This window comes from Clostridium rectalis (assembly GCF_900626095.1).
Lineage (GTDB): Bacteria > Bacillota > Clostridia > Clostridiales > Clostridiaceae > Clostridium_AS > Clostridium_AS rectalis.
Map to the genome: position 1 here is coordinate 519043 of NZ_UYZZ01000001.1, position 57671 is coordinate 576713.

The following is a 57671-nucleotide window of genomic DNA, read 5'->3' on the forward strand; positions in this document are numbered from 1 at the left end:
CCGCCGATATATCTAGAATTGATTTAATAATAAGATGGGGTAGTAGAAGAAGATTAAGTGGTTTTTTACCAATTCAATCAGTATATTCGGATTTTTACATAGTAAAAGAATTGTGGCCAGAGTTTAATATGGAACAATTATACGAGGCATTAAAGTGGTATGATAATCAAGATGTTACGTTGGGTGGGTGATGTACAGAGGAGTGTACTAGATTGTATAAAAGAATACTAAAGAGTTTAATAATAATAAATCTTGTATTAATAACAATTATATTTTTAAATAAAATAACTTTTACAAAAAAATTATTGAATTTTATATTAAAGGATTTTTTAGTGCCAATTTTAATATCTATTTTTTTTGCATATATAATAAAACCCATTAATAAAGTATTTAAAAGTAAGGGGTTTACAAATGGTAAAGCTGCGGTTTTATCATTAATTTTTTTTATATTTATAATAACAGGTATATTTTCATGGCTAGGAAAATATATAGTTGAACAATTTAATGGAATAATTACTGAATTTATAAATATAATAGGAAATCAAAATTCTGTGGACGAAATATTAAAGGAAATAGGACAATATACTAATTTAAATGTAAAAGAGATATATGTATATATTGTAGATATTATTAAAAATCATATGTATAAAATTGGTCAGGGGGTTATATTGGGTGTAACATATATACTAGACATATTTTCAAAATTACTTTTAATAGTTATAACAATTTTTTATATATTAAAAGACGGAGATAAATTCAATGAAAAAGTTGTAAATATATTTCCTATAAGATATAAAAAGGTTATAAAAAATATATTTGATCAAAGTGATGAAGTTTTATCTTGTTATGTTACTGGTCAGGCAAAAGTTGCTGTTTCATTGGCTATTATGATTTTTATTGGATATAAAACAATTAAAATGCCTAATGCATTATTTTTCTCTTTTATAACTTTTATATTAGCATTCATACCATTTATGGGCTTCTTTATTTCTATGATAATACCTGTTGTTATTGCAATTAGTATAGGATGGATTATACTTTTAAGACTTATAGCTGTATTTATGATAGTACAAACTTTAAAAGGTAGGATAGTAGTTCCTGCAATTATGGGATATACTATGGATATACATCCTATTACAGATATATTTTTAGTCATAGGGGCGGTAGCATTAGGAGGACCTGTAGCAGCTTTTGTGGTAGTTCCAATATACTCCATAGTGAAGGTTATAATTAAAAATATTAATATATCTAGTTAATTTATATTAATAATGAAAAAAGGTGGTTTAACCACCTTTTTAAAATGCTTTTTTGAATATAGCCAATACATCTTCTTTGTATAGTTTTTTAAAATTACCAATAGGACCTCTGCTAACAGCTTTAGAGGCCATTTCTTCTAGTTTATTTTTGGTGATTGAAACCTGATATAAATTTTTAGGTATACCTAAAGACACAAAGAAGTCACTTGTCTTTTTTATAGATTCCTTTGCCATAGATAGTTTATTTTCAATATCAGCAATGCCCCAAACATGTTTTCCATATTCAGCAAATTTCCATGCGTTTTTTTCATCAAGTACATACTCCATCCAATGAGGAATAAGTATTCCAAGTCCTATACCATGAGTGATATCAAAAATAGCGCTTAGTTCATGCTCCATAGCGTGGGTTGCCCAATCAGTAACTTTGCCATAAGATAAAAGCTCATTTAGTGCAAGAGAAGAAGCCCACATTAAATTAGCACGAGCATCATAGTTATTTCCGTTTTCCATAGCTATAGGTGCATTATGAATACAGGTTTTTATAATTGCCTCTGAGATTCTATCTGTTATATATGTTCCTTCTGTGTTTGAAAAATATTGTTCAAATACATGACTAATTATATCTACTGTACCAGCTGCAGTTTGTTTAGCAGGTAGTGTCATAGTGTATGTTGGGTCTAATATAGAGAATTTAGGTTTCACATAAGGACTTGATAAGGAAAGTTTTTCTTTTGTACTCCAATTACTTATAACTGCATTTCCATTCATTTCTGATCCAGTAGCTGATAAAGTAAGGATTGTACCTATAGGAAGTGCCTTTTTAATTATAGCTTTTCCTATACAAAAATCCCATGGACTACCATCATAATATACTCCTGCTGCTATTGCTTTACAACAATCTATAACACTTCCCCCACCTACAGCAAGTATTATATCTACATTATTGTTTCGGCAAAGGTCTACTCCTTTTATAACGCTAGTAAGCTTAGGGTTAGGTTCTATTCCATTTAATTCAATAAATTTTATATTATTATCACTAAAAATCTTAATTATTTCATCATAAATACCATTCTTTTTTATACTTCCTCCACCATAGGCTAAAAGGACTGTTGAACCAAATTTTTTAATACCAGATGATAAATTTTTTATCTGTCTTTTTCCAAAGTAAATTTCTGTAGGTATTGAGTATTTAAAATTTAACATTAAATCACCTCTATGATTATTATTTTATAGAATATATTCACCTTACATTATAACTTATATATACAAAATATAAACTAAAAAATTATAAAATACTAAAATTTTAATGGTTACTTTCAGTTAATTATCATAGTATATATAAAGGACTATTTAGGAGTGGTAATTATGAATGAATATAGAAGTCTAATATATGGAGTAAATATGCCTGTGAAGATTGCTTGTGGAAATTATGTTATATATACAAATTTTGATAATGCAGCCACCACTCCACCTTTTGTAACAGTTGCTGAAGATGTGATGGAATTTTTGCCTTACTATTCTTCTATTCATAGGGGCATGGGGTATAAATCACAATTTTCAACAAAGGTTTATGAAGAGGGGAGAAAAGCGGTAGCTGATTTTATTGGTGTAGATAGAGAAAAAAATACTATAATATTTGTAAAAAATACCACGGAAGCTATAAATAAATTATCAAATATGTTATATGAAAAATATGATGATTCCATAATTTTATCAACGGAAATGGAACACCATTCTAATGATTTACCTTGGCGAAAATTTGATATTGATTATATAAAAGTAGATGATAATGGAGTATTATTATTATCGGATTTAGAAAATAAATTAAAAAAATATGAAGGTAAGGTTAAGTTGGTTGCGGTTACAGGTGCATCAAATGTTACAGGATATAAAAACAATATTTATGAAATAGCTAAGCTTACCCACTATTATGGAGCACAGATATTTGTAGATGGTGCCCAACTAGTACCCCACAGTAAAGTAATTATGAAAGGGCATAAAGAAAATGATCATATAGACTATTTAGCATTTTCAGCTCATAAGATGTATGCGCCATTTGGTATTGGAGTGTTAATTGCTCCTAAAGATGAATTTGATGATATAGAACCAGATTATAAAGGTGGGGGTACTGTAGATGTAGTTACTCACAATAGTATAAAGTGGAATAATACACCTGAAAAAGATGAGGCAGGATCACCAAATGTAGTAGGGGTTTTAGCTTTACAATCATCTATTAACACATTAAGAACTTTAAGAATGGACAACATTAGGTTGTATGAAGAACAAATATTTAGATATGCATTTAGTAGACTCAGAAGGATTTCTGAAATCACAATCTATACCGGATACCATAAATCATCTGTAGCTATAATACCATTTAACATTAAAGGAATATATCATGAAACATTGGCTAAAATTCTTTCTTACGAATTTGGAATTGCAGTACGAAGTGGATGTTTTTGTGCTCAACCATATATTCAAAAACTGTTAAATATATCCGAGGAAGAAACAAAAATGATAGTAGAAAATGGTGGAAAAAGACCTGGTATGGTTAGACTGAGTTTTTCTTTATACAATACTTTTGAAGAAATAGATTATTTAATTTATGCACTTGAAACAATAATATCAAATAAAGGTTGGTATTTGAATATCTATAATAGATAATATTAAAACTGTCTCAAATATTTTGAGACAGTTTTTTTATGATAAATAGATTATCTATAAATTTAAAGTAAATTTAAGGTTTGCATAAGAATTACATAAGATGCGTCTAGTATAATCAAAATTAAGTTAAGTATTATGCAAACTTGCTTATATTTAACAATAATAGTATAATTAATATTAAGTTTTAAAAAATTTAAATAGGTCTTATATGTAATTATCTATAGTTTAGTAAATTTATTTATGAAAGGAAGATAAAAATGTCTAGGTTTAAAAGTTCGATACCAAATATATTTACCTTTGGTAATTTAGCTTGTGGAGTTATGTCTCTTTTAATGACTTTTGAAGAAAATTATATGTTGGCAAGCATATTTATAATTTGTGCGGCACTTGCAGATAGATATGATGGAAGGGTAGCTAGATTTTTAAACGTGTCTAGTGAAATAGGAAAAGAATTGGATTCTTTAGCAGATTTAGTGTCCTTTGGAGTAGCACCGTCCATATTGATCTATAATATGTACAGTTTAAGTGAAAAAGGACTTTTAGGATATTTGTTATTGTTAATTTTCCCACTTGCAGGAGCATATAGACTTGCTAGGTATAATGTTACTAGTTTTGATGGAGTTTTTACTGGGATTCCTATAACCATAGCAGGTATGATTTTAGCAGTATTTTGTTTAACTTCAACTTATAGATTAGCAAATTTAAGTGTAACTTTAATATTAGTTGTACTTTTATCATATCTTATGGTTAGTAAATTAAGTTTCAAAAAGGTATAAATTTAGATATAACATACGTTGAGTAAAAAATCATATAAGAAAAGCTTAAGGACAAGTTTCACCTTAAGCTTTTTTTAATTATGTTCATTCAATATTTTAGGTAGCATTGTATACTATTCTTTAAATGATATAATAAAACTGGTAATAAAAATTGTTTTTATGAAACTAAGAGCTATTAGGAAAAATGTATAAATATAAAAGTAGGTGTTAACATGAAAACTATATTGTGTTATGGTGATTCTAATACTTGGGGGTATAACCCACTAGATGGCAGTAGATATAAAAAGAAAATCAGATGGACAAATATTTTGCAAGAGGAGCTTGGAAGTGAGTATGATATAATATCAGAAGGATTAAATGGGAGAACTACTGTTTGGGATGATCCTATAGAAGGTGAGTTTAAAAATGGGAAGAAGCATATACTCACTTGTTTAAATTCCCATAAACCTATAGATTTAGTTATTATTTTTTTAGGAACTAATGATTTGAAATATAAATTTTCATTAACTACCTATGACATAGGAAAATCTGTTGAAGTTATGGTAAATATAGTAAATAAAAGCGAGTGTGGTATAAATTGTAACTCACCGGAAGTTTTAGTTATAATTCCTCCAATGCTAGGAAAAAGAAGTGAGGAAACATTACTTTTCAAAGATGCTTATAGTAAAAGTTTAGAGTTTTCAAAACAGTTTAATAATATTTTAAAAGGTAAGTGTTATTTGTTAAATGCATCCGATTTTATTATATGTAGTAGTATAGACGGGATACATTTAGAAAAAGAGGCTCATTTTATATTAGGAAAAGCTGTTGCTAATAATGTAAAAAATATTTGTAAATAGATTAAAAATTAGGAGGGGTAATATGTATTTTAAAAATCAAGGAGTAGAAAATACTGAAAACACTATTAAATTAGCTGTAGATACAGCTAAAAAAAGAGGAATTAAGTATATTGTAGTGGCTTCTCATGAAGGAGATACAGCTAAATTATTAAAAAATTGTGGATTAAATATAGTGGTAATTACTCATGCGTTTGGTCATAAAATCTTAGGTGAAAATGAAATGAGAGAAGATGTAAAAAAAGAATTACAATCTTTCGGCTTTAAGGTGTATACTTCTTCACATGTGCTTTCAGGAGCAGAGAGAGCTATTTCTATAAAGTTTGGAGGGGTATCTCCTGTAGAAATTGTAGCTTATACATTAAGAATGTTTGGCCAAGGGACAAAAGTGGCGGTTGAAATTTCAACTATGGCTTTAGATGCAGGATTAGTTCCTTTTGATGAAGACATAATAGCTATAGGTGGGTCAGGAAAAGGTGCAGATACTGCAGTTATAATTCGTCCGGCGAATGCTATGGATATATTTAATACAAGGATTAAAGAAATTATCTGTAAACCACTATAACATAAAAATAAATGGTACAAGTTTATACTTGCACCATCTATTTTTGAAATTTTAATATACTAAAATCTATATTACCATGACGAGTTTATTTTTCCTTTTAGTGCTTTCATACGTCCATTTACATAATTAAGAAGATCTTGTTTATTATTTTTAACATGAGATGGAGCATTGGACACTATAGAAATAATATCTAGTTTATTCCCTTTTACAGTTTGGGATATTTCATAGGCTAGATATCTATTTTTTACCTTCCAATAAGTGGTGTTAAATTCATCCGCTTGTCTTTTATTATAGTATCCTTTTTCGATACCAAATTGAAATAAATCTGCTGCTGCTTCTAACTCCTCTATATCTGCAGCTGTTAAAGTTTCATCGATTAGAACTTGAAATGTCTTCATTCTAGCACCCCTTCTTAGTAATATAATATAGTTTAAGCGTATATGGTGTTTCATATACTGGAACATTTTAGACAAAATACAACGCAAAAATATTTATTGTTATATATAATTGAAGAAACTGACCAAGAGTAATTATAATATAATTTTTTAAAAATATAAATATATTATTTGTATTTTTTTTAATATATACATATTTTTTATTAAATAAAAGAATGCATGTAGGAAATTATTTAAAATAAAATATAAAAGCAAATAGAAATATATCTATTTGTTTTTATTTAATATGAATTTAAAATTGTAATTCATTGAATAGTTATATTATATTTTACAAGCTAAATTTAATGAGGAGTAAATGTTTTAGAGAAATTTTTATATTTAATATCTTAATAATATAAATATATATAACAAAGATGTGTTTGAAAGTTTTAAGTAGGATAATAAAAACATATGTATTTCATAGATAAAGATAATATATCCAAAAGTGATTTTAATCTTATTATCTTTGATATAAATTAATTTATTTAGCAAAGATAAAAAACTATTAAATATAATGAAACTATGTTAGGCTTTAATACAGTATTAAAATATATGGAGTTTATTAAGAGGTATAGTGCAATAATATATAAATATAAAGTTAAAATTGCCATAGTCATTAAATATTAAAGTAAATATTGTGATATAATTATAAAAAATAAGGAGGACTAACATGAGGATATTAAATTCTTTAGAAGATATTGATATGTTTATTAAAGACAATAGTGTAACAATCTTGTATTTTTCTTCATTAAAATGTGGTGTGTGCACTACTGTTTTATTGAAAATTAAAGAGATAATTAATGAATATTCTAATTTGAAAATTGGGAAAATAGAAATTGATGAAGTTAAAGAAGCAATTGGAAGGTTTAATGTTTTTACTATACCATGTATTCTTGTATTTTTTCAAGAAAAAGAAATTATACGACAAGCAAGATTTATAAATATTAAAGAATTTAAAGAAAAACTAAATAGATTCTATAAATTAATTGTTAGTAATGGAGGTATTAAATATGAATCATAATACCATATTTTATGTATTAGCTTTTATATTTGCAGTAAGTATTATATTGTGTATACTTAAAAAAGTAGCAAAACTTATAATATTTATTTTGTTAATATTCTTTGTTTATACTTCTGTTAAGGGACTTATGGCAGGAAAGACCCCTATTGATATATTTAATTCAACAAAATCTGATGCTATTTATACAAAGGATTTATTCAACTACAGCGGCAAGGTAAAACAAGCAGTTCAAAATAGTATTAATGCTATAGACAATAGATCCATAACTGTTCTTAAACAGGAAAATAAAAATTTACACAAGTATTTAAATGAGGTGGTTAATTTATCATATGAAGATGAAATGAGAGCAATTCACCATAAGTATTGTGGGTATTTAAAGGGAATAGTTTCTTCTTCTGATATGGCAGTTAATACAGGAAATTTTACTGAGAATACAGCAACTAGTATTCAGCAAGCTAATGATAGATTAGGCGAATATTTAAAAACTCTTAAGGGTTTTTAAGATAAAAAAAGAAAATATTGACTAAAAAAATTTTCTCTGATATAATCAATACAATGTAATTTGGAATTTAAAACTGAATATATAAACAGTGTGATATAGAGGCCGCAACTGCCATTAGTACTTTTATTTAAGGAAAGGGGTAATTGCCGAAGTATACAACCGTATATTGGGACTATGCTAAATAAGTATAGTACTGTCTTCAAAGAATAGCCCAATTTTTTGAAGGGGTGCTTATCACATTGGGGCAAAAGGTTTAAAATAAACAGTTATGAGTAGTACCTTTTGCTTATAACTGTTTTTTTATAATATTTTATAAATTGAATATCAGGATTAAAGTATGATATAGAGGCTGCAGTCGTCATTAGTACTTTTAACTAAGGAAAGGGATAACTGCCGAAATATACAAACTGTATATTGGGATTATGCTAAATAAGCATAGTACTGTCTTTAAAAAATTGCCCAGTTTTTAATGAAGTGCTTATCATACTTGGGCAAAAGGCATTGATTTTAAACAGTAATGAACCCTTTTGCTCATTGCTGTTTTTTATATTTTAAATTTAAAGGGGGAATTCATTTGGCTTTAGTAGTTCAAAAGTATGGAGGTAGTTCTGTTGCTACCATTGATAAGATGAAAGATGTTGCTAAGAGAATAATTAAAGAAAAGGATAAAGGCAATGATGTAATTGTAGTGGTTTCAGCAATGGGAAAAAGTACAGATCGACTTATAGAAATGTCAAGACAAGCTTCTTCAAATCCAAGTAAGAGAGAGATGGATATGCTTATGTCTACAGGAGAACAAGTATCTATATCATTACTGTCAATGGTACTTTCAGACTATGGATATGATGCAGTTTCTCTTACGGGATTTCAAGCTGGAATAAAGACACAAGGGGTACACACTAAAAACCATATTTCAGATATAGATGTTAAAAAGATTAAAAAGTATTTAGAAGCGGGTAAAATAATAGTGGTAGCTGGATTTCAAGGTATGAATAATCAAGGTGATATAACGACTTTAGGAAGAGGTGGATCAGATACAACCGCAGTAGCTTTGGCAGCAAAATTAAATTGTCTTTGTAAAATATATACAGATGTAGATGGAATATATGATGTGGATCCAAGGTTATATCCTGAAGCTAAAAAACTTGATAGCATAAGTTATGAGGAAATGATGGAAATGGCTAGTTTAGGAGCAGGAGTTATGGAAACTAGGGCAGTAGAAATCGCATGTAAATATAATATACCGATTTATGTGGCGTCAAGTAAAGAAAATAAAATGGGAACTTATATAAAGGAGTATGATGAAAGTATGGAAGGAAAAGCTATTACAGGACTTACAGTTAGTGATGATGTACTTATGGTTACTATTAATAATGTATCATATAAGGCTAAAAATATAGCCTTAATATTTGAAAAATTGGCAAAATACAATGTTAATATTGATATGATAAGTCAAACAGCACCTATTAACGGATATGTTAATGTCTCTTTTACTACATCTAAAGAAGAAATACAATATATAAATGAAATAACAAAAGAGTTAAAAGAATGTATAGGTGACATTGAAGTGTCTAAAGATATAGATATAACTAAGGTATCAGTTATAGGTATAGGTATGATGAAACAATCAGGAGTTGCAGCCAATGTGTTTAAAATATTTGCAGATAATAATATTGAATTTAAACAGGTAACTACTTCTGAAATAAGTATTTCTTATACAATTGAGTCAGAGGATAAAGAAAAGGCTGTAACAATTTTAGCTAGAGAATTAAATTTATAGGAGGTATTTAATAATGAATTATAATGTTGCTGTGGTAGGTTGTACAGGAATGGTAGGCAGAAAATTTTTAGAGATTTTAGAAGAGAGAGCGTTTCCCATAGAAAATTTATATCTTTTTGCTTCTTCTAGATCAGCTGGAAAGATTATAAAGTTTAAAAATTATAAATATACTGTAGAAGAATTGAATGAGAATAATATAAAAAGTAAGAAGATAGATTTTGCACTATTTTCTGCAGGAGGTAGTGTTAGTTTAAAATTTGCACCTATCTTCGTTAATTATGGAGCTACTGTTATAGATAATAGTAGTGCTTGGAGAATGGATCCTAATGTACCTTTGATAGTTCCAGAAGTGAATCCAGAGGATATAAAATTAAGTAAGGGGATCATTGCTAACCCTAATTGCTCTACAATACAAGCTGTTGTTGCTTTAAAACCATTGAATGATAAATATAAACTTAAAAGAATAATTTATTCTACATATCAAGCAGTTTCTGGTGCAGGAGTTGCTGGATATACAGATTTGAAAGAAGGGTATCATGGACAAACACCTAAAAAATTTCCATATGCTATAGCAGGAAATGTACTTCCTCATATTGATTCTTTTTTAGAAGATGGGTATACGAAAGAGGAAATGAAAATGATAAATGAGACAAAAAAAATATTTCATAATGACAATTTAAAAGTAACTGCAACTACTGTTAGAGTGCCTGTATTCAATTCACATAGCGAAAGTATAAATATTGAATTAGAAAACGAATTTCAGATAGAAGAAATTTTAAATTTATATAAGAATTTTAATGGAATTAAGTTAAAGGATAATGTGAAAAATTTAGAATATCCTATGCCTATAGATGCATCAGGGAATGATGAGGTCTATGTAGGAAGGATAAGACGTGATTTTAGTATAAATAATGGGTTGAATTTATGGGTAGTAGCTGATAATATAAGAAAAGGAGCGGCACTTAATGCAATTCAAATTGCAGAATGCATAATAAATAATTAATATAAAATAAAAACAGGATAAATATTTATCCTGTTTTTATTTATGGGAAAGAGGTTAATAAAATTATTATATTTACATAATGTACGTATATTTGGTATAATTAAATAGAATTTTTTAACAGGGGAGGAGATTCAATGAAAGAACAAAAGAAAAAAAATTATAAAAAGTGGTGGTTTTGGTTACTAATAATTGTTATAGTAGGAGGAATTGTTGTTAATTTAGGTGGTGAAAATGATAAGGTGAAAAATAAATCTTCCAAAAGTCAAAGTTCTAAAAATAAAAAAGAGGATATAAAAGTTAACTATGATAACTTTATTAAGATTAAAATGGGATCAACTTTACAGGAGGCAATTGCTATATTAGGAGAAGGAAAAGAACAAAGTTCTTCAGAAATTTCCGGAATAAAAACTGTAATGTATAATTGGAATGGTATTGGTATAAGTAATATGAATATAACAATACAAAATGGAAAAGTAACAGGGAAATCTCAGGTTGGTCTTAAAAAGATGGATGCAAATGTATCATTAGAAAAGTATAATAAACTTAAAAATGGCATGTCCTATGATGAAGTAAAAGCTATATTAGGAGAGGGACAAATATTATCTCAAAGTAAAGTAATGAATTCAGAATCCATTATTTATAGTTGGATGAATAAAAATGGCTCTAATTTAAATTGTACTTTTTCTAATGGGAAATTACTGTCAAAAGCACAATTTAATCTAAAATAAAAGAAAACTATACCTTAAAGTGGATATATATTTTAGGGTATAGTTATTTAATTATATATAGAGTTTATCAATTGAAATCATTAAGAATAATTGTAAGTTTGATAATTTAATAAGATATAGTAATTAATTAAAGAAAAATATATAATATAAATATAAGGGAGGAATATAATGATATCTACAACAACAAATTCAATAGAAGGAAAAAGAGTACTTGAATATAAAGGGATAGTTTTTGGTGAAGTGGTATCCGGAATAAATGTAATTAAAGATTTTGCAGCAGGATTAACTAATTTTTTTGGGGGACGTTCAAAATCCTATGAGGGAGAGCTAATTGAAGCTAGAGAAAATGCATTAAGAGAAATGGAAAAAAGGGCTTTATCTATTGGAGCCAATGCAGTGGTTGGAGTGAAAATTGATTATGAGGTATTAGGAGCACAAGGAGATATGCTTATGGTTACTGCATCTGGTACAGCGGTACTGGTAGCATAGATAAATAAACTCTTAAAAAAGTGTAGTTATTTTTATGCTTTTATTAAGAGTTTATAATAATTTTAAAAGTAAAATATTTAAAGGGTAATAGAGAAGATTTATATTTTCAATTATATATTCTTGTATAAAGATATATGGATATACTTTGGATATTCACTAATGAAAAATGAGAGAATGTAAATGAATTTCAATTAGTATAAATGTTAACTGGATTTGTCTAGACAAAATAAAGATAGCAAGTATATTTGGGAAATAATTAAAAGAAATTTAAATGTTAATTGATGATAAATAATAATATATTAGATTTTTATAGAATAGAGGGTTAATATGAAGATAATTTCGCTTATGGATAATTTAAAAGGGAATTATAATAATTTATATAATGAACATGGGTTATCATTATATATAGAAAAGGACAATAAAAAGATTCTTTTTGATACGGGAAGATCGGATAAATTTATTTATAATGCAAGTATATTAGGAGTCTCTCTAAAAGATATTGATGCTGTAATAATTTCTCATGGACATTGTGATCATGGAGGTGGGCTTAATAGTTTTTTAAAGTTAAATAGTAAAGCAAAGATTTATATTAAAAGGGAGTGTCTAAAGGAGTATTATTTTAAAGTAGGACTTTTTAGAAATAATATAAGTATTAGTAAAAAAGTTTTTCAGGAATATTCAGATAGAATTATATATATAGATAATTTAACACAGATATTAAATGGGGTATATATTATCACAGATATTCAAAAATATTATGATATTCCCAGGGGAAATAAATATCTTAAAGTTAAAGAAAAAGGTAAATTAATACAAGATGATTTTAATCATGAGTTGATTATGGTCATTAAAGAGAAAAGTAAAGCATGTGTATTTACAGGGTGTTCTCATAACGGAGTTATTAATATGGTGAGGACAGTTAAAGAGAATTTTAGACAGGTGGAAATTAAGGTGCTCATAGGAGGATTTCATTTGGTAAAATTACCTGCAATAAATTTTTACTTTTCTTTTGAAAAAAGTATTATATATATTATAAATATGATAATCGATCAGGAAATAGAAAAAATTTATACCGCGCATTGTACAGGCGAAAAATCCTATAAAAGGTTTAAGAGTATACTTAAGGATAAAATTGAATATATAAAATTAGGAGAAGAAATTAATATTAGATTATAAAATAGAAATAATTTGTGCTTAGGGTATGGTTAATTAATTGTAAGAACATACCTTTGTATTTTATAAGATTCTATTTGCTATTAATAGTAATTTTTTTTCTCTAGTAAATTTTTTTATTGCATATTCTCTTTTCTGAGCAGAAATTTTATTTTCGTATTTTTCATAATAAACAAGTTTTATTGGCAGTCTGCATCTAGTATATTTTGCACCTTTACCTTTAGAGTGAGTTTCTATCCTTTTATTTAGGTTGTTTGTCCATCCAGTATAAAGGGTACTATCTGAACACTGGAGTATATAAACATAACACATAAGGTACTCCTTTCAAATCGTTTTAATTTCTAAATATAATATATAGTGAAATTGTTAATATTTCAACACTTAAATCACAAAGTTAGTTTGAGAAAATAGAATATAATATAAGTAATAAAAATAATTTAGGGTTTATTATAACATGTTTACAAATTAGTTATATGCATTTAAAATAAACAATGTAGTTCTGAATTGTACTACATTATTGAACAATAATAAAGGGGGACATGAAGTATGAAAAATAAAATAAAGGAATACTTATTAATAAATTTTGGTTTACTTTTGGTTGCAGTACCTATATATTTTATATTAGCCCCTAATTCTTTAGCCCCAGGTGGAATCAGTGGTCTTGCAATTATAATTAATCATTTTTTACCTAAAGTGCCTGTAGGAGCTTTAATGATGGCTATTGATTTAGTGTTATTTATTATAGGGGTAATTTTTATAGGGTTTGGTTTTGGGGCAAAAACGATATATTCTAGTTTTACTTTATCAGGAATGGTTATTATTTTGCAAAAAATTAATCCTGTACCGAAACCTTTTTCTCATGATATACTTACTCAACTTATATTTGGAACTTGTATGTCTGCCGTAGGAATGGCTATTGTATTTCAACAAAATGCTTGTACGGGAGGAACAGATATTATTGCCAAAATATTAAATAAATATTTTCATATTAATCTTGGGAAAGGGGTATTAATTTGTGATATAGGTATAGCTATATTTTCAGGAGTTATTTTTGGAATTGAAAGTGCTATGTATGGAGTTTTAGGAGTATTATTTAGTGGAATAACAATTGATAAGGTTATCCAAAGTTTAACTATAAATAAAGAAGTAGTAATCATAAGTAATAGAAGTGTACAAATTAAACAATATGTAGTAAGTGAAATTGAAAGAGGGGCAACTATCTATGTAGCTAAAGGAGCTTTTACAAATGAGGAAAAGGAGGTTATAAGAACAATCGTAACTAAAAAGGAATTTTCTAAATTAAGGAAGTATATAAAAACAGTAGATGAGAATGCCTTTATTACAGTGAATCATATTCATGAAACCTTCGGAGAAGGATTTTTAAATATAAGATAAGGTGGTTTATTTTTAAAAAGGAGAGAGTTTTAATGGAAAACAAACCTAAAAAATCTATGGAGCAGGTAGTTTATGAAACTTTAAAAGAGGCAATTTTAAATAGGACATTAGCTCCTGGGATTCAACTTGTTGAAAGTACAATATCAGATAGGATGAAAGTTAGTAGGACTCCAATAAGAAATGCCATTAAAAGATTATATATAGATGGTTTTGTAACGATAATTCCTAATAAAGGTGCTTTTATTATACAGCCATCAGTAGATGAAATTATACAAGCATATAAAATAAGGGGAGAATTAGAATGTATAGCATTAAGATTTGGTATAGATAAATTAGAAAAAAGGGATGTTAATACACTAAAGGGGCTTGTAAAAAAAGAAGTTGAACAATTAAAAAAACAAGACATATTTAAATATTTCACTATTAATAAGGAATTTCATATGATGTTAGCTAGGAAGAGTGGGAATAAATATTTAATTGAGTTCATGGAAAAAATAATTAATCAGATTATTATTTATCTACTATTGTATGATGCATTTTATAATAGTAGTTTGCAATTTCCTAGCATAAATGATCATAAACAGATGATTGAACTTATTGATAAAAAAGACGTTAAATCTTTAGAAGTTTTGATTAAGGATCATATAATTAGCAGTTTAAATGACCTTCAAATTGATAAAATTAAATATAAGTCCTTAAATGAAATATTTTAGCAATAGAAATATGGAAGTATTTCTCAGGAAATAAAAATAGGGTAATAGTAATATAGTAATATAGGGACGGTTAACAAATAAAATAATTAATTAGTTTACTTGTTATATTTCTTAGGAAATATGTGATAAAAGAAGAAAAGCTAAATTTTAAATAAAAGGAGAATTAAATGGATACTGCATTGATAAAGGGCATAATAATAGGGTTTTCTATAGCTGCTCCCGTTGGGGCAATAGGTGTACTATGTATAAGACGAACTTTGGCATATGGATGGGAATGTGGATTTTTTTCAGGATTAGGAGCAGCAACGGCAGATGCTATATACGGAAGTATTGCCGCGTTGGGGATTACAGTTATATCTGATTTTTTAATTAAACAAGTATTTTGGCTTCAATTTATAGGGGGAATATTTTTATTATATTTAGGTATAAAGACTTTTTTATCCAAGCCTAGAGAAGATCATAATAGTGAAGTTCCTAAGGTTACTAATGTATACGTATCTACCCTATTTCTTACAATTACGAATCCAATGACTATAGTTAGTTTTACAGGGATTTTTGCAGGTGTGGGAATAGCAAGTACTAATAATTATAAACATTCTATGTTGTTAGTACTTGGAGTGTTTTTAGGTTCTGTATTATGGTGGGTTATATTAAGTACAAGTATTTCTATTTTTAGAAATAAAATTGGATTTAGAATATTGAATTTAATTAATAAGATATCTGGAATTATAATTATAGTTTTTGCAATGGTGTGTTTTACAAAAATTATTTAATTATACGTTTTAATACTCAACAAATAAACAACTTTATATAAAATATATAATTTTATAAGATGAATACTAGATAAATTGGATTATTTTCATAAATGTTTTAGTAGTATTACCTAATTAATATTAAAAGAATGAAAGGTATATCTTGGATGGGTTTATTTCATCATAAATTAACAACAAAACATACTTTAATATAAAAATGACTACATTATATATTAAAAAATATATGATTACTTTTTGTATGCAAATATAAAATCATTTATTAATTTTATATATGAGTTGTCTTGGTCAATAATTTTGATAGCTTTATTACATAGAGAAGATACCCTTGATTGTGTTATATTTCCAAGAATTTTGCAAATGTCTTTACAACGAAAATTACATAGCCCTCTCATCATAAGAACAGCAATGGCTCGTGCTTTTGTAGAATTGGGATTATTTTTTATATAGATTTCTATTTTCTCAATATTTAATTTTATAGCTAGATATTCTATTATATCCTCTGAGGTGAAGTTTCTTGTAAGAATTTTTCTTTCACTTAAATAACAAGTTTTTTCATCCTTAAATTCAATATATTCTTTTAATTTTTTATCATCATAAATATATACTAAATTTATATATCTTTTTCTGGATTGCTTAATGTTGGTATTAAATAATTGCATTATAAAGTTATCATCAAGTATTCCATAAATATCTTTTTTTTATACCTAAATAAACACCTAGACTAGAGTAGTTATATTTTTCAGGGCTGTTAGCATATTTTTTAATATCCACTGGATTTCTATGTATATACGCAGAAGCTTTAATTAAATAATTTTCGTTATTTATAATTTTGCTTTTAAATCTATCTTGGAATAAATGGCCATGTCTATGGTATTTATTATTATAGTTAATAGCGTATCTAAAATCTAAACTGTGCATTATTCTTGATATATCTGCACCATTGCTATCTATTATAAAATGTGCATGATTATTCATAAGGCAGTAAGCGTAGACTTTAAAATTATATATTTTTGATAGTGTTTCATAAAAGATAAATACGTATCTTTATCGTTATTATTTTTGAAAAGTAATAGTTCACTGATACTTCTTATCATTATATGAAATATAGAATCGTTTGATTTCATTCTTGCACATCTTGGCATATAAAGAACACCTCACTAATTACAAGAGTTATGCATAATTATAACCATTTAACTTAAGAATATTCTTTATATTTATTAAAGGGACGGTTAATATATGATTTAGTTGTATTTGTTAACCGTCCCTCAGTTTGGTTTAGTTAAACTAACATTTTTCTTCCCACCAACCAAAGGCGATATCACCTTTTCTTAGCTCTTCATCTATAGAAGGAAGAAAGATTACAAAAGATCCTCCGGGTGGAATTATGAATTTCCCATTTTTATCATCGGCAATTGATGAAAAAGCTGGTACTATTCTATTAAATGCATTTACTCCGTTACAGAGATTTTCAGAGGTGTTCTCATTATATGCTAATCTTATTTTTGGTTTGGGAAGTGGACAAAGTACAGTATTACCTGGAGTAACCATTTTCGAGGTAACACCTGGATGGTTTATTAAAGGATTAAACCATATTTGGGCAAGAAAAGGTGTTTCAGAAGCATTAGTAACAGCGAAGGTACTAACAAATAGATTTACTCCTGATTTTTTAGGGTTAAATAAACCTCCCCAAGCATTGCAACCATCCCCGAAGGTTAAAAATCTTGTTTGACCTAAGAAATATTTTCCTTGAAATGATTTCTTAACAGGGTTTTCTATATTAACCACTTTTATCGGGTTAATACAGGTTATATTTGTATGGCATTTTTCAATCATAAAAAAACCTCCATTATTTATAGAACACATGCATTTCATAATTAATAATCATGTTCAATATATTTTATGAGATATTTATGATTTATGTGATTATAGGCTATAGGTCTTTGCTACAGATCTTACAGGTGAACCATCACCACATTGAATTTTAAGTGGGAATAAAAATAGTTCAAAAGATTTATTTACTAAAAAATTTAAATTAGCAAGGTTTTCTATAATTAATTTATTATTTTTTAATAGTTTATTATGGTTATTTAAGGTTATATTACTTTCACTATCTATAGAGATAGTATCTATACCGACCCCTTTAATATCAAGGCTTGACATATAGTAGCATAATTTATTTGACATATACTTATATTTGGATAAGTAGTTAACCGTCCCCCAATATCTATCATGCCCTGTGTAAAATAAAATGAAATCTTTATTAGATAAGTTGTAGTTATTTAGAATATCTATATCAATACATTGGGATTTAATATTCCTGCAGTCTATAATAATACCTTGTCCGTAAAAGTTATCTAATGGTATTTTATCAATAGTTAGTCCATTTTCTATTATATGATTTGGGGCATCTACATGTGTTGAGGTATGGGTAGTAATGGAAAGTTTTTTTACATTGTAACCTTCCGTATTAATAGAGGATAAATTATATATATTAGTTCTTTCTTTTTCACAATAAGTTATCATATCAGAATCGATGGGGTAGGATAAGTCTATAAAAGCCATAGTTACATCTCCTTTTTAAACTGTTTATCACTTATATTATCATAAAGTTTAGGCTATTCATAGAATTAAGCATAACTATATGTTAGAATTATTTATAAATAGGACAATGCCTATGAATACTTTAAAGATATTGATAAATTAGGAGATGATGCTATGTGCAAGACTCTTTTAAGTATTGATTGGGATTATTTTATTAGAATAAAACCTAAATGGTGTGGTTCCTATATAGAAAATACACATAACTTAAATTATCTTTGGTATAAAAGATATATAGAGGAAAAGAGTAAAGGTATTGATATACAGAAAAAAGTAACAGTAGAAAAGACAATATGTAAGTTTTGGAGAAAAATTTTAAAGCATTTCTATATAACTAAAAAAATTCCTTTATACATTTCAGATTCACACAAGTTTTCATATATGATAGCTAAAAGGCATAATTGTAAACAGGTATATTTATTTGATGCCCATGCCGACTTAGGGTATGGTGGAATAACTTCTTTACAATTTGAAGTGAATTGTGCCAATTGGCTTGGAAAATTATTCTCTGATAAGTTAATAGGTAATGCCAATATAATATATGCCATGCATACCTTTGAAAATCCAGAAGATTTTAAGGAAATAAATCATTTATTTCAAATAAAGTATAGGAAATTCAATGAAATTAGGGGTAATATTCCTGTAGATGCTATTCATGTATGTAGATCTGGGGCATGGACTCCACCTTGGTTAGACAAAGATTTCTATAAGTTTGTTAATGAGTTAAAATTGCCATATATAAGTCTAGAAAGTATGGATAGGGAGTGGAATTTAGATAAAATGACTCTATCAGATGAGATAATGTATTTAATTAGTTAATGGATATTTGATAGAAACAGCCAAAGAATTTTTAAAATTTATTATCAATGAGAAAGTTCATTGCTGTGTTTTAAATAATATTAAAAATTATTTTAGTGTAATATTTATTTTTTAAAATTATATTAATAATGAGGAACTACATGAAATGTAATCAAAATTCTATTTATACTAACCATGTTTGAAAACAAAATAGTAGATTGATTAATTAAAATAAAGTATTAGTTGATTGTAATAAAATATATTGTCTATTATTAAAGAGACGGAAACAAATATAGTGTATTGTCCTATTAGTAATTTTTGAGTAGATACCTAAATTGTAGATATAAGCAAGTTGATTAAAAAATGATGTAATAGGAATGTAACATAAAACAGAACAAAATTTTAAACTCTATATAAGAACATGGGTATTAAAACATATAATTATAATAATACAGTGACTAAATTAATAAATTTATATAATAAAAAGGGGAGAACAGATTTGGAAAAAAAATTTATTGAAATATTAAATGTAGTAGAACAAGAGTTATCCTGTTCTGCACATAGTATGGATCATATTTTAAGAGTGCATAAATTATGTTTGTATCTATCTAAATATGAAGAGAATGTGGATAAAGAAATATTATCACTATCTGCATTGCTTCACGATATAGCTAGATTTAAAGAAGATTCAGATTCTACAAGAAGTATTAAACATGAAGTACTTGGGGGAGTCATGGCTGAAAAGATATTATATGAAAGAAATTATGATAGGGAAAAGATTGATAAAGTAAAGCACTGTATACTATGTCATAGGTATAGAAGCGATAATAAACCGGAAACGGTAGAAGCAAAAATATTGTTTGATGCAGATAAATTAGATGCTATAGGTGCAATTGGTATAGCTAGAGCATATATGTTAGCAGGAGAATTTGGACAAAGTATATATTTAAATATATCTCCAGAACAATATAAATTAAATAATATAATGGAAAATGGTAGAATTAAAGACTTTGGTAAACATTCTGTTAATATGGAATATGAATTAAAACTAAAAAATATAAATAAAAGGTTACACACGGAAAAGGCTAAAGAAGTATCAAGGAAAAGACTTATATTTATGGAAAATTTTTTTGATGAGCTTAGAAATGAAGTAATTAAATAATAAATTATTATGGATAAAAAGAACTAAAATAGCTATTAATAAATAGTAGTTTTTTTTATAATACATAAAAGCTGTCTTAAAGTTTTATTTTAAGACAGCTAAAAGAAAATTATAAAGTAATTTTTTATTTGATTTTATTGTATAAAATTGTTTCTTTTTAAGTTTCAATTAAATATTTTTGGTGTTTATACATGGGTTCTAGTTAAGTATAATTATTATTTTTAAATTTTATTATTTACATGTACGGTTTATTTCTCAACTTTTGTAGATACAATGCTCACTTGTCAATATTATTTAAATACTGGTAAATACCACATTTTAATTTATATATTATTTAGATTAGGATTAAGTATCTAAATCCATACAATATTAAAATAATTTAAAAAATGTTCAAAAATTAATAGGCCACTTTTATAAAGTGTACTTTATAGGCGGACCAGCTATTGAAGTATGGAATATTACGTGCTTCAAAGGAGTGTTGTGAAATAAGAGGTATATTACCCATAAAAGAAGTTATTATGGCACTGTGAAAAATTTTTTTATTATAATCCTCAAAAAAAACTAAATCACCAAGTTGTAGTGAACTAAAGTCGAATACTTCATAGCCTTTTAAACCATTGAAATTTGAATTATAATTTATTTTCAAAGTCCAAAATAAAGAATGTGCTACGGCCCATGAAACCGACCAAGTTGGTGGAGTGGTTTTGCTATAAAACCATTGGTGATCATTTATAAAATTCATAGGTATTTTACCAGCATATAAACTTTGGGAAACAAAATTAGCACAGTCACCTCCAGTATTTTTGTCTAGAGGGAAATATTTGTAAACGGGATTAGGGGATAAAGCGTAAGTAAGAGCATAGTTTACAGCATCAATTCTAGAGTAAAACATATATATCTCCATTTTAAAGTAATCTACAATAATTAAATATGATAATATTATATTTTTGTTACAAAATTTTATAAATATTTAAGAAGTTATCTATAAGTAGCAATTGATATAATGTCACATATAATAAAATAGTATATAAAATTTATGGAGGAATGAAGTTGAAGTGTTGTAAAGATGAAAATCTAAAACCATATAATAGGCGCATTCAATATGGAATGGATTTTTCATATGATGGTTTGAATCAGTCCCTATGCTTAATTAAGGAAGTTGTGCAGGGAGAAAAAAATGAAATTTTAAAATATAATCATTTATTATCTTTATCACCAAATAGAGAGCAAAAGGAAATTATAAGAACAATAAAAAATGATGAGATAAATCATGGGAAGTGCTTTAGACAAATTTATTATTCATATACTTATGAATGTGTTGAAAGTTTAGATAAAGGAAAATATATCAAACAAAAAACTTATATAGAGGGTTTAAAGGAAGCAATGTTTGGTAAATTAAAAGCTATGGAAAAATATAGACTAATAAGAGATGGTGTACCAAGTAGATATTATAGAGATATTATATTTTGTATACTAACGGATGAGATGAAGCATGCATTATTATATAATTATATTTTAACTTTAAGTTTGAGTAATAAAAGGGAAAAAACAAGAAACGAAGAAAATATTCAAAGAGATATGAATTATAAATCTACTCAATATATGGAGTATATAAAACCTATAATTAGTAGGGCCATTGATGAAAAAAATATGGGTGTTGACATAGAGTATTTGATGTCTAAATGTATATTGTCTGGTACGTTACTTGGGAAAGGCATAAATCCACAAGATACTATAGAAGAAGTAAAACGTTTTGAAGGTAATGGAGAAATTAATTTTAACATATAGTTAGTATATTATTTAAGGTATATAGTGCTATTGCATTATATACCTTTTTGTTTATGCAAGTAACTCATATAATCCAAGTAATATTATAATTATGGCAGATACTACATTTGAATATTTAGCAAGGTTGTCTGATAAAAATTGTTCCCCTATAATAACACCTAATTGTATGAATATTATGCTAAACAAGAATGACGATATAGAGGTTATATAAATATTAAGTCCTGTTATACTAGCGCCTATACCTAGACCGATATTGTTTAAGCATAATATAAATCCAAGCATCAATGCTTCCTTGGTTTCAATATTTTTGGATCCATTAATATCTATTATTTCAGGATTTTTTAGTACATTTTCATAATCTGTATCTTTAATAGATTTTTGTTTGGTATTCAATGCAGTAAATAACATGTATAATCCAAAAATCATTAAAATTACACTACCAATTACATTAGCTATATTAGGGGATATAATATTTAGAAGCAATTTACCACAAAGCATAGAAAGGAAAGTACCCATGCCAGCTATAAAGGCTATTATAAAATTACTTCTATTATTTATTTTAATTTTATTTATTCCATAACTTAAACCTACAACAAAACCATCTCCACTTGAGGATATGGCAAAAAATAAAGCTGAAAGTATATGCATAATCTCCTCCTATATATTAATGGTACATAATTATGTTATGAAGGATTTATGCTATTGTTACAGCAAATCTATTATATTATAATAATATAAACAAAGATACTAAATTTCAATAATAAGGAGTTGACATAATGGATAAATTTCATATAAAAAGGTTATCTGATAATATTTTATATCTTCCTGCAGATCATGAAACAGACAGGCCCATATTAGCAGCTATATATGGTAAAAAAAGTACTTTGATAGTTGATTGTGGGAACTCATCTAATCATGCTGAATTATTTTTAAATCAGCTTAAAGAGTATGATTTACCACCTATTAAATTTGCAACTTTAACACATTGGCATTGGGATCACATATTTGGAATGGAAAAAATGAATGTACCTATAATATCTCATATTAAAACAAAAGAAGCTATAGAGAAAATGATTTATTATAAATGGGATGACGAGGAACTAGACAAAAGAGTAAAAGAAGGAATAGAGATTCCTTTTTGTGCTGATATGATAAAAAAAGAATTTAAAAATTGTAGAGAAGATATAAAAATTATTTTACCGGATATAACATTTGAAGATAAGTTGGAAATAGATTTAGGCGATATCAATTGTTGTATTGAAAATGTAGGTGGAGACCATTCAGAAGATTCTACTGTAGTTTTTGTAAAAGAAAGTAAAACGGTTTTTTTAGGAGATGCTTTAGCAGCTCAACTATATGCACCTAATTGGTATTATTCAAAAGAAGGATTAAAAAATCTTCTTAAAAAAATACAAGAGTATGATGCTAATATGTATGTAGAATCCCATTGTAGTCCTGTAGGTAGAAACGAGTTTAATGAGTATATTAATAAGCTTAGAAAGTATTCATGTATAGCGTATAAAAATGGTTATAATTTAGATAAATCTTGTAAAGAATTAAAAGAAATGTATCCTCTTGAGGTAGGTATAGAAGACATAGAGCTTATGGAGTACTTTGTTAATGAAAAATATATAAAATAAATAAAGGCATGTAGTATAATATGTTTAAAAATACTACATGCGTTACTTGACAGTAAAAGAAAATAGTATTATAATCATATCAAACATATAGGAATTATATACATGAGGTGCAAAAAATGAAGATTTCTACTAAAGGAAGATATGGTTTAAAAGCAATGATAGATATAGCTGTATATTCCATCTATGAAAATGTTACTTTGAAGAGCATATCTGAAAGAGAAAGTATTTCGGAAAAATATTTAGAACAAATTTTTTCAGCTCTAAGAAAAAATGGGTTAGTTATTAGTAAAAAAGGTGCTCAAGGAGGGTATATGTTAGCCGATAGCATGTCTAAAATTACTGTAGGCCATATACTAAGAGCTTTAGAAGGAGATTTAAATGTTGTAACTAACGATGGGGAACAACTAGTTGATACTATGGATAAATGCATTCAAGAAAATGTCTGGGGAAAACTAAATAATAGTATAAATTCTATAGTAGATTCAATTACGTTGGAGGAGTTAGTATTTCAATATAATAAATATAAAAATCCGAATTATATGTATTACATATAATTTTTACACTAAAACCTACTAAACCTATATGATTAATATAAAAGGAGTATATGAGATGAAGGTATATAAAAATTTAATAGAAACCGTAGGCAATACGCCCCTGGTTACTCTAGAAAAAATTAAAATAAAATATCATTTGAAGGCTAATATTATAGTAAAAATAGAGTATTTTAATCCTGGCGGAAGTGTTAAAGATAGAATAGCTAAGGAAATGATAGAAGAGGCTGAAAAGCGTAATATTATAAACAAAAGCACAGTAATAATAGAACCAACTAGTGGTAATACTGGTATAGGACTTGCGATTGTATCAGCAGTTAAGGGTTATAGACTTATTTTAACAATGCCTGAATCTATGAGTATAGAGAGAAGAAAACTAATAAAGGCTTATGGTGCGAAAATTGTTCTAACTCCTAAAGATGAAGGTATGAAAGGTGCAGTAAAAATGGCAGAACAACTTTTAGAGAAGTATCCTAATTCATTTATGCCACAACAATTTAAGAATTTGTCAAATCCATCAATACATGAGAAAACTACGGGAAAAGAGATTCTTGAGGATACTGATAATAATGTTGATATCTTTGTTGCAGGAGTAGGTACAGGTGGAACGATTACAGGTGTAGGAAAGGTGCTTAAACATAAAAATCCTAAAATAAAAATTGTAGCTGTAGAACCTAAGGAATCACAAGTACTATCAGGTGGAGAAGCGGCGCCACATAAAATACAAGGTATTGGAGCGGGATTTATTCCAGAAGTTTTAAAAAAAGAAATAATTGATGAAATTATTAAAGTGTCAAATGAGGAGGCTTTTGATATTACTGCAAAAGTTGCACAAAAAGAAGGTTTATTGGTTGGAATTTCATCTGGAGCGGCTATATTTGCGGCTATAGAATTAGCAAAAAGAGATGAAAATGCGGGTAAAAACATAGTGGTATTATTGCCTGATACAGGAACTAGATATTTATCAATGGATGTATTTGACTAAAATTATAAGGTGATGAATTATGAAAGATAAAATATATATGGATTATGCAGCCACTACTTATTTAAAAGAAAAAGTAATTGAGAATATGATGCCTTTTATTACCACGAATTTTGGGAACCCTTCATCTCAGTATTCAGTTTCTACAGAAAGCAAGATGGCTATAGATATAAATAGATTTAAGATTGCAAAAGCTATAAAAGCCAATAGAGAAGAGGTTTTTTTTACAAGTGGAGCTACTGAAGCCGATAATTGGGCCATAAAAGGATTTGCTCTGAAGAATAAAAACAAGGGAAATCATATAATTACCAGCCAAATTGAACATGAGGCTGTATTAAAGAGTTGTAAGTATCTTGAAACTTTAGGATTCCAAATAACTTATCTTAGTGTAAATAAGAAAGGATTTATAGATATTAATGAACTAAGAAAAGCTATTAAAAAAGAAACTATTTTAGTATCTATTATATTTGCTAATAATGAAATTGGCACTATACAACCTATAAAAGAGATAGGAGATATTTGTTATGAAAATAATATAGTATTTCATACAGATGCAGTCCAAGCACTAGGTAAGATATCTATAGATGTATTAGCTATGCACATAGATATGATATCTTTATCTGCTCATAAAATTTATGGACCTAAAGGAATTGGTGGACTTTATATAAGAAAAGGAATTAAAATACAGAATTTAATACATGGTGGTTCACAAGAAAGAGGTAGAAGGGCAGGTACAGAAAACATACCTTTTATAGTTGGGTTTGGCACAGCAGTGGAACTTGCTATACAAAATATGAAATGTGAGAATAAGAGACTAACTAGTTTAAGAGATATGTTTATAGAAAAACTTTTAAATATTCCTAATGCCTATCTAAATGGAGATTATAAAAATAGATTACCTAATAATATAAATGTAACTTTTGATGGAATACAAGGAGAAGATTTAGTATTCATATTAGACAGAGAAGGTATATGTGTGTCTAGTGGCAGTGCTTGTCAATCTACATCTATAAATCCATCCCATGTGTTATTGGCATTAGGTTTAAATAAAAATTTGGCGAAATCTTCATTAAGATTTAGTATTGGAGATAAAACCACTAAAGAGGAAATAAATTATGTTGTAAATATAATTTCTCAGATCATAGAAAAACTAAGAAAAAATAATATCTAAAGCTATTAAAGGATGTGATAAGGATTAGTAAAAAGGTTGTTTTAGGAATGAGTGGGGGAGTAGATAGTTCGGTAGCAGCGTATTTATTACAAAAGCAGGGATATGAAGTTATTGGAGTTACAATGAAAGTATGGGAAGATAGTAAAAATTATGAGCAAAACCAAGGGGGATGTTGTAGTTTATTTTCAGTTGAGGATGCAAGAAGAGTTGCATATAAACTGAAAATACCATTTTATGTAATGGATTTCAAAGATGAATTTAAAGACAAAATTATAGGGAAATTTATAAAAGAATATGTTAAAGGAAGAACGCCTAATCCTTGTATAGATTGTAATAAATATATAAAATTCCATTCATTTTTAAATAGAGCATTAAATTTAGGTGCAGATTATATGGCTACAGGGCATTATGCAAGGATTGAAAAAGAAGATGGAAGATATATTATTAAAAAAGGAATTGATAATAAGAAAGATCAAAGTTATGTATTATACAATTTTACACAACATCAGCTTAAACACACACTTCTTCCATGTGGAGGCTATACTAAAGATAATATAAGAAAGATTGCTAAGACAATTGGTTTAGAAGTATATGATAAAAAAGATAGTGAAGAAATATGTTTTATACCAGATAATAATCATGGAAAATTTATTGAAAAAGAGATAAAAAAGGATATTAAAGCAGGTTATTTTATAAATAAACAGGGTAAAGTGCTAGGTAAACATAAAGGGATAGTTTATTATACGATAGGACAAAGAAAAGGCCTTGGAATTTCTACAGGGAAGCCCTTATATGTTTTAAAAATAAATCCAAAGACTAACCAGATTGTTCTAGGAGAAAATGAGGAGTTATTTAAAAATCAACTTATAGCCAAGGATTTGAACTTTATTCCTTTTGAAAAATTGAGTAAATCTATGGAAGTGGATATAAAGATTAGATATACAAGTAAAATTTCTAGAGGGATAATTATACCAATAAAGAATAATGCAGTAATTGTAAAATTATTTGAAGATGAAAGAGCTATTACTAAAGGTCAGTCAGTGGTGTTTTATTCTAATGATATGTTGATTGGAGGAGGAGTAATTCATAAAGTTATAGATAGTGTGAAAAATGAATAATTTCCAGCTGATTTATTCTGAAATTTGAATTGATTAACTTTATAAAGAGGATTTTTAAAGATAGTTAAAATAGTACTTTATTTTATAAATAGAGTACTATTTTTGTTTTGAATTAGTCAATATGATTATATAAATATTTTTAATGTATAAATATACTAGTCTTTTAAAAAGAAAAATAATATATATTTAAAATTATGAATATTTTTTATATTTTTAAATTTGAATAATGATAAAAAAACTATAGACGGATGGCTATGAAATTTGATAATATAATATAGAAAGATGAAATACTAGAAGAAAGGAGACATAAATTCATGAAAAATTGGGTTATTTGCCTGTATATTGTGTTTTGGATTATTTTATCGGAAATCCTAAATATGGAAAGGATTATAATTGGAAGTGTGCTTTGTTTAGGTATATTTTTATTTAATAAAAAAATAATTCTAAATGACACAAAGAGTAAAGGAGTAAAAGGTAAAAAAGTAATTTACGGTATTTATTATATATTATTTCTGATTAGAGAAATATTTAAATCGAATTTTCATGTGGCGAAGTTAGTATTAAGTCCTAAAATGAAAATCTCACCTCAAATCTTTAGTATAAGCACAAAGCTTAAATCTGATTTCTATAAAACTATATTAGCAAATTCCATAACTTTAACACCAGGAACTTTAACTTTAGAATTGAATAATGATAAGCTTATTATACACTGTTTGGAAAAAGAAAATGTAAAGGTTTTAATAGATTCGGATTTTGAGAAAATTCTTTTGAAAGCAGAGGGGTATAAACAGTGATAACTATATTAACTTTTTCAATAATTTTTTTATCTATAACTATTTTGGGATGTATGTATAGGGCAATTAAAGGACCAAGTGCAGCGGATAGACTTATAGCAATAAATGTAATAAGCACTAAAACCATAGTTTTGATACTTATGGTATCCTTTATACTTCATGAAACCTACTTTGTGGATGTAGCTTTAGTTTATGCATTAATAAGTTTTATCGCAACTGTTGTTATATCAAATTGTATAGGTGTTAGGGAGGGAAAAAAGTGATAAAAATTTTATCTGGAAGTTTATTTTTAATTGGAGGATTGTTCTTTTTTTTAGTAGGTACAGTAGGTATATTAAGATTTCCAGATGTATTTACTAGAGTGCATAGTGCTGCTAAGTGTGATACTTTAGGTTTATTTTTAAGTCTTATAGGTCTTATTATATTTAATGGATTTAATGTTATAAGCTTAAAAATTATTCTTGTTATTATTTTTGTATGGATAACAAACCCTACGGCAACACATTTAATAGGAAAAGCAGAATTTTTAAGGAAGAACTTAGACAAGCAGGGTGAGGTGGATGTAGATAATGAAAATATTTAGTATAATAATGCTTTTAACTCTAATAGGATCATCTATAGCTGTATCAATGATAAAGAGCTTACTTGGATCTATAATTGTATTTACAGTATACAGTCTTGTAATGGCTATATTATGGCAGCAACTTAATGCGCCAGATATTGCAGTTACTGAAGCATCAGTAGGCGCAGGAATTACAACAGTACTTTTTATTATTACCTTAAAGAAAATTAAAGGAGCAAAATAATGAATAAAGTTATAGGGGTACTAATTACAGTGCTAATCACAATAACTCTTCTTCTGGGAGTAATGGATTTGCCCCAGTTTGGAAACGATAATAATCCTACCCATAATGAAGTATCAAAATATTATATAGATAACTCAATTAAGGATACAGGAGCTACTAATATAGTAACAGGTGTCATACTAGATTATAGAGCTTTTGATACTTTTGTAGAAGCTAGTGTATTGTTTACTTCAACAATTACAGTAATGATACTTTTAAAAAAGGGAATAAAAGGATAGAGGAGATATTTAATGAAGGACAGTATTTTAATTCAAGTAAGTAAAATTATAATTCCGTTCATACAAATATTCGGATTGTATGTGGTTTTTAATGGACATTTAAGTCCAGGAGGAGGATTTGCAGGAGGCACTATTTTTGGAGTAAGCCTTATATTATATAGAATTGTTTTTGGTAAAGATGAGGCTAAAAAAAAATTCGCGTATAAAAAATTAATGGGAATTGTATCATTTGGACTGTTACTTTATGGGACAATGAAAGGGTATAGTTTTATAACTGGAGGAAATCATATAAATTTACCCAAACCTCCACTTGGAACAGCTGGAAATATATTAAGTGGCGGTTTTATATTACCTTTAAATATAATTGTAGGACTTTTAGTAGGAATTTCAATGTATTTTTTTTATAGCTTATTCGAAGAAGGAGAAATTTAAAAATGGAAAAACTTATAATAAACTATTATGAAACAGCATCTATTATATTATTTGGGGTTGGGTTTTCAATACTACTGCTTAATAATAATCTGATAAAAAAAATCATTGGTATGAATATTATGGATACTGCTGTATTTCTATTTTTTATAGCTAAGGGATATATAAAGGGTAAAGAGGCTCCAATTATTACAGGAATGTACAAGGGAGTAGATAAATATATAAATCCTATTCCAACATCTCTTATGCTTACAGGAATAGTAGTAGCTGTTAGTACTACTGCTTTTGCTTTGGCTCTAACTATAAAAATAAATGAGAAATATGGAACTATACAATTAGATCAAATATTAGAAAAAAGGGGAGAATGATATTGAGTGTAGTACAAGCATTTCCACTTATAACGGTTTTAATATTGTTTATAACGTCATTTATAATGCCACTTATAAAAAATAAAAATATTGTAAAAGCAATATCATTAATTACTTTTATATTGTGTTTAATAATGCACATTATAAATTTAAAATATGTGATAGATTATGGCAGATATTTTTATAGAATAGGACACTTTAATGCACCCTATGGGATAGAATTTCACGTAGGAATAATAGAAAGTATTATAGGCACATTGTTTATGTTTGTATCTGTAATGATTACATGGTATTCAATTTACAATATTCATTATGATATAAAAGAAGAGAAAATATCATTTTATTATCTATTAGTTAATATACTTTTAGGAGCTTTATTAGGCATAGTATTTTCTAATGATATGTTTAATGTTTTTGTGTTTATAGAAATAGGAAATTTAGCCTCTTGTGGTATTGTTATAGTGAAAGACAAAAAGGAAAATATTAAAGCGGGAATGAAATATTTAATAATGAGTTGCCTTGGATCTGGTTTAGTTCTTATGGGAATTGCATTTCTATATTCAATCACTGGATATCTTAATATGAGTTATATACATAAAAGTTTAGTTACAGTACATGAAAATTATTCTAATATAATTCTTATAACTTTGGGGCTATTTACTGTAGGAATAGGAGTTAAGAGTGCTATGTTCCCATTACACATATGGCTTCCGGATGCACATTCAAGTGCGCCAACATCTTCAAGCGCAATTCTTTCATCTCTTGTATTAAAAGGATATATAATATTCTTTATTAAGATACTTTATAGGGTTTTTGGAAGGGGTATTATTAGTAATTTCCCAATATTTAATATCATTTTAATTTTGGGATGTTTAGGAATGATATTTGGCTCTGTGTTTGCGATAATGCAGAGAAATTTGAAAAAGATTATAGCTTATTCAAGTGTCGCACAAATAGGATATATTTTTTTTGCCATAGGTCTTGGAACAGAATTGGGTATCATAATAGCAATTTTTCATATAATATCTCATGCAATAACCAAAGCAGCATTATTTTTATGTGCAGGAGATATTATACATGCAACTGGTTATAAGGAAATATCAAATTTTAAGGGGTTAGGTAAAGAAATGCCTTATATTCTAACATTGTTTTTTATAGCTTCTTTATCTATGATTGGTATACCATTACTTCCAGGGTTTATAAGTAAATGGTATTTAGCACTTGGGAGTATGCAGGTAAACAAAGGTTTTTTTATAGTAGTAATACTTGTTAGTAGTCTATTAAATGCGATATATTATTTTCCTATTTCAATAAATGCTTTCTTTGGAGAGGAAAATCTAAAGGGAAAAGTATTTAAAGGGAAAAGCAAACCTTTAAAACAAATTTTGCCAATAGGTATATTAGTATTTGCAATGATTGGAATAGGTTTTGGATCAAGTATAATTATTGATTTAATTAAGACAGGTTTTAGTATGGGAGGATTTTAATTTGAATAACGCATTAATATTACTACCAATATTTTTTCCTTTTTTATCAGCAATTTTATTATTATTTAGTAATTTTTCTGAAAAAATAAGAAATATATTTGTAGGCGTGACAGTTTTCATTAATTTATTATTAGTAATAGGTATTACAAATTATTTTGGAGAAAGCAGTTTTCATTTATTAAGAGTAAATGAGTTTTTAGATATATATTTTAAAGTAGATAAGATAAGTATACTGTTTTCAGTATTGGTTTCTATACTATGGTTTTTCACTTCAATATATTCTATGGAGTATATGAAACATGAGGGAAAAGAAAAGAAATTTTTTATTTATTTTATTATTACTTTAGGCATTACTTTAGGTATAGCTTTTTCAGGTAACTTAATTACTTTATATTTTTTCTATGAATTTTTAACATTAGCTACATTTCCTCTAGTAATACATTCAGGTAGCAAAGAAGCTTTAGCTAGCGGGAAAAAGTATTTAATATATTCCTTTACAGGAGCAACTTTTATATTGTTTGGAATGATACTTTTATTTAGTGTTACAAATAACTTAAACTTTATTCCAGGGGGAATTTTAAAAGGATTAGATAATTATAACAGTATGTATAGTATAAGTTATATTCTTATGTTTATTGGATTTGGTGTTAAAGCGGCTTTAGTTCCTTTTCATTCATGGCTTCCTAATGCTATGGTGGCACCGACTCCAGTAAGTGCACTACTTCATGCAGTTGCGGTAGTTAAGTCTGGTGTGTTTTCCCTCATTAGAATTACTTTTTATGTTTTTGGTACGGAAGCTGTTAAGGAAGTAAATGGAACTAAATATTTAATTGTATTTGTTATTATATCTATTCTTATGGGATCTTTTTTAGCATTACATCAAGAAAACTTAAAAAAAAGACTGGCTTATTCTACTATAAGTCAATTAGGATATATTCTATTAGGAATACTTTTATTAAATAAAGATTCATTTATTGGAGGTATGATGCATTTAATAAACCATGCTGTGATTAAAATAACTTTATTCTTTTGTGTAGGGGCTATAATGTATACTACTCATAAAACTGAAATTAACGAAATAAAAGGAATAGGAAAACAAATGCCAATAATCATGTGGTGCTTTACTATTTCTGCTATTTCATTGATAGGAATACCACCTACCAATGGGTTTGTTAGTAAGTGGTTTTTAGCTCAAGGAGGGTTAACAGAAGGGAAAGCTGCTTTTCCTGCTATACTTCTTTTAAGTGCATTACTTACTGCTATGTATTTATTACCTGTAGTTACAGCAGCCTTTTTTAAAAAGGGTGATGATAAAGTAGTTGTTTTAAAGAAAGAGGCCCCCAAAAAAATGCTTATACCAATAATAAGTATTACTGTAATAACAGTAATTTTAGGATTATTTCCAAATCCAATACTTGCTTTTGTAAGTAAAATTGCTGAAGAGTTAATATAATTTTTAAAAGGGATGGTGAAGCTAGTGAATCCAAAACTAATATTGTTACTTATAATTATTATACCTTTACTTGGAGCTTTTATTGGATTCATCTTAGGTAGAATAAAAGAAAAAATTAGGGATTTATTTAATATATTTATTACTGGTGTAATCTTAGCATTGGTAACATACTTATACCCAATAGTTAGTTATGAAACTATAAATTTGTCTATTTCAGATATTATGGGGGTAGGGTTACATTTAAAACTTGATATGTTTAGATATATATTTGTATGGCTAACATGTTTTATTTGGTTTTTAGTTACTATTTATTCTACTCAATATTTAGTTAGTTATAAAAATAGAAATAGATACTATTTGTTTTTTATGCTTACTTTATGGAGTACTATAGGTGTATTTATATCTGAAGATTTGATAAATTTATTTACATTCTTTGAAATCATGTCTTTAGCATCCTATCCACTTATAATACATGATGAGGATGCATATTCTCATGAAGCAGGGCAAACTTATTTAATAATGGCAGTTACTGGGGGACTAGTACTTTTAATGGGATTATTCTTACTATATGATTATACACAAACTTTAAGAATATCTGAGCTTAAAGTTGCATTACTAAACATAGGATGGATAAAGTATGTAATAACCTCATTAATAATATTTGGGTTTGGTGTAAAGGCAGGTATGGTCCCCTTGCATATATGGTTACCTAAGGCACACCCAGCGGCGCCTGCACCTGCCAGTGCTATTCTTTCCGGTATATTGCTTAAAACGGGTATATTTGGCATACTAATTACATCACAGCTAATAGTTTCAGAGGACGAAAAAGTGGCTATAGTTATTTTAATTTTAGGTTTTATTACTATGGTTTCAGGTGGATTTTTAGCTATGTTCCAAAGAAATATAAAAAGAATATTAGCTTATAGTAGTATGAGTCAGATGGGTTATATTATTGTAGGAATAGGGCTTATGGGAATTCTTAAAGAGCACAAAGCAATAGCTTTATATGGAACTTTATATCATATAATTAATCATGTGTTTTTTAAAGTACTCTTATTTATGTTGGCGGGTATAATATATATGGTTTTACATGAACTAAGTATAAATTCTATAGGAGGATTTGGGAAAGGTAGGAAACTAATAACGGTAATGTTTTTTATAGGATTTTGTGCCATAATAGGAATGCCCGGATTTAATGGCTTTATAAGTAAAAATTTGCTTCATCATGCTTTAACTGAGGCTATGATTGTTTATCCAATTTATTGGAGAATAATATGTGAAAGTATATTTACACTAAGTGGTGCGTTTACAACTGCCTATTTATTAAAGATATTTATAGCAGTTTTTATGGAGGATAATAATGATGCTGATAGAAAAATAAAAACTAATATAACTAATATTGCAATTTTCCCTATAATAATATTATCTATATTAATTATATTTATAGGAATAAAACCTAGTTTTATAATAGACATATTAGATATGGCTGTAACTACATTTAATGTTTCTGGTGGTTTAGATGTAAAATTTTATACTTTATCTAATATTAAATCTTCATTTGTTTCTATTATAATAGGAACTTTAATATATACATTCTTTATAAGAAAAGTTTTAAGAAAAGAAAAAGATAATAAATGGTGGTATGAAAATATTGCTTTAAACTGGTTTAGTGTAGAAAGAAATGTATACAGTCCTACAATAAACTTTATATTTAAAATAAGTTCCGTTATTTTGAAATTATGTGATGAAGGATTAATACATATGATTAATTTTATTAATAATAGTTTTGCTTCATTAGGAGAAATTCAATTAGAATTTAGGAAAAATATTAAAAAAAAGGTTCCAAAAAAAGTTATTAATATAAGTGATATAAAAAGATCATCTGTTAATTTTGATAAGACATTAGTTAAGAAAACAATCAATGATGAGATAGATAAAATGGGTTATAAAATGAATAGTATTACTTATTCTATATACATATTTGCAATTGTACTTGCAATATTTCTTGTTGTATTGTTAGGGATATAAAAAATAATGATAACCTTATTAGTAGATATAAAATCTATTAATAAGGTTTTTTTATATTAAACTTTAAAATATAATTATTTTACAAGAAGTAGTATGAAAAGCATAAAATAATAATTATTATTGTTTAATTATAAAATTCCATAGATTTATAATTTATGTTAATATATAATAGTACATTAAAATTTAGGTGGTGATTTATATTGAATAAAGATGAAATTATAAGTCGGATAGAAAAGAATCCATATTATATTAAATTAATAAAAAATCCAACAGAGGATATGGCAATACTAGCTATAAAATCTAATGGAATGCTTTTAAAGTACATAAAAAATCCAAGTGAAAAGATAGCATGGGAGGCACTTAAAAATAATGTATGGTGTATAGAATATATACCAAATCCTACAGAACAGATGTGTTTGTTTGCAGTGAAAAAGGCTTGGAATACGTTAAAATTTATAAAAAAACCTAGTAAACCTGTTATATATGAGGCAATAGCAAATAAAGGTTGGGCTATCCAATATGTACAAAATCCTTCCGTAGAGATTCAAAAATTGGCAGTAGAGAAGGACTTTGATTCTATAAAATATATAGAAAACCCAAATGAGGAAATACAATTTGTGGCCGTAAAAAAGGATTGGAGTGCTATAAAATACATAAAAGAGCCAACCTTAAAGGTTGAAAGATTATGTATAATGCAAAATGAAGAAACAATGAAATATTTAAATAATATTACTATAGAAAAAATTCAACTTTTTATCTTAGATAATGTGAATATAGTTAAATATTTGGATAAAGATGACATAATAAATATAGAGCCAATATTGATAGAAAAAATTAAAAATAATAATGTAGAAGATAAATATGTTATTGATTTTATTAGATGCAGTTCTTTTGAATTTGATAAAGTAAAGTTTATATATAAGTACGGCAGTATGAAAGCTAAAAGAATACTATTAGATTATAAATTAAGTATATAAGGAGAGATATATATGAATTTTAATGAAGCAATACTTGCGGTGGATTTAGTTATAAAAAGTGGAGCAGTTCCATTACTTATAGGAGAGAGTGGCGTTGGGAAAACAGCTTTAGTGAGAGAATATGCTAAGAGAGAAGGATATTATTTCATAAATATAGATGGAAATCTTCTAAAAGAAGGTGAGATTGGAGGACTACCTACTGTTGAGGAAGATATAAGAAGTATAGATGGTATTGTTACTACAAAAAAGAAAACAGTGTATGCGGTATATACAAAATTAGTAGAGATTGATAAAGTTTTAGAAAATGATAGTAGTAAGAAAATATTATTATTTATAGATGAGATTAATAGATGTGAACATAGTGTACAACAGGAATTGATGAATATAGTATTAAATAGAGAGATAAATGGATACGTTCTTTCAGAAAGAGTATATGTAATTGCGGCTATGAATCCATCAAATAAATACGATAATTATGTACAAAGTGATTATCAGGTTGTAGATATGGATCCTGCACAGGAAGATAGGTTTGTCTGGATTGAATTAGATTCGGATGTATTAGCTTGGTTAGAGTGGGGAAAGGATGAAAGGGTTAATATACATGAAGATATCTTAGAGTTTATTTCCAATTTTCCTGAGTACCTTCATACGCCATACTCACAAGAACCTATAAAAGCTACTCCAAGAAGTTGGGAGAGAGTTTCTAATATATATAAAGTTTATTTAAAAGAAAAGGCAAAATATTCTTCTAACATATTTTATAATGTGGTCAAAGGGAATGTTTCAAGTAGTATAGCACAGGATTTTATGAATTTTTTGGAAGAAAATAAGAATCCTATCATTAAACCTGAGGAAATATTTTGCAATTATGATTTAGATAAAAATTTAGTAGTTAGGGTAAAGAATGAGAGCCATTCAAAACTTTATTTAGCTTGTAAGAATGCTCTTTTATATTTAAAAAATAATGAACATACGGAAAAAGAAATAAATATATTCTCTAAGTTTTTACAAATATATCCTGTTGATTTGAAAATGGGTATTATGCAGGAAGTTAAAATTAATTATGAAGAAACGCTATATAAAGAGTTTATGAAGGATGAAGTTTTCATAGAAGGATATTTTTCTATGTACAATGAAGTTGAAGATTAGGAGAGAATCTTATGGGAAATTATAGATTTGAAAAATTAAGAGGAAATTTACTAAAAGAGCTATATAAATGTGATGATAACTTAATTTTATCAGAGCATTTTGTTAAAAATTTTTATGATTTAATAGAAATATGTAATTTTTCTCTTATGAAGGGGGAAAATAATTTTTTCGGTTTTTTTATTATACAAATGAAGAGAAACATAGATGTATTTATGCCTACAGCAATAGGCACTATTTTTTCAGTTTCTCATTTTACATTGAATTTTAATCCAAGAATGTTTTTAAAATATAGCTTAGAAGAAATGCAGGCACTTTTGAAACATGAAATATACCATATAATGTTTTCACATTTTATAAGGAGAAAGCAACTTGCAAAAAGATATAATGACTACATAGTTGATACTGCACTGGATATATCCATAAATCAATATATTGAGGGGTTGCCTAAGTGGTTACCCACCATAGAAAGCGTTAAGTTATCATTTAATGTGGATTTAGAATATAATAAAACTGTAGAGTATTATGCCCATGAAATATATAAGGCTATGGATAAATTAAAAGGACAAAAAGGTTTGGAGTTATTAAATAATAATTATAAAGAGAATTCTTTGGATAAAATTCATGAAACTTGGGTTAAATTTAAAGAAAAATTGCATTCTGAGCAATTAAAAGAACTTATAAAGAAAACAGCTAATAATGCATGTAAAGGGAAAACTCCAAAATCAGTGGAAAAAGCATTAAAAAAATTAAATGAAAAACCAGAAGTATCTTGGAGTAATTATTTGAAAAAAATAATAGGGACGTTACCTGTTGGGTACAAGAAAACTATTACAAGAAAAAACAGAAGACAACCGAATAGATTAGATTTAAGAGGAAAACTAACAAATCATATAACAAAAATTATAGTTGCTATAGATATAAGCGGAAGCATTACAGATATGGAAATAGAAAAAATAATGGTAGAAATTTTTAGTATATTAAAAAATCACCCTTCTACTGTTACAATAATAGAATGTGATGATAGGATAAGAAGGGTGTATGATGTAAAAACACTAAAGGATCTTAAAAGAAAAATAGATACAAAAGGTGGAACTGCTTTTTCACCCGTTTTTCAGTATATATATGATCAAAAGTTAAGAGATTATCTTTTGATATATTTTACGGATGGGGAAGGAGAAAAACAATTGTCTATAAAACCTATAAATTTTAAGACATTGTGGGTTTTAACTGGAAGAGAACAAGAGTTGTCTTTAAAAGATTATTTTGGTGAAGTTAAGAAACTTTCAAATAAAAAAATAGAAAAAAATGATGTAAGGATAGCTATAGAAGATATGGGGGAAATCACAAAAGACTGGGCGTGTGCTGCAAACCAATATATATAATTTTTAAGCTGTGAGCTCTATAAATGCCCACAGCTTTTAAAATAAAAGTATTTAAAATTTAATGTAACTATTACCATCTAGAGGAACTAACAGTTGAAGAGGAGGATTGCTGTTTGACAGACCAACTAAATATATGGTATAAAAATTATTCCCTTTCAATATTATGTTAGGTGATAATAATAATACATCGTCAGTATTAGAACCTCTTACTTGTATACCATATATACCCGGGTCTATTGCTTCGTATTGGGTGACCTCACTAAATGATATATCAGTAAATATTATCCCACTATTAGCTATGGATACATTTACTGAACGGGTATTTGGAGATAAATGAGCAAATCTTAACATTACTTTATCTTTTATAGGAGACATAACAGTATCTTCTATAGGTTTAAAATATAATTCTTTCAAGAAATTTAGTATAGCTCCTGTTAGTATTTGGTTATTTGAGATGAATATATTTGTATCTATTACTGGTACGGAAGTACTTCCAGATGGATATACTTTTAGTACATAATATCCAGGTTGCATTGCAAAGTAATCTGTGAAATCTTTATATTCAAGATTTTTAACTAAAATTTTATTATTTAAATATACGTCTACTTTTGGAGCATCTGGAGAAGCATGAAGAAGTCTTAAATAAGATATTTGTGGATTTTGTCTGAACAAATTATTTTGAAAAAATGGACAAATAAACATATTTTACCTTTCTACTTTATACAATAATTACAATATTAATATATGTAATTATTAATTTAATGGTACGTTTATTTTATAATTTACTTATTCTAAGAAATGTAATATTATTTACATAGGGTTATATTATAAGGGGGAAAAATAAGTGGAATTAAAAGAGTATATTAATAAAAAAAGTTTTAAAAATATAATTTTCATAATATTAGGACCTTTAGTTTCTGCTATAGGCATAAATATGTTTATAATTAATGCTAAATTATTAAGTGGAGGAGTATCTGGAGTAGCTTTAATTGTGGAGTATCTATTTAACATACCTTCAGGATATATAGTACTGATAATGAATATACCATTATTATATTTAAGTTATAAAAAGATGAGTCCAAGGTTTACAATATACACATTAATAGGGAGTATTTCTCTTTCTGTTATGCTTATATTAACTAGACCACTTAAACAATATACAGCTATTGATGATCCACTTCTTCTATGTTTATATGGAGGGATTTTAAATGGAGCAGGTGTAGGAATATGTTTTAGTAATCATGGTTCTACAGGAGGACTTGATATAGTCTCATCTGTTATAAAAAAAAAGTATGATAATTTGGACATAGGTAAAATATCTTTTATAGTAAATGTATTGATTGTAACTGCGGGAGCGTTTATATTTGATATTAGAAAAGCTTTGTATACATTAGTTTCTATGTATCTTACTGCATATATGATAGATAAAGTAGTTAAGGGATTTGATCGAGATAAATTAATTCTTATAATTACTGAAGAGGAACAACTTGTAAGTGAAGCTATTATGAGTAATTTGAGAAGGGGAGTTACATTTTTATATGGAGAGGGAGCGTACACCAATAAAAGTAGAAGAGTATTATATTGTGTGGTGCCGTTAGCTCAATTGCCTCAATTAAAGCAAATAGTAAAAGAAATAGATGAAAAATCTTTTATATCTATATTAGATGTATCAGAAGTAGAAGGAAAAGGCTTTAGAAAATAGGCATTAATTAAGCCTATTTTCTAAATTTATAATAATATTCTTTGGTATTACCATTTATTGCTCTAAAATCACAACCTAGTTCTTTATAGTATTCAATAATTTTTGGAAGAGCCTTTACTGTATTTTTATTATTAAAATTACAATGCATTAATATAATGAATCTATCAGGATTACCTCTATATTTTTTTGAATTACTAACTAGTTGTTCGGAAGTTAGATTTGGGTACATACCGTCTTTTAAATCTATATTCCAATCATATACTAATAGGTTATTATCATGTAGCTTATTTAAAAAATTAGTGTTTAGATGGGGCACACTTCCTCCAGGAAAACGTATTATATTAGAGTGAAATCCTGTAATATCTTTTATATATTTTTGTGTGCTCAACATTTCATCAACGAATATTTCTTCATTAGAATATACTTTTTTATAATTATGAGAATAAGTATGAAGTCCTATTCCATGACCTTCTTTATATATTCTAAGAAGAATATCTTCTTTGTCTTCAATTTCTTTACCTACTACAAAAAATGTAGCTTTTACATTATATTCTTTTAATACATCCAATAGTTGATTTGTTATTACATGGGTGGGTCCATCATCAAAAGTTAAATATACAACTTTCCTATTTTCATCTGGAGAGATAACATTTTCAGAATCTTTTATATGGTAATTGTATATATAAAAATTAAAAGCAAAGATACCTATTATTAATAATGAGCATAATTTAAATTTTTTATTTCTCAATTTATCTCATCTACTTTCTGCAATAGTACTTTATCTTATATGAATAAGGTGAAAAAAAATATTTTTATCTCCCCACCCTAAATCCCAAGGCACATGGTACCTATCTGTAGTATGGGAGTTTATTAAAGGATATCCTCTAGAATCCCAAGAAGTTACTATAGCGAAGTGATCTATATCATGACCTTTTGCGTAACATATAAGATCTCCAGGTTCTAATTTTTGTACCGAACCACAAGGATAGCCCTCTATTGGAGTTATTAATTGTTTAAAATCTCCTCTTTTTATTAATTTACCTTTTCCACTATAGAGAAGATAGTTTCTAAAAGCATCAGCATTAACAAAGGCTTTACTTCCTTCAGCCATACCATATTTAGGATAGTTACAATGCCATGAACCATCAAATTTTAGACCACCAGCATCTTTGTCTCCTAAAACTTGAGATGCAAAGTTTGTGCAATCTCCACCAATGCCATTGTAGTCCTTATATTTTTTATTATATTTATAATCTGTATTATAATCTAAAGAAGCTCCACAATACTTATCTGCATATTTTATGGCTTTTAATCTGTCGTAGCGGCCTTCATAGTTTTCATTTATTACTTTAGGACAATTTTCTATTGAAAATACTTCATCTTTTGAAAAATCCCAGGGAGTAATGTCTCCAGTGTAAGATTTTAAAGCATCTTCAAAGCAATCTGTGTACCAATCACTAAAGATAACCCATTTATCATTCTTTTTAGTTAAATCTACTGTATGTTTTATTCCAACTCCAAAAGAATTTATAGTAGGGTTTGAGTCATTTTTATAAAAATAGTTAAATTTGTATAATTCTTTTAAAGCAAGGCGTACACCTTTTTTTGTATTATAAACTTTATATAAAATAACAGAGGATTTAACATCTTTAAATTCTATGTTTCTTTGGTATGCCCAATGTTTTAAATACTTTACTCTTTTTATTTCATGTTCAAGAGCCCATTCACCGTATTTATGTGATGTATCAAAATAACTTTGAAGAGCACTCAAATCTCCATTTATAAATACTTTAGAACGATTATTATATAGGTTTTCAATTTCTATTTTTAATTCTTCTTTATTTACTTTAGTTTGGGCTGAAGCATAACTTCCAAATAAAGTACAAATTATTATTAAAGCCAAAATTTTTAGTGCTCTTTTCATATATTTGTTAGGCACCTCCTAAATGGTTTAATTAATTAAATTTATTAAGGGCTAAATATAGTGTTACCCAAATTTAAAAATTTTACTTAATTTTATATATGGAAATTAATAAAAAAAATTAAAAGTTATTTTATTGAAATGTTTTAAATAAGTATATTAATGAATCAACTTAAGAAAGGTAAATTATATGAAAAAAAATAATGTTTTATCAGAGGTTATAGATTTATCTTTGCCAGTAATAGGTGAAATGGTTGTATATAACTTTATGAACATTTTTGATGCTATGATGATAGGTAATTTTGGTGGAAATAAGGCAGTTAGTGCTGTAACTTTAAGTACGGAAATAGTTAATACTTCTTTTAATATTATAATATATATAGGGCTTGCCATTTCAATAACTTCATTAGTTGCAAGAAGTATTGGTGCAAGAAGTATAAAAGAGGCACAATTATATTCTTATACTGGTATTAGGATAGGATTTTTATTAGCCATATTAATGTTTGTAATATTATTTAATTTTAGTAAGGAAATACTTTCATTGTTTAAAGCTAAAGATGAAGTTTTATACTATGCAAATATATATATTAAAGTTATTTCTATAGCACTAGTGCCTAACATACTTATAACTATAATAAACGCAATTCTTAGAGGAATAGGAAATACGGTTATACCTTTTAAAATATCATTGATTGTAGCTTTAAATAAGATATTTTTTGATTTTATATTTATATTTGGAATAGGGACAAAATCTTTGGGGATAATAGGTTCAGCAATAGCTACTGTAATATCCCAAACTATAGGATTTATAGTAGTTTTTTTCTATATTTTAAAAAAATATTTTTTGAAATTTAACATTAAATATTTAGTGAAAAGTAATTTTTTTGCAATAAAGCAGGTGTTAAAGCTAAGTATACCCTCTTGTTTAGAAGAAGGTGCGTATGGAATAACAAGACTATTTTGTACTGGTATGATTATGAGTTTAGGATCAATATCTTTTGCATCAAATGAGATAGCAAATATAATAGAGGGAATATCGGTAATGCCAGGAGTTGGTATATCTGTAGCAGCTACTGCTTTAGTAGGAATGAGAGCCGGGGAAAAGGATTATAAAATGGCAAAAAAATATGCAAACTATTGTTGTTTATTAGCAGTAGGAATGATGATGACTTTTTCTGTTTTTTTTGTTATTATGCCAGACTTTTTGGCGGATTTATTTGTTAAAGACAATGAAAGGCAGCTAATTAAACTTACAGCCCTTTGTTTGTCTATAGGAGCTTTAGAACAACCATTTATAGCTATCTCTAATGTGTTTTCGGGAGCATTAAAAGGTCTTGGTGATGCAAAAACACCCCTTTATATTTCATTATTTACAGGGATTTGTATTAGGCTTCCTTTAATATATATTTTTATTTATAAACTTAGATGGTCTGTTATTAATGTATGGTGGATTACTACTGTGCAGTGGGCCTTTGATGGTATACTTATGTATATAATATTTAATAGAAAATGTACAAAAAGAATAAAAAATTTAGAATAAAATTAAATTTAAATATGATAAAATATATAAGTAAGAAGAGTATTTTATAAGAAGGGTGATAGAAGATGAAAATTGATAGTATAGAAGTAGCAAAAAGTTCTATAAAAATGGCTATTTCCTCTAGGGATAGTGAAAAAGAACTTGAAAGTAGGTTTAAGGATAAAGGCATTATAACTGCAGCTGTGGACATTGGTGGGAATTTAAATAATTCTATACCTAAAATAGTAGAAAGAGCTTTAGTTGCGTCTAAGAGATGTGGTGTTATAAAGGATTGTCATCTTCATGATGGAGCTGTAGCAGGAGCAACTAGAGAAGCTATTATGCAAGTGTCAACTAAGGCAAATGGTCTTAACGTGGGTGGTAAAATTGGTATTGCTAGGGGAAAGGAACATTTAAGTGTCTGTATATTTTTAAGTATAGGGTTACTTCACTTAAATGAGGTGGTAGTAGGAATTGGACATCGATCAATCCCGGAAATGGCCTAGATTAATATACTCAATTTATAGAAAATTTGAAAGTAAACTATTATATTTATACTAATATAGTTGACATATAAATTTTAAAAAAATATAATATATACATATCCCTTTTATTGGTGATTTCTGATAAAAGAGATTTTAAAAAGTTTTATCTAATTGTAAAGAATTTATCTGAGCAAGAGGAAAGGAAACAAATATATTCTGTAATCACTACTTTATTAAGTATAGATAAGGGTGTTTTTTATATGGAGTATGTGACCTTCTAGTTTTGCTAGAGGGTTTTTTTATTTTAATATTGGGAGGGAAAAATTTATGGACAAAAGAGTAGGTGTGGTTGGAATAGTTATAGAAGAATTTGAATGTGCTAATAAGGTAAATAGCATACTTCATGATTTTGCTCATGTGATAGTTGGAAGGATGGGAGTTCCATATAGAGAGAGGAACTTAAGTGTCATTTCTCTTATTGTGGATGGTACTTCAGATGAAATTAGTGCTATAACAGGTAAACTTGGAAGAATAAGTGGAGTAAATGTTAAATCGGCTATAACTAAAAAGTGATTATAAGGAGTTATTTATGCAAACTAAAGAGCTAATAAATAAAATATCTTTGGGGTACCAACCAAATAAAAATGAAATCATAAAAATATTAAGATTAGATAAAGAAGATGAGAATTTAAGTTATTTATTTTATAAGGCTGAACAAGTTACATTAAAATATTGTAAAGATGAAATACAAATAAGGGCCATAATAGAATTTTCTAATTATTGTAGATGTAAATGTGCTTATTGTGGATTAAATTGTAATAATAAATTAATAAAAAGATATAGAATGACAATTGATGAAATTGTAAACACAGCGTTTGAAGCTTATGAAGCTGGATATAAAACTATTGTTCTTCAATCAGGAGAAGATTTATGGTACAGTAAAGAAAAAATATGTGAAATTTTAAAAAGAATAAAAGGAATAGGGGATTTGGCCATAACCTTAAGTATAGGAGAGAGAGAAATTGAAGAATATAAAGAGTTTAAAAAGACTGGAGCAGATAGATTTTTAATTAAACATGAAACTGCAGATGAACTTTTATACAATAAATTACATCCTCACTCTAATTTTAAAAGTAGATTTCAATGCTTAAAAGAGCTGAAAAAATTAGGTTATCAAATAGGGAGTGGATTTATGGTGGGATTACCATGGCAAGGTTATGATACTTTGGCTAAAGATTTAATCTTTTTAAAATCTTTAGAAGTGGATATGGCAGGAATAGGTCCTTTTATTCCTCATCCTGAAACAGAACTTAAAAATCAGGTAAAAGGGAGTACATTTTTAACTTTAAAGGTAGTAGCTCTTGCTAGGCTTATGTTAAAGTATACACATTTACCTGCCACAACTTCTCTTGGGGTGTTAAATGAACTAGATAAAATAGCTGCTTTTAGCTCTGGAGCAAATGTTATTATGCAAAAAGTTGAGCCACATAAATATAGAAGACTTTATGAAATATATCCATCTAAATTAAAAGTGCATAAAAGCATACTAGAAGAAAGAAAGGATATAGAAAAATATATATTGAAGGCTGGGAAAAAGATTTCCTTTACTAAAGGAGATAGTTTTAAAATAAAGTAAGGAGTTGTTTAATATGAAAGAATACAAAGCTGAAGATTTTATAATTAATTCAGAGATTTTAGAGAGCATAAAGGAAGGTAACGTAAAAAGCAAAAATTTAATATATGTAAGGGAAATATTAAAAAAGGCAAGTAGTTGTAAAGGCCTTTCACATAAAGAGGCAGCAGTGCTTTTGGCTGTAGATAATAAAGAAATTTTAGAAGAAATATATAAAGTAGCTAAAGAAATTAAAGAGAAAATATATGGTAAAAGGATTGTTTTATTTGCACCTTTATATATAAGCAATTACTGTGTGAACAATTGTAAATATTGTGGGTACCAACAATGTAATAAGGAATTTGAAAGAAAAAAACTAAACATGAATGAGCTTGAGGAAGAAGTAAGAATATTAGAAGGATTAGGTCATAAAAGATTAGCACTAGAAGCTGGTGAAGATGATGTGAATTGTTCATTAGATTATGTAATACAATGTATAGAAAAAATATATTCATTAAAATTTAAAAATGGTAGTATTAGAAGAATTAATGTAAATATAGCGGCTACTTCTGTTAAAAATTATAAAAGATTAAAAGAAGCCGAAATAGGGACTTATATATTATTTCAAGAAACCTATAATAAAAAAGTATATGAAAACATGCATCCTCAAGGTCCCAAACATGACTATAATTATCATACCACTGCTATGGATAGGGCTAGAGAAGCTGGAATAGATGATGTAGGAATAGGTGTACTTTATGGTTTATATGATTATAAATATGAAACAATAGCTATGCTTATGCATGCAGAACATTTAGAGAAGGCCACAGGCGTAGGACCTCATACTATTTCTGTACCAAGGATTAGGGAAGCAGAAGGAGTTACCCTTGAAAACTATCCTTATATTGTTACAGATAATGAATTTAAAAGAATAGTTGCCATATTAAGACTTTCAGTACCTTATACAGGCATGATTTTATCTACAAGAGAAGAGTCTAAATTTAGAGATGAAGTTATAGAAGTTGGAATATCTCAGATAAGTGCAGGATCTTGTACAGGGGTTGGAGGATACGCAAAGGAGAATTCAAAAGATATTAATGATGAAAAGCCTCAGTTTCAGGTTGGAGATCGTAGATCACCAATTGAAATAATAAAAAATCTTTGTAAAGGAGGATATATTCCTAGTTATTGTACAGCTTGTTATAGAGAAGGAAGAACAGGAGAAAGATTTATGAGTCTTGCAAAGTCAGGACAGATACATAATGTATGTCAACCAAATGCAATATTAACATTTAAAGAATTTTTGCTTGATTATGGAAATGATGAAGTTAAATCTATAGGAGAAGAAACTATAAAAAAGGCATTACTAGAAATACCAAGGGAGAATGTTAAAAAATCCACATTAGAAAAACTGAAACGAATAGAGCAGGGGGAAAGAGATTTAAGATTTTAACTTAGGAGGTGGATACTATGAATGACACTACTAAAGGAAATAGATTACATATAGCTATATTTGGTAGAAGAAATGTTGGTAAATCTAGTATTATAAATGCATTGACAAATCAAAGGGTTTCAATAGTGTCGGATAAGGCTGGAACTACCACTGATCCTGTTTATAAAGCCATGGAGTTATTACCGTTAGGTCCGGTAATGATAATAGACACTGCAGGTGTTGATGATGATGAGGGAGAAATAGGATTATTAAGATTAAAGAAGACTGAGCAAATTATTGAAAAAACTGATTTAGCAATCTTGGTGTTTAATTTTAATGTAGATGATTTATATTATGAAAAAGCTTGGTACAAACAATTAAGGAAAAAAAAGATACCTATAATAGGTGTTATTAACAAAGTTGATAATATAAATACAGAAGTAGATATTTACAAATATAACAGAGAATTTCAAATTCCTTTTATAAAAGTAAGTGCATTAAAAAATATTAATATCGATAAATTAAAGGAAAAAATAATCGAAAATTCTCCAGTTGATTTTGAAATGCCTGCTCTAGTAGGAGACATAATAAATAAGGGTGATATTATTTTATTAGTGGCACCTCAAGATATTCAAGCACCTAAGGGCAGACTAATACTACCACAAGTACAAACTATAAGAGATCTTTTAGATAATGATGCTATAGTGATTACTATTAAAGATTCACAATTGGAATACGTTATAAAACAAATGAAAATTAAACCAAATTTAGTAATAACAGATTCCCAAATATTTAATAAAGTAAATAAATTATTACCTGAGGATGTTAATTTCACATCTTTTTCAATACTTATGGCTAGATTCAAAGGGGATTTAGAGACCTTTATTCAGGGTGCCATGGCAATAGAAAAATTAAAGCCTTTAGATAAGGTACTTATTTCAGAGTCCTGTACTCACCATGCATTAAAGGGAGATATAGCAAGGGAAAAAATTCCTAATTGGCTTAGGGAAAAGGTGGGAGCAAATCTTCAGATTACTTTCAGTTCAGGTGTAGATTTCCCAGAAAATATTAGGGAATATAAACTTATAATACATTGTGGAGGATGTATGTTTAATAGGAAGCAAATGATGGAGAGAATATGCAAAGCTAAAAGTTACGGAATACCGATAACTAATTATGGTACAGCTATAGCATATATGAATGGAATTCTTAATAGAGCTACAGAAATTTTCAATAATATAAAAAAGGGGCAGTGATTGTGAAAGATCTAAGAAAATTAGTTAAAACAGCCTTATTTTTGGCTCTAGCTATAATAATACAATCTATTGGAAGAAGTATTCCTCAAATAAGTCAAATATTTGTAGGGTCTATGGTTAATTGTATTTTAATAATAACTACATTAATTTGTGGAACATTTTGGGGTGCTTTAATAGGTATTATGACTCCATTACTTGCATGGATCATAGGTCAACTACCCTCACCGATGGCACCATTTTTACCTTTTATAATTATTAGTAATATAATATTTATTATTATTTTTTCTATGATTTATAAATTAAAAGGAAGTATTTTAAAATATATTTCTATAATAGTAGCTTCATTAGTTAAATTTATTTTTTTATATTTATCTGCAAGTAAATTCGTATATTTATTGCATATAGATATGACTAAAAAAATTTTAAATAAACTTGTAATAATGATGGGTTTACCTCAATTTATAACTGCTTTCATAGGAGGAGTGTTAGCTTTACTTATATTTAATATTCTTTGTAAAAGAAAAATTATATAGTAAAATTTACATCACATATAAAAAATAAAATAGTGCAATATATATATTGAAAAGAGAGATTAAAATGATATAAAATATATTTAAATATGTTCTTAATGTATTTTATAACACTATAAATCGTTAAAAGAAATTTATAGTGGTGGGGATAATTATTATATATACAATACGTTTATGATAGTATATTAAATGTACAAAACATCTATGTAAATATATATTTTAATTATATAATTCATTTTAAACTCTCTTTTTAAACTAGGTGTAAACCTAGTTTTTTATTTTGAAAATATTTTTAATTGCAACTATTTATAAATAGTTGCAAATATTTTGTATTATTAACAATGAAAGATTTAATTCTAAATTATCACATTTATAAAATTAATTAATGCATTTTAAATATTATTGAAATAAGTTAATGCATATGTTAAAATATTAATAAAATATTCATAAAATTTAAAAATAATACACTAATGTAAATATAATCATTTAATTATATAAAAGATAGTGTGTTATGACTTTATTTTAAAGGGAGGAACTATATTATGGGGGAAATAAAGAGAAGTCCGGTGAAAAAAGAGAAAAGAAAAGGGGGATTTTCGTCATTTTTGGATTGGGTTGAAAGAGTTGGTAATAAAATGCCTCATCCAGCTGCAATTTTTGTTATTTTAAGTCTTATTATCATTATAATTTCTGATATTTGTGCAAGATGTGGAGTTCATGCAGAATTTACTATGGTAGATAAAGTGAAAGGAGGCACAAAACTTGAAGATGTAAAAGCTATTAGTTTACTTACAGCAGACGGATTAAGATATATGGTTACTAGTGCTGTAGAAAATTTTACTGGTTTTGCTCCTTTAGGAACTGTTCTTGTGGCCATGCTAGGAGTAGGTATGGCAGAGGAATCAGGTCTTATACAAGCACTACTTAGAAAAGTTGTAATGAATACACCAAAAAAACTTGTTACAATAGTAGTTGTATTATTAGGTGTAATGTCAAATATTGCATCCGATGCAGGATATATAGTTTTAATTCCACTAGGAGCTATGGTGTTTTTAAGCTTTGGTAGACATCCTCTTGCAGGTTTAGCAGCTGCATTTGCAGGTGTATCTGGTGGATTTAGTGCAAACCTTTTAATAGGAACTACAGATCCATTACTTGGAGGTATAAGTACAGAGGCGGCTAAATTACTTGATGCAAATTATTCAGTTGCAGCAACAGGAAATTATTATTTTATGTTGGTATCTACATTTTTAATTACAATAATAGGTACTCTTGTTACAGAAAAAATAGTTGAACCAAGACTTGGTACTTACGATAAAGCACCTACTGAGGATATGACTCAATTATCTATAGAAGAAAAAAAAGGATTAAGATCTGCAAGAATAGCATTTTTGATATTTATGATACTATTGTTAGCTACGCTTATACCATATAATGGAATATTAAGAGATCCTAAGACTCATAAGATAATAGGACATACTCCTTTTATGGATGGAATAGTTCCGATAATAGCTCTGTTTTTCTTTATTCCAGGAGTAGCTTATGGTATTTCTTCAGGGAAAATAAAAAACAATAAGGATGTAGCTAACTCACTTGGGAAAAGCATGGGAAGAATGGGAGGATATCTTGTTTTAGTATTTGTTGCATCTCAATTTGTTGCTTATTTTGGTCATACTAATTTAGGAACAATTTTAGCAGCAAAAGGCGCAGAGTTTTTAAAAGCTACAGGACTTACAGGAATACCTTTAATAATACTATTTGTTATAGTGGCAGCATTTATAAATCTTTTTATGGGATCTGCTTCAGCAAAATGGGCTATAATGGCACCAGTGTTCGTACCAATGTTTATGAGAATAGGATATTCACCAGAGTTTACACAAGCTGCATACAGAGTAGGAGATTCTTGTACTAATATAATTACGCCTTTAATGTCCTACTTTGCACTTATAGTAACCTTTGCGGAAAAGTATGATGAAGATAGTGGAATAGGAACATTAATATCAACTATGCTTCCATACTCAATGTTGTTTTTACTAGGATGGAGTCTACTTTTAATTGGATGGTTTTCTTTGGAATTACCAATGGGACCTAACGCTCCAATTCATTATTTGCTGACTATGTAATATTTTAATCAAAAACACGCAGTAAATTTACTGCGTGTTTTTAGCATATTTTTGATGTGCATTTTATATAATTATTACGGTTCTGTTTTAAAGCTTTTAAAAGAGCTTTAGAGATTGTGTCTGCCATTGTGTATACATAAAATAATCTAGTTTGTTGTAAAATGTATAGATTAGAACATTTGAAACTGGATAGCTTATTAACTACTGCTTTAATTGAAATGTCTCCTATGCATATTTGATTAGAAGTTAAAGCTGAAGCAGCAGTTATACCTTCATTTTCTACGAATATTTTTCCAATATCCTTTGTTTCTCCTAAACATGCATCTATTGCTATAATAAAGTATTCTTTAAGGTTTTTATTTATGTGAGAATAAGTAGCTTTTAAATTATTATATGCTACTATATTTTCTAAATCTCCTATTATAGTACATGGGCAATTGCTTTTTTTTAGTAGTGTACCTGTAAGAGGTCCAAGTGAATCCCCTGTACAATTATCTGCTCCTATACATAGTATAAGAATTTTATTTTTCCCTTTAATTTTATCCAGTAGATATTTTGAAAGATTTTCTACTGAATTATCCTCTAATGCATAAAAATAATTATAGCTTTCCATAATCACATCCCCCTTTAGAGAACCTGTCTTAATTATAGCATGAATTTTTATAATGTTAATAACTAATAATTCAGTTAATTCTCTATTTTTCTACAATATAAAAGATATGCAAATAAAATATATCTAAAATATAATTGGAATTTGTATATTGGATACAATTATATTTATATTTCCCAATAATATGAAGAAAATTTTAAATAAAAGGGGCAGCTTAGTAAAGCTGTCCCTAATTTATTACCATCTATTGCAACATAAAGCTATAAGAATCCATGGCCATATAGAACCATTATTACATGAAGATCCACAATTTCCTAATCCAAAGAAATTACAGCCAGAATTTCTGCAGCAATTACAACCACAACCACATTTTTTATAGTATTCGTACTCACAACAGTTTTTATGCTTGTGTCCCATATAAATCCCTCCTTACCCTTTAAAGGCATAATGTATCATGAAAAAAAGAGGATTGTCTACTTTTATTATATTCAATTATTTTGTATAGGTGCAATAAATTTATCTTAATACTAATGTATTTATATTTACATAAAAAATATTATGTAAATATAAATTAATGTAAACTAAATTAATTAAATTAATATATAAAATATTTTACTCATAAAATAAACATATTAACTATTATTTGTGTTTGTTACATATTTTTGTATAATATTATTATATGTCTACATGAAATGTTATTAATTTATCCAATTCAATTACATAAATATAGTTTTTATAATTCTATTAAGTAAACTTATAATAAAAGGAAATAATATATTGGATACTAAGGAGGTAAGTATGTATATAATTTGTTCTATAGGCCCTAAGATTAATGATGAAAATTCAATTAAAGATATGGCATCAGAAGGAATGAATGTAGCAAGATTTAATTTTTCCCATATAGATTATAATAATACAGAGAGACTTATTAAATTTATTGTAAATAATTTTAAAAACATAAAAGTATTACAAGATTTACAAGGAAATAAAATAAGAGTAAGTCATAAGTTTATAAGGGAAGAAAGAGTTTATACAGGGGACATAGTATTTTTTTGTATAGAGGAAAATTATAATTTAAAATTTAAAAATAAAAAGGTTGTACCTTTAACAATATTAAAAAATTTGGATTCATTAGCTAATTTAAAAACAATATATATGAAAGATGCTACAATGGAATTTGAAATAATTGATATATGTGGTAAGTTGGTTAAAACTAGAGTTAAAAAGGGTGGAATTATTAGAAAAGAAAAGGGGGTGAATATACCAAATATTTTTAGAGGTGATATGAATCTTAATGAAAAAGACAAAAAAGATATAGTTTGGGGATTAAGTAAAGGTGTGGATATAATATGTTTATCTTATGTTACTTGTAAAGAGGATATAATAGAATTAAAAGGCTGTATAAGTAAAACATTAAAAAGATTTGGTAAAGGTAATTTTCCTAAAATATGGGCAAAAATTGAGACTAAAGAGGCAGTGGAAAATATAGATTCAATTTTAGAGGAAGTAGATGGTATAGTGATAGGAAGAGGAGACCTAATACCAGAAACAAATATATTTAAAGTACCATTAATACAGGAGGAAATTCTAAATAAAACTAAACTAAAAAATAAAGAATATATATTAGGAACTTATTTATTAAACAGTATGAAAAGAAAAGAAACACCATCCTTACCAGAAGTTGAGGCTTTATACAATCATATAAAGGATGGAATCAATGGTTTTATGTTAGCTGGGGAGGTTTCTACAGGTAGGTATCCTTCAATGTGTGTAAGGACGTTAAAAGATATAATACTAAAATATAGCTAATATATTTTGGTATTAAAAAAGTAAATAAAAGACTTTAAATAAAAAATAAATATTATATAATATAAATATAAACAAAGGAGGGTATACTATGGAAAAAGTAGAAAGTTTTGAATTAGATCATAGATACGTTAAGGCACCTTATGTTAGAAAGTGCTGTACTTTATCAGGAAAAAATGGTGATAAAATAACTAAGTTTGATTTAAGATTTGTACAACCAAATACAAGTGAAATGCCAACTGGAGCAATGCATACCATAGAACATTTATTAGCTAATTATTTAAGAGAATTTTTAGATGAGGTTATAGATCTTTCGCCTATGGGATGTAGAACAGGTTTTTATTTGACATTATGGAATGATAGAAATGAAAATGAAGTTAGAATAGCTTTAGAAAAGTCTTTAAAAAAGGTAATTACTACTGAATGTGTACCAGCAACTAATGAGATACAATGTGGTAATTTTAGAGATCATTCTTTGTTCGCAGCTAAGGAATATGCAAAATTAGTTTTGAAAAATGGCATAAATGAAAATTATATAATAAAAAATAGTAAATAAAAGATAAAATAAAATGGTCATTTTATATGGCCATTTATTTTATAACAAAGAATATACATACAATTATATACATGATATAAAAATGTTGTAAAGTAAGTATCTATTTAGTATTATTGTATAGGGCAATTAAATTTTAGATAGGAGGAGAACAAATGTTTAAATTTAATTCCAATTTTAAAGATATAGTTTCTATTGTAAAATGTTTTAAAGCAGATGATATGTCAGGAATGGAGGAGATATTAAAAAAATCTAATAGTACTACAGTAAGATTCATATACTCTATTTTTTCTTCAACAAAAAATGCAGTGCCTTTTATAAGAAAAATAATAAAAAATGTATTAAAACTTACTACTAAAATAAGTAATTTTAATTTAAAACTTTCTCATGCTTCAAAAGATCTTGAAAGACATTCTAATAAATTAAGACAAGCTTCTGAAAATCTTTTATCAGCAGTAGAAGAAACTTCTGTAAATATGAACCAAGTAAATCAAGCTATAAGTGAGAATTCTATAGAAATAAATAATGTATCAGAAAATACAGATATAATTTCTAAGGAAATTGAAAATAATGATAATGTTCTAAAAGATATATTGAACGTAAATAAAGATGTTTCAGATAAATCTAAAAACATGGAAGAAAATATTGGTAATTTACTTAATATAGTTAATAATATGAAAGAAATTATTACAGGTATTGATCAAATAGCAGCTCAAACAAATTTATTAGCATTAAATGCTAGTATAGAAGCAGCTAGGGCAGGAGATAATGGAAAGGGATTTGTTGTTGTAGCTGAAGAAGTTAGAAAATTAGCAGAGGATACTAAAGATCAGCTTAAGTTTATGGAAGAATTAATGAATCATATAGAAAGTGCATCTAATAAAAGTGCTGATAGTGTTAAATATACTATTGAATCTATAGGAAAGATGGATGAAAAAATAGATGATATGACAAGTTCATTTATGAAAACTAAAAACTCTATTAGTACTGTTACATTAAGTATTCAAAGCATTTCTTCTAATATGGAAGAAATAAATGCATCTACCAGTGAAGTAACAGCTGTAATGGATTCCATAACTACTAATACAGAGGATTTAACTCAATTATCTGAAGAAATATTTAAGGAAGCTGATAATTTAGATCACTTATCTAAGTCTATTAATAATATCGATGATGAAATTTCAAATTTAGCAAAAATATGTGGTGATGTCTCAAAAGAAAAATTATTTACTATTTCTAATGAAGAATTTGTGGAAACTATAGAAACCGCCATATTTACTCATAAAAAATGGTTAAATGATTTAAAACAAATGGTGGATACAATGGAAATAACACCTATACAAGTTGATGGACATAAGTGTGCATTTGGACACTTTTATTATGCTGTAACCCCTAAAAATCAAGAAATTAAAAGTATATGGGAAAATGTAGGGAAAATACACTTAGATTTTCATGATATTGGTCACTATATTATACAAGATATAAAAAATAATAATAAAGATGGTGCTATGAATAATTACAATAAAGCTGACAAATTATCTTCTAAAATAATATCTATGTTTGAAGAAATCAAAGCTAAATCAAAAGAACTAACTTTTAATAATGAATACATATTTTAATAGGAGTTTTAATAATAATTAATTAATATACATATAAGACATTTTACACAAAAGTAAGATGTCTTTTCTATAAGATTATTAAAAAATTATTACAAATATATATCATAGTAGATAATATTATAAATTTATGTTATTATTAAGAACGGTTGTATAAAACATATGAGGTGGAAGTGATTTTTATGAAAGAATTCTTTTATTATTTTACAGCGATATTTCAATTAGCAGTTTTTTCAATAACAATGTATTATTTAATTTTGTCTTTATTTGGATTATACAAAAAAGATGATAAACTTTCACAAAAATATTTACCAACAAAAAAATTTGCATTGCTTGTAGCAGCTCATAATGAAGAAACTGTTATAAGCAATATAATAGAAAGTTTACAATCCTTAGATTATCCTAAAGAACTCTATGAAATTTTTGTAATAGCAGATAATTGTACAGACAATACAGCTAAAATAGCTAGAAAATGTGGGGCTAATGTATTTGAAAGAAATGTTCCAGATAAAAGAGGTAAAGGTTATGCTTTAGAATGGATGTTTAGTAATATATTCAATATGGAAGGGAAATATGATTCTATAGCTATATTCGACGCAGATAATTTAGTATCAAAAAATTTTTTAAACGAAATGAATGCTAAACTTTGTGAAGGTTATAAAGTTGTACAAGGATATATTGATAGTAAAAATCCAAATGATTCATGGATTACACAATCTTATTCTATTTCATTTTGGACTGCTAATAGATTATTTCAATTAGCAAGAGCCAATCTTGGTTTATCTAACCAGATTGGTGGCACAGGTTTTTGTATGGATACAGAAATTTTAAAACAATTGGGTTGGGGTGCTACCTGTCTAACAGAAGATTTAGAATTTACTTGTAAACTTGTTTTAAATGGTCATAAGGTAGGTTGGGCACATCATGCTATTGTTTATGATGAAAAACCATTAACACTTAAACAATCATGGAAACAACGTAAGAGATGGATGCAGGGATTTTCAGATGTTGCATCTAGGTTCTTTTTTAAATTACTTAAAAAAGCAATAAAAACTAGAAATTTTACTACTTTAGATTGTGCATTATACACTGTTCAACCATTTGTTACACTATTACTAGGTGTATCTGCGGTACTTACTTTAATTCAAAATAATAGTAGGCATGGATTAAATATATTTGTTATAAATTATTTATTTGCTCCAGCAATTTGGAAAATATTTAGCATATTACAGTTTTTATTTACTCCATTTATTATGGTAATTGAAAGAAAGCTTTCCAAAAAGTTATTTTCATTATTTACAATTTATTCATTAAATATTGTTGTTCTTAGCTATATTTTTGGAGATACACCTAAATTTAAAGAAATATTATTTGGGAACATTATATATATTTCAATATTCCTTTTATTTTTATTAATCGTTGATAGAAAGCATTCATTT

65 protein-coding genes and 2 riboswitches (2 of these 67 only partly in view) are annotated in these 57671 nt (G+C 27.2%); of the genes, 50 read left to right on the top strand and 15 right to left on the bottom strand.

The features are described from left to right. Window positions 1-191, top strand: the final stretch of a protein-coding gene (locus EJL03_RS02355) for an undecaprenyl diphosphate synthase family protein (RefSeq protein ID WP_125152356.1). Its footprint begins 469 nt before the window's first position; 191 of the gene's 660 nt are visible here — the last part of the coding sequence; its start codon lies beyond the left edge, outside the window; its stop codon occupies window positions 189-191. Window positions 192-212: 21 nt separating this feature from the next. Then, a complete protein-coding gene (locus tag EJL03_RS02360) occupies window positions 213-1256 on the top strand; it encodes an AI-2E family transporter (RefSeq protein ID WP_125152357.1) in 1044 nt (347 codons plus the stop codon). A 39-nt stretch (window positions 1257-1295) separates the two neighbouring features. On the opposite strand, the gene EJL03_RS02365 is transcribed toward EJL03_RS02360, so the two are convergent. Beyond that, on the bottom strand, window positions 1296-2459 hold the full coding sequence (locus EJL03_RS02365) for an iron-containing alcohol dehydrogenase (RefSeq protein ID WP_125152358.1): 1164 nt from the start codon (window positions 2457-2459) through the stop codon (window positions 1296-1298). Between the two features lie 162 nt (window positions 2460-2621). On the opposite strand from EJL03_RS02365, the gene EJL03_RS02370 reads away from it, so the two are divergent. The 4 genes from EJL03_RS02370 (at window position 2622) to EJL03_RS02385 (ending at window position 6097) form a co-directional block, all read left to right on the top strand. Then, the gene (locus EJL03_RS02370) at window positions 2622-3920 is read left to right on the top strand and encodes an aminotransferase class V-fold PLP-dependent enzyme (protein WP_125152359.1); all 1299 of its coding nucleotides are present in this window, start codon (window positions 2622-2624) and stop codon (window positions 3918-3920) included. Window positions 3921-4177: 257 nt separating this feature from the next. After that, window positions 4178-4696, top strand: coding sequence for a CDP-diacylglycerol--serine O-phosphatidyltransferase (gene pssA / locus EJL03_RS02375; RefSeq protein ID WP_125152360.1), 519 nt, complete (start codon window positions 4178-4180; stop codon window positions 4694-4696). A gap of 212 nt (window positions 4697-4908) precedes the next feature. Continuing rightward, entirely contained in the window at window positions 4909-5535 is a 627-nt protein-coding gene (locus EJL03_RS02380; protein WP_125152361.1) for an SGNH/GDSL hydrolase family protein, read from the top strand. Window positions 5536-5557: 22 nt separating this feature from the next. Next, the gene (locus EJL03_RS02385) at window positions 5558-6097 is read left to right on the top strand and encodes a pyruvate kinase alpha/beta domain-containing protein (RefSeq protein ID WP_125152362.1); all 540 of its coding nucleotides are present in this window, start codon (window positions 5558-5560) and stop codon (window positions 6095-6097) included. 71 nt (window positions 6098-6168) lie between these two features. Here EJL03_RS02385 and EJL03_RS02390 read toward each other — a convergent pair whose 3' ends face one another. Further along, entirely contained in the window at window positions 6169-6495 is a 327-nt protein-coding gene (locus EJL03_RS02390; protein ID WP_125152363.1) for a hypothetical protein, read from the bottom strand. A 706-nt stretch (window positions 6496-7201) separates the two neighbouring features. Here EJL03_RS02390 and EJL03_RS02395 point away from each other — a divergent pair. The 7 genes from EJL03_RS02395 (at window position 7202) to EJL03_RS02425 (ending at window position 13230) form a co-directional block, all read left to right on the top strand. Next, window positions 7202-7552, top strand: coding sequence for a thioredoxin family protein (locus tag EJL03_RS02395; protein WP_125152364.1), 351 nt, complete (start codon window positions 7202-7204; stop codon window positions 7550-7552). Further along, window positions 7542-8054: a hypothetical protein gene (locus tag EJL03_RS02400; RefSeq protein WP_125152365.1), complete on the top strand. Its 513-nt coding sequence runs from the start codon at window positions 7542-7544 to the stop codon at window positions 8052-8054. Before EJL03_RS02395 ends, EJL03_RS02400 begins: the two co-directional genes overlap by 11 nt. An 87-nt stretch (window positions 8055-8141) precedes the next feature. Next, window positions 8142-8295, top strand: a riboswitch (Lysine riboswitch). A gap of 92 nt (window positions 8296-8387) precedes the next feature. Continuing rightward, a riboswitch (Lysine riboswitch) is annotated at window positions 8388-8543 on the top strand. An 85-nt stretch (window positions 8544-8628) separates the two neighbouring features. Beyond that, window positions 8629-9834 (top strand): aspartate kinase, encoded by a 1206-nt coding sequence (locus EJL03_RS02405; RefSeq protein ID WP_125152366.1) that lies wholly within the window; start codon window positions 8629-8631, stop codon window positions 9832-9834. Between the two features lie 13 nt (window positions 9835-9847). Further along, window positions 9848-10837 (top strand): aspartate-semialdehyde dehydrogenase, encoded by a 990-nt coding sequence (locus EJL03_RS02410; protein ID WP_125152367.1) that lies wholly within the window; start codon window positions 9848-9850, stop codon window positions 10835-10837. A gap of 134 nt (window positions 10838-10971) precedes the next feature. After that, on the top strand, window positions 10972-11565 hold the full coding sequence (locus EJL03_RS02415) for a DUF3862 domain-containing protein (RefSeq protein WP_125152368.1): 594 nt from the start codon (window positions 10972-10974) through the stop codon (window positions 11563-11565). Window positions 11566-11733: 168 nt separating this feature from the next. After that, a complete protein-coding gene (locus EJL03_RS02420; RefSeq protein ID WP_125152369.1) occupies window positions 11734-12054 on the top strand; it encodes a putative heavy metal-binding protein in 321 nt (106 codons plus the stop codon). A 327-nt stretch (window positions 12055-12381) separates the two neighbouring features. Beyond that, a complete protein-coding gene (locus EJL03_RS02425; RefSeq protein WP_125152370.1) occupies window positions 12382-13230 on the top strand; it encodes an MBL fold metallo-hydrolase in 849 nt (282 codons plus the stop codon). 60 nt (window positions 13231-13290) lie between these two features. Here the strand turns inward: EJL03_RS02425 and EJL03_RS02430 are convergent, their stop codons facing one another. After that, a complete protein-coding gene (locus tag EJL03_RS02430; protein ID WP_125152371.1) occupies window positions 13291-13539 on the bottom strand; it encodes a GIY-YIG nuclease family protein in 249 nt (82 codons plus the stop codon). Between the two features lie 234 nt (window positions 13540-13773). Here EJL03_RS02430 and EJL03_RS02435 point away from each other — a divergent pair, with 234 nt between their 5' ends. From EJL03_RS02435 to EJL03_RS02445, 3 genes are all read left to right on the top strand, one after another. Further along, a complete protein-coding gene (locus tag EJL03_RS02435) occupies window positions 13774-14622 on the top strand; it encodes a YitT family protein (protein WP_125152372.1) in 849 nt (282 codons plus the stop codon). Between the two features lie 32 nt (window positions 14623-14654). After that, on the top strand, window positions 14655-15335 hold the full coding sequence (locus EJL03_RS02440; protein WP_125152373.1) for a GntR family transcriptional regulator: 681 nt from the start codon (window positions 14655-14657) through the stop codon (window positions 15333-15335). A gap of 167 nt (window positions 15336-15502) precedes the next feature. After that, window positions 15503-16108, top strand: coding sequence for a LysE family translocator (locus EJL03_RS02445; RefSeq protein WP_125152374.1), 606 nt, complete (start codon window positions 15503-15505; stop codon window positions 16106-16108). Window positions 16109-16335: 227 nt separating this feature from the next. Here EJL03_RS02445 and EJL03_RS16320 read toward each other — a convergent pair whose 3' ends face one another. The 5 genes from EJL03_RS16320 to EJL03_RS02460 form a co-directional block, all read right to left on the bottom strand. Then, window positions 16336-16767: a hypothetical protein gene (locus tag EJL03_RS16320; protein ID WP_243108606.1), complete on the bottom strand. Its 432-nt coding sequence runs from the start codon at window positions 16765-16767 to the stop codon at window positions 16336-16338. A 13-nt stretch (window positions 16768-16780) separates the two neighbouring features. Then, the gene (locus EJL03_RS16325) at window positions 16781-17083 is read right to left on the bottom strand and encodes a transposase (protein ID WP_243108607.1); all 303 of its coding nucleotides are present in this window, start codon (window positions 17081-17083) and stop codon (window positions 16781-16783) included. Then, window positions 17080-17250: a hypothetical protein gene (locus EJL03_RS16330; RefSeq protein ID WP_243108609.1), complete on the bottom strand. Its 171-nt coding sequence runs from the start codon at window positions 17248-17250 to the stop codon at window positions 17080-17082. The genes EJL03_RS16325 and EJL03_RS16330 overlap by 4 nt, the downstream gene beginning before the upstream one ends. 142 nt (window positions 17251-17392) lie before the next feature. Continuing rightward, the gene (locus EJL03_RS02455; protein WP_125152375.1) at window positions 17393-17941 is read right to left on the bottom strand and encodes a DUF6143 family protein; all 549 of its coding nucleotides are present in this window, start codon (window positions 17939-17941) and stop codon (window positions 17393-17395) included. A gap of 90 nt (window positions 17942-18031) precedes the next feature. Further along, window positions 18032-18670, bottom strand: coding sequence for a cyclase family protein (locus tag EJL03_RS02460; RefSeq protein WP_125152376.1), 639 nt, complete (start codon window positions 18668-18670; stop codon window positions 18032-18034). A 153-nt stretch (window positions 18671-18823) separates the two neighbouring features. Between EJL03_RS02460 and EJL03_RS02465 the strand changes: the two genes are divergently transcribed. Together EJL03_RS02465 and EJL03_RS02470 are read left to right on the top strand one after the other, a co-directional pair. After that, on the top strand, window positions 18824-19525 hold the full coding sequence (locus EJL03_RS02465) for an arginase (RefSeq protein WP_125152377.1): 702 nt from the start codon (window positions 18824-18826) through the stop codon (window positions 19523-19525). Between the two features lie 478 nt (window positions 19526-20003). Next, window positions 20004-20666, top strand: coding sequence for an HD domain-containing protein (locus tag EJL03_RS02470; protein ID WP_125152378.1), 663 nt, complete (start codon window positions 20004-20006; stop codon window positions 20664-20666). A 397-nt stretch (window positions 20667-21063) separates the two neighbouring features. On the opposite strand, the gene EJL03_RS02475 is transcribed toward EJL03_RS02470, so the two are convergent. Further along, window positions 21064-21558, bottom strand: coding sequence for an amidase domain-containing protein (locus EJL03_RS02475; RefSeq protein ID WP_243108611.1), 495 nt, complete (start codon window positions 21556-21558; stop codon window positions 21064-21066). Window positions 21559-21716: 158 nt separating this feature from the next. On the opposite strand from EJL03_RS02475, the gene EJL03_RS02480 reads away from it, so the two are divergent. Then, window positions 21717-22454 (top strand): ferritin-like domain-containing protein, encoded by a 738-nt coding sequence (locus EJL03_RS02480; RefSeq protein WP_125152380.1) that lies wholly within the window; start codon window positions 21717-21719, stop codon window positions 22452-22454. 51 nt (window positions 22455-22505) lie between these two features. Here EJL03_RS02480 and ytaF read toward each other — a convergent pair whose 3' ends face one another. Continuing rightward, on the bottom strand, window positions 22506-23102 hold the full coding sequence (ytaF, locus tag EJL03_RS02485) for a sporulation membrane protein YtaF (protein ID WP_125152381.1): 597 nt from the start codon (window positions 23100-23102) through the stop codon (window positions 22506-22508). A 128-nt stretch (window positions 23103-23230) separates the two neighbouring features. On the opposite strand from ytaF, the gene EJL03_RS02490 reads away from it, so the two are divergent. The 18 genes from EJL03_RS02490 to EJL03_RS02575 all read left to right on the top strand — a co-directional run bounded on the left by EJL03_RS02490 (window position 23231) and on the right by EJL03_RS02575 (window position 39067). Beyond that, the gene (locus EJL03_RS02490) at window positions 23231-24094 is read left to right on the top strand and encodes an MBL fold metallo-hydrolase (RefSeq protein ID WP_125152382.1); all 864 of its coding nucleotides are present in this window, start codon (window positions 23231-23233) and stop codon (window positions 24092-24094) included. A 116-nt stretch (window positions 24095-24210) separates the two neighbouring features. After that, window positions 24211-24648, top strand: coding sequence for an RrF2 family transcriptional regulator (locus EJL03_RS02495; RefSeq protein ID WP_125152383.1), 438 nt, complete (start codon window positions 24211-24213; stop codon window positions 24646-24648). A 55-nt stretch (window positions 24649-24703) separates the two neighbouring features. Further along, window positions 24704-25630: a cysteine synthase A gene (gene cysK / locus EJL03_RS02500; protein ID WP_125152384.1), complete on the top strand. Its 927-nt coding sequence runs from the start codon at window positions 24704-24706 to the stop codon at window positions 25628-25630. A gap of 19 nt (window positions 25631-25649) precedes the next feature. Then, entirely contained in the window at window positions 25650-26798 is a 1149-nt protein-coding gene (gene nifS, locus EJL03_RS02505; protein ID WP_125152385.1) for a cysteine desulfurase NifS, read from the top strand. Between the two features lie 23 nt (window positions 26799-26821). Beyond that, complete coding sequence (mnmA, locus tag EJL03_RS02510) at window positions 26822-27916, top strand: tRNA 2-thiouridine(34) synthase MnmA (protein ID WP_125152455.1); 1095 nt, start codon at window positions 26822-26824, stop codon at window positions 27914-27916. Window positions 27917-28230: 314 nt separating this feature from the next. Continuing rightward, entirely contained in the window at window positions 28231-28710 is a 480-nt protein-coding gene (locus EJL03_RS02515) for a Na+/H+ antiporter subunit E (protein WP_125152386.1), read from the top strand. After that, entirely contained in the window at window positions 28707-28973 is a 267-nt protein-coding gene (locus EJL03_RS02520) for an MrpF/PhaF family protein (protein ID WP_243108613.1), read from the top strand. The genes EJL03_RS02515 and EJL03_RS02520 overlap by 4 nt, the downstream gene beginning before the upstream one ends. Then, window positions 28970-29293 (top strand): monovalent cation/H(+) antiporter subunit G, encoded by a 324-nt coding sequence (gene mnhG / locus EJL03_RS02525; RefSeq protein ID WP_125152387.1) that lies wholly within the window; start codon window positions 28970-28972, stop codon window positions 29291-29293. The genes EJL03_RS02520 and mnhG overlap by 4 nt, the downstream gene beginning before the upstream one ends. After that, window positions 29280-29516 (top strand): hydrogenase subunit MbhD domain-containing protein, encoded by a 237-nt coding sequence (locus EJL03_RS02530; protein WP_125152388.1) that lies wholly within the window; start codon window positions 29280-29282, stop codon window positions 29514-29516. The genes mnhG and EJL03_RS02530 overlap by 14 nt, the downstream gene beginning before the upstream one ends. Further along, a complete protein-coding gene (mbhE, locus tag EJL03_RS02535; protein WP_125152389.1) occupies window positions 29516-29794 on the top strand; it encodes a hydrogen gas-evolving membrane-bound hydrogenase subunit E in 279 nt (92 codons plus the stop codon). Before EJL03_RS02530 ends, mbhE begins: the two co-directional genes overlap by 1 nt. A gap of 12 nt (window positions 29795-29806) precedes the next feature. Beyond that, window positions 29807-30226, top strand: a complete 420-nt coding sequence (locus tag EJL03_RS02540) for an MnhB domain-containing protein (RefSeq protein ID WP_125152390.1) — start codon at window positions 29807-29809, stop codon at window positions 30224-30226. 2 nt (window positions 30227-30228) lie between these two features. Beyond that, window positions 30229-30591, top strand: coding sequence for a sodium:proton antiporter (locus EJL03_RS02545; RefSeq protein WP_125152391.1), 363 nt, complete (start codon window positions 30229-30231; stop codon window positions 30589-30591). Between the two features lie 2 nt (window positions 30592-30593). Beyond that, the gene (locus tag EJL03_RS02550) at window positions 30594-32078 is read left to right on the top strand and encodes a complex I subunit 5 family protein (RefSeq protein WP_164508976.1); all 1485 of its coding nucleotides are present in this window, start codon (window positions 30594-30596) and stop codon (window positions 32076-32078) included. Window position 32079: 1 nt separating this feature from the next. Beyond that, the gene (locus EJL03_RS02555; RefSeq protein WP_125152393.1) at window positions 32080-33531 is read left to right on the top strand and encodes a complex I subunit 5 family protein; all 1452 of its coding nucleotides are present in this window, start codon (window positions 32080-32082) and stop codon (window positions 33529-33531) included. Window positions 33532-33555: 24 nt separating this feature from the next. Then, a complete protein-coding gene (locus EJL03_RS02560; RefSeq protein ID WP_164508977.1) occupies window positions 33556-35559 on the top strand; it encodes a complex I subunit 5 family protein in 2004 nt (667 codons plus the stop codon). Window positions 35560-35759: 200 nt separating this feature from the next. Continuing rightward, window positions 35760-36536: a hypothetical protein gene (locus tag EJL03_RS02565; RefSeq protein WP_125152395.1), complete on the top strand. Its 777-nt coding sequence runs from the start codon at window positions 35760-35762 to the stop codon at window positions 36534-36536. Window positions 36537-36548: 12 nt separating this feature from the next. After that, the gene (locus tag EJL03_RS02570; RefSeq protein ID WP_125152396.1) at window positions 36549-37685 is read left to right on the top strand and encodes an AAA family ATPase; all 1137 of its coding nucleotides are present in this window, start codon (window positions 36549-36551) and stop codon (window positions 37683-37685) included. A gap of 11 nt (window positions 37686-37696) precedes the next feature. Then, complete coding sequence (locus EJL03_RS02575) at window positions 37697-39067, top strand: vWA domain-containing protein (protein ID WP_125152397.1); 1371 nt, start codon at window positions 37697-37699, stop codon at window positions 39065-39067. A gap of 51 nt (window positions 39068-39118) precedes the next feature. Here EJL03_RS02575 and EJL03_RS02580 read toward each other — a convergent pair whose 3' ends face one another. After that, on the bottom strand, window positions 39119-39769 hold the full coding sequence (locus EJL03_RS02580; protein WP_125152398.1) for a DUF4397 domain-containing protein: 651 nt from the start codon (window positions 39767-39769) through the stop codon (window positions 39119-39121). A 142-nt stretch (window positions 39770-39911) separates the two neighbouring features. Here EJL03_RS02580 and EJL03_RS02585 point away from each other — a divergent pair, with 142 nt between their 5' ends. Continuing rightward, a complete protein-coding gene (locus EJL03_RS02585) occupies window positions 39912-40769 on the top strand; it encodes a YitT family protein (protein WP_125152399.1) in 858 nt (285 codons plus the stop codon). Window positions 40770-40782: 13 nt separating this feature from the next. Here EJL03_RS02585 and EJL03_RS02590 read toward each other — a convergent pair whose 3' ends face one another. Together EJL03_RS02590 and EJL03_RS02595 are read right to left on the bottom strand one after the other, a co-directional pair. Further along, the gene (locus EJL03_RS02590; RefSeq protein WP_125152400.1) at window positions 40783-41517 is read right to left on the bottom strand and encodes a polysaccharide deacetylase family protein; all 735 of its coding nucleotides are present in this window, start codon (window positions 41515-41517) and stop codon (window positions 40783-40785) included. Window positions 41518-41547: 30 nt separating this feature from the next. Then, entirely contained in the window at window positions 41548-42693 is a 1146-nt protein-coding gene (locus EJL03_RS02595; protein WP_125152401.1) for an amidase domain-containing protein, read from the bottom strand. Window positions 42694-42880: 187 nt separating this feature from the next. On the opposite strand from EJL03_RS02595, the gene EJL03_RS02600 reads away from it, so the two are divergent. The 8 genes from EJL03_RS02600 (at window position 42881) to EJL03_RS02635 (ending at window position 51647) form a co-directional block, all read left to right on the top strand. Next, a complete protein-coding gene (locus EJL03_RS02600; protein WP_125152402.1) occupies window positions 42881-44230 on the top strand; it encodes an MATE family efflux transporter in 1350 nt (449 codons plus the stop codon). 65 nt (window positions 44231-44295) lie between these two features. Then, a complete protein-coding gene (locus EJL03_RS02605; RefSeq protein ID WP_125152403.1) occupies window positions 44296-44715 on the top strand; it encodes a HutP family protein in 420 nt (139 codons plus the stop codon). Window positions 44716-45021: 306 nt separating this feature from the next. Continuing rightward, the gene (locus EJL03_RS02610) at window positions 45022-45267 is read left to right on the top strand and encodes a TM1266 family iron-only hydrogenase system putative regulator (RefSeq protein ID WP_125152404.1); all 246 of its coding nucleotides are present in this window, start codon (window positions 45022-45024) and stop codon (window positions 45265-45267) included. A gap of 16 nt (window positions 45268-45283) precedes the next feature. Beyond that, window positions 45284-46330 carry a [FeFe] hydrogenase H-cluster radical SAM maturase HydE gene (gene hydE, locus EJL03_RS02615; RefSeq protein ID WP_125152405.1) on the top strand — a complete coding sequence of 349 codons (1047 nt, stop codon included), beginning with the start codon at window positions 45284-45286 and terminating at the stop codon, window positions 46328-46330. Between the two features lie 13 nt (window positions 46331-46343). Beyond that, a complete protein-coding gene (gene hydG / locus EJL03_RS02620) occupies window positions 46344-47759 on the top strand; it encodes a [FeFe] hydrogenase H-cluster radical SAM maturase HydG (protein ID WP_125152406.1) in 1416 nt (471 codons plus the stop codon). 17 nt (window positions 47760-47776) lie between these two features. After that, window positions 47777-48994 carry a [FeFe] hydrogenase H-cluster maturation GTPase HydF gene (hydF, locus tag EJL03_RS02625; RefSeq protein WP_125152407.1) on the top strand — a complete coding sequence of 406 codons (1218 nt, stop codon included), beginning with the start codon at window positions 47777-47779 and terminating at the stop codon, window positions 48992-48994. A gap of 2 nt (window positions 48995-48996) precedes the next feature. Beyond that, a complete protein-coding gene (locus EJL03_RS02630; protein ID WP_243108615.1) occupies window positions 48997-49527 on the top strand; it encodes an ECF transporter S component in 531 nt (176 codons plus the stop codon). A 539-nt stretch (window positions 49528-50066) separates the two neighbouring features. Continuing rightward, window positions 50067-51647, top strand: a complete 1581-nt coding sequence (locus EJL03_RS02635; RefSeq protein WP_125152409.1) for an AbgT family transporter — start codon at window positions 50067-50069, stop codon at window positions 51645-51647. 40 nt (window positions 51648-51687) lie between these two features. Here EJL03_RS02635 and yyaC read toward each other — a convergent pair whose 3' ends face one another. Continuing rightward, window positions 51688-52260, bottom strand: a complete 573-nt coding sequence (gene yyaC, locus EJL03_RS02640; protein WP_125152410.1) for a spore protease YyaC — start codon at window positions 52258-52260, stop codon at window positions 51688-51690. 234 nt (window positions 52261-52494) lie between these two features. Further along, window positions 52495-52674, bottom strand: coding sequence for a hypothetical protein (locus tag EJL03_RS02645; RefSeq protein WP_125152411.1), 180 nt, complete (start codon window positions 52672-52674; stop codon window positions 52495-52497). A gap of 381 nt (window positions 52675-53055) precedes the next feature. Here EJL03_RS02645 and EJL03_RS02650 point away from each other — a divergent pair, with 381 nt between their 5' ends. From EJL03_RS02650 to EJL03_RS02665, 4 genes are all read left to right on the top strand, one after another. Then, entirely contained in the window at window positions 53056-54066 is a 1011-nt protein-coding gene (locus EJL03_RS02650; protein ID WP_125152412.1) for a pyruvate kinase, read from the top strand. An 88-nt stretch (window positions 54067-54154) separates the two neighbouring features. Continuing rightward, on the top strand, window positions 54155-54619 hold the full coding sequence (locus EJL03_RS02655) for an S-ribosylhomocysteine lyase (protein WP_125152413.1): 465 nt from the start codon (window positions 54155-54157) through the stop codon (window positions 54617-54619). 152 nt (window positions 54620-54771) lie between these two features. Further along, the gene (locus EJL03_RS02660) at window positions 54772-56235 is read left to right on the top strand and encodes a methyl-accepting chemotaxis protein (protein ID WP_125152414.1); all 1464 of its coding nucleotides are present in this window, start codon (window positions 54772-54774) and stop codon (window positions 56233-56235) included. A gap of 179 nt (window positions 56236-56414) precedes the next feature. Then, window positions 56415-57671 carry the 5' portion of a glycosyltransferase family 2 protein gene (locus EJL03_RS02665; RefSeq protein ID WP_125152415.1) on the top strand. The gene runs 144 nt beyond the window's last position, so only the first 1257 of its 1401 coding nucleotides appear in the window; its start codon is at window positions 56415-56417; its stop codon lies off the right edge, out of view.

Bases quoted from the DNA above. Each gene is read 5' to 3' on its own strand.
- EJL03_RS02580 (WP_125152398.1), bottom strand. From the start codon at position 39,769: ATGTTTATTTGTCCATTTTTTCAAAATAATTTGTTCAGACAAAATCCA.
- EJL03_RS02650 (WP_125152412.1), top strand. From the start codon at position 53,056: ATGTATATAATTTGTTCTATAGGCCCTAAGATTAATGATGAAAATTCA.
- EJL03_RS02595 (WP_125152401.1), bottom strand. From the start codon at position 42,693: ATGAAAAGAGCACTAAAAATTTTGGCTTTAATAATAATTTGTACTTTA.
- EJL03_RS02435 (WP_125152372.1), top strand. From the start codon at position 13,774: ATGAAAAATAAAATAAAGGAATACTTATTAATAAATTTTGGTTTACTT.
- mbhE (WP_125152389.1), top strand. From the start codon at position 29,516: ATGAATAAAGTTATAGGGGTACTAATTACAGTGCTAATCACAATAACT.
- EJL03_RS16330 (WP_243108609.1), bottom strand. From the start codon at position 17,250: ATGCCAAGATGTGCAAGAATGAAATCAAACGATTCTATATTTCATATA.
- cysK (WP_125152384.1), top strand. From the start codon at position 24,704: ATGAAGGTATATAAAAATTTAATAGAAACCGTAGGCAATACGCCCCTG.
- EJL03_RS02455 (WP_125152375.1), bottom strand. From the start codon at position 17,941: ATGATTGAAAAATGCCATACAAATATAACCTGTATTAACCCGATAAAA.
- EJL03_RS02515 (WP_125152386.1), top strand. From the start codon at position 28,231: ATGAAAAATTGGGTTATTTGCCTGTATATTGTGTTTTGGATTATTTTA.
- EJL03_RS02660 (WP_125152414.1), top strand. From the start codon at position 54,772: ATGTTTAAATTTAATTCCAATTTTAAAGATATAGTTTCTATTGTAAAA.
- nifS (WP_125152385.1), top strand. From the start codon at position 25,650: ATGAAAGATAAAATATATATGGATTATGCAGCCACTACTTATTTAAAA.
- EJL03_RS02380 (WP_125152361.1), top strand. From the start codon at position 4,909: ATGAAAACTATATTGTGTTATGGTGATTCTAATACTTGGGGGTATAAC.
- EJL03_RS16325 (WP_243108607.1), bottom strand. From the start codon at position 17,083: ATGAATAATCATGCACATTTTATAATAGATAGCAATGGTGCAGATATA.
- EJL03_RS02415 (WP_125152368.1), top strand. From the start codon at position 10,972: ATGAAAGAACAAAAGAAAAAAAATTATAAAAAGTGGTGGTTTTGGTTA.
- EJL03_RS16320 (WP_243108606.1), bottom strand. From the start codon at position 16,767: ATGCAATTATTTAATACCAACATTAAGCAATCCAGAAAAAGATATATA.
- ytaF (WP_125152381.1), bottom strand. From the start codon at position 23,102: ATGCATATACTTTCAGCTTTATTTTTTGCCATATCCTCAAGTGGAGAT.
- EJL03_RS02495 (WP_125152383.1), top strand. From the start codon at position 24,211: ATGAAGATTTCTACTAAAGGAAGATATGGTTTAAAAGCAATGATAGAT.
- EJL03_RS02385 (WP_125152362.1), top strand. From the start codon at position 5,558: ATGTATTTTAAAAATCAAGGAGTAGAAAATACTGAAAACACTATTAAA.
- EJL03_RS02445 (WP_125152374.1), top strand. From the start codon at position 15,503: ATGGATACTGCATTGATAAAGGGCATAATAATAGGGTTTTCTATAGCT.
- hydG (WP_125152406.1), top strand. From the start codon at position 46,344: ATGAAAGAATACAAAGCTGAAGATTTTATAATTAATTCAGAGATTTTA.
- EJL03_RS02655 (WP_125152413.1), top strand. From the start codon at position 54,155: ATGGAAAAAGTAGAAAGTTTTGAATTAGATCATAGATACGTTAAGGCA.
- EJL03_RS02410 (WP_125152367.1), top strand. From the start codon at position 9,848: ATGAATTATAATGTTGCTGTGGTAGGTTGTACAGGAATGGTAGGCAGA.
- EJL03_RS02365 (WP_125152358.1), bottom strand. From the start codon at position 2,459: ATGTTAAATTTTAAATACTCAATACCTACAGAAATTTACTTTGGAAAA.
- EJL03_RS02420 (WP_125152369.1), top strand. From the start codon at position 11,734: ATGATATCTACAACAACAAATTCAATAGAAGGAAAAAGAGTACTTGAA.
- EJL03_RS02440 (WP_125152373.1), top strand. From the start codon at position 14,655: ATGGAAAACAAACCTAAAAAATCTATGGAGCAGGTAGTTTATGAAACT.
- hydF (WP_125152407.1), top strand. From the start codon at position 47,777: ATGAATGACACTACTAAAGGAAATAGATTACATATAGCTATATTTGGT.
- EJL03_RS02460 (WP_125152376.1), bottom strand. From the start codon at position 18,670: ATGGCTTTTATAGACTTATCCTACCCCATCGATTCTGATATGATAACT.
- EJL03_RS02610 (WP_125152404.1), top strand. From the start codon at position 45,022: ATGGACAAAAGAGTAGGTGTGGTTGGAATAGTTATAGAAGAATTTGAA.
- EJL03_RS02390 (WP_125152363.1), bottom strand. From the start codon at position 6,495: ATGAAGACATTTCAAGTTCTAATCGATGAAACTTTAACAGCTGCAGAT.
- EJL03_RS02545 (WP_125152391.1), top strand. From the start codon at position 30,229: ATGGAAAAACTTATAATAAACTATTATGAAACAGCATCTATTATATTA.
- EJL03_RS02490 (WP_125152382.1), top strand. From the start codon at position 23,231: ATGGATAAATTTCATATAAAAAGGTTATCTGATAATATTTTATATCTT.
- pssA (WP_125152360.1), top strand. From the start codon at position 4,178: ATGTCTAGGTTTAAAAGTTCGATACCAAATATATTTACCTTTGGTAAT.
- hydE (WP_125152405.1), top strand. From the start codon at position 45,284: ATGCAAACTAAAGAGCTAATAAATAAAATATCTTTGGGGTACCAACCA.
- EJL03_RS02635 (WP_125152409.1), top strand. From the start codon at position 50,067: ATGGGGGAAATAAAGAGAAGTCCGGTGAAAAAAGAGAAAAGAAAAGGG.
- EJL03_RS02370 (WP_125152359.1), top strand. From the start codon at position 2,622: ATGAATGAATATAGAAGTCTAATATATGGAGTAAATATGCCTGTGAAG.
- EJL03_RS02540 (WP_125152390.1), top strand. From the start codon at position 29,807: ATGAAGGACAGTATTTTAATTCAAGTAAGTAAAATTATAATTCCGTTC.
- yyaC (WP_125152410.1), bottom strand. From the start codon at position 52,260: ATGGAAAGCTATAATTATTTTTATGCATTAGAGGATAATTCAGTAGAA.
- EJL03_RS02400 (WP_125152365.1), top strand. From the start codon at position 7,542: ATGAATCATAATACCATATTTTATGTATTAGCTTTTATATTTGCAGTA.
- EJL03_RS02430 (WP_125152371.1), bottom strand. From the start codon at position 13,539: ATGTGTTATGTTTATATACTCCAGTGTTCAGATAGTACCCTTTATACT.
- EJL03_RS02570 (WP_125152396.1), top strand. From the start codon at position 36,549: ATGAATTTTAATGAAGCAATACTTGCGGTGGATTTAGTTATAAAAAGT.
- EJL03_RS02425 (WP_125152370.1), top strand. From the start codon at position 12,382: ATGAAGATAATTTCGCTTATGGATAATTTAAAAGGGAATTATAATAAT.
- EJL03_RS02530 (WP_125152388.1), top strand. From the start codon at position 29,280: ATGAAAATATTTAGTATAATAATGCTTTTAACTCTAATAGGATCATCT.
- EJL03_RS02605 (WP_125152403.1), top strand. From the start codon at position 44,296: ATGAAAATTGATAGTATAGAAGTAGCAAAAAGTTCTATAAAAATGGCT.
- EJL03_RS02645 (WP_125152411.1), bottom strand. From the start codon at position 52,674: ATGGGACACAAGCATAAAAACTGTTGTGAGTACGAATACTATAAAAAA.
- EJL03_RS02475 (WP_243108611.1), bottom strand. From the start codon at position 21,558: ATGTTTTACTCTAGAATTGATGCTGTAAACTATGCTCTTACTTACGCT.
- EJL03_RS02600 (WP_125152402.1), top strand. From the start codon at position 42,881: ATGAAAAAAAATAATGTTTTATCAGAGGTTATAGATTTATCTTTGCCA.
- EJL03_RS02465 (WP_125152377.1), top strand. From the start codon at position 18,824: ATGTGCAAGACTCTTTTAAGTATTGATTGGGATTATTTTATTAGAATA.
- EJL03_RS02575 (WP_125152397.1), top strand. From the start codon at position 37,697: ATGGGAAATTATAGATTTGAAAAATTAAGAGGAAATTTACTAAAAGAG.
- EJL03_RS02395 (WP_125152364.1), top strand. From the start codon at position 7,202: ATGAGGATATTAAATTCTTTAGAAGATATTGATATGTTTATTAAAGAC.